General features: G+C 37.0%; 53 protein-coding genes, 9 tRNA genes, 2 rRNA genes and 3 pseudogenes (1 of these 67 running past the window's edge). 60 read left to right on the top strand and 7 right to left on the bottom strand.

Translation table 11 applies throughout. The features are described from left to right. The 12 genes from PY093_RS11470 to PY093_RS11525 all read left to right on the top strand — a co-directional run. Nucleotides 1-232, top strand: a 23S ribosomal RNA gene (locus PY093_RS11470); the annotation flags it as partial. 208 nt (nt 233-440) lie between these two features. Further along, nucleotides 441-556, top strand: a 5S ribosomal RNA gene (gene rrf / locus PY093_RS11475). A gap of 40 nt (nt 557-596) precedes the next feature. Then, nucleotides 597-673: transfer RNA gene (locus PY093_RS11480), tRNA-Arg, on the top strand. A 24-nt stretch (nt 674-697) separates the two neighbouring features. Continuing rightward, nucleotides 698-774: transfer RNA gene (locus PY093_RS11485), tRNA-Met, on the top strand. 23 nt (nt 775-797) lie between these two features. Beyond that, nucleotides 798-890: transfer RNA gene (locus PY093_RS11490), tRNA-Ser, on the top strand. A gap of 5 nt (nt 891-895) precedes the next feature. Then, nucleotides 896-980 (top strand) — tRNA-Tyr (locus PY093_RS11495). A gap of 34 nt (nt 981-1,014) precedes the next feature. Continuing rightward, a tRNA-Trp gene (locus PY093_RS11500) sits at nt 1,015-1,088 on the top strand. 24 nt (nt 1,089-1,112) lie between these two features. Next, nucleotides 1,113-1,188: transfer RNA gene (locus PY093_RS11505), tRNA-His, on the top strand. Nucleotides 1,189-1,270: 82 nt separating this feature from the next. Then, nucleotides 1,271-1,345 (top strand) — tRNA-Gln (locus tag PY093_RS11510). A 21-nt stretch (nt 1,346-1,366) separates the two neighbouring features. Next, nucleotides 1,367-1,440 (top strand) — tRNA-Cys (locus tag PY093_RS11515). A gap of 11 nt (nt 1,441-1,451) precedes the next feature. Continuing rightward, a tRNA-Gly gene (locus tag PY093_RS11520) sits at nt 1,452-1,522 on the top strand. A 155-nt stretch (nt 1,523-1,677) separates the two neighbouring features. Then, entirely contained in the window at nt 1,678-2,529 is an 852-nt protein-coding gene (locus PY093_RS11525) for a tyrosine-type recombinase/integrase (RefSeq protein WP_275646020.1), read from the top strand. Between the two features lie 142 nt (nt 2,530-2,671). Here PY093_RS11525 and PY093_RS11530 read toward each other — a convergent pair whose 3' ends face one another. Then, entirely contained in the window at nt 2,672-2,995 is a 324-nt protein-coding gene (locus tag PY093_RS11530; RefSeq protein WP_481769294.1) for a rhodanese-like domain-containing protein, read from the bottom strand. 214 nt (nt 2,996-3,209) lie between these two features. Between PY093_RS11530 and PY093_RS11535 the strand changes: the two genes are divergently transcribed. From PY093_RS11535 to PY093_RS11555, 5 genes and pseudogenes are all read left to right on the top strand, one after another. Further along, the gene (locus PY093_RS11535) at nt 3,210-4,046 is read left to right on the top strand and encodes a lipoate--protein ligase family protein (RefSeq protein ID WP_275646022.1); all 837 of its coding nucleotides are present in this window, start codon (nt 3,210-3,212) and stop codon (nt 4,044-4,046) included. A 372-nt stretch (nt 4,047-4,418) separates the two neighbouring features. Continuing rightward, nucleotides 4,419-5,207 (top strand): annotated as a pseudogene (locus PY093_RS11540) (ribonucleotide reductase N-terminal alpha domain-containing protein); the annotation flags it as partial. A 216-nt stretch (nt 5,208-5,423) separates the two neighbouring features. Next, a complete protein-coding gene (locus tag PY093_RS11545) occupies nt 5,424-6,296 on the top strand; it encodes an LAGLIDADG family homing endonuclease (protein WP_275646023.1) in 873 nt (290 codons plus the stop codon). Nucleotides 6,297-6,372: 76 nt separating this feature from the next. After that, nucleotides 6,373-7,026, top strand: a pseudogene (locus PY093_RS11550) (vitamin B12-dependent ribonucleotide reductase); the annotation flags it as partial. A 238-nt stretch (nt 7,027-7,264) separates the two neighbouring features. Then, nucleotides 7,265-8,392, top strand: a pseudogene (locus PY093_RS11555) (vitamin B12-dependent ribonucleotide reductase); the annotation flags it as partial. 35 nt (nt 8,393-8,427) lie between these two features. Here the strand turns inward: PY093_RS11555 and PY093_RS11560 are convergent. Next, on the bottom strand, nt 8,428-8,577 hold the full coding sequence (locus PY093_RS11560; RefSeq protein ID WP_275646024.1) for a hypothetical protein: 150 nt from the start codon (nt 8,575-8,577) through the stop codon (nt 8,428-8,430). A 187-nt stretch (nt 8,578-8,764) separates the two neighbouring features. Between PY093_RS11560 and splB the strand changes: the two genes are divergently transcribed. The 3 genes from splB to PY093_RS11575 all read left to right on the top strand — a co-directional run bounded on the left by splB (nt 8,765) and on the right by PY093_RS11575 (nt 11,327). Continuing rightward, complete coding sequence (splB, locus tag PY093_RS11565) at nt 8,765-9,790, top strand: spore photoproduct lyase (RefSeq protein ID WP_275646025.1); 1,026 nt, start codon at nt 8,765-8,767, stop codon at nt 9,788-9,790. 115 nt (nt 9,791-9,905) lie between these two features. Beyond that, nucleotides 9,906-10,328 (top strand): transcriptional regulator MntR, encoded by a 423-nt coding sequence (gene mntR, locus PY093_RS11570; RefSeq protein ID WP_275646026.1) that lies wholly within the window; start codon nt 9,906-9,908, stop codon nt 10,326-10,328. 114 nt (nt 10,329-10,442) lie between these two features. Then, nucleotides 10,443-11,327, top strand: coding sequence for a patatin-like phospholipase family protein (locus PY093_RS11575; RefSeq protein ID WP_275646027.1), 885 nt, complete (start codon nt 10,443-10,445; stop codon nt 11,325-11,327). Nucleotides 11,328-11,543: 216 nt separating this feature from the next. Here PY093_RS11575 and PY093_RS11580 read toward each other — a convergent pair whose 3' ends face one another. Beyond that, nucleotides 11,544-11,951, bottom strand: a complete 408-nt coding sequence (locus PY093_RS11580; RefSeq protein WP_275646028.1) for an SA1362 family protein — start codon at nt 11,949-11,951, stop codon at nt 11,544-11,546. 490 nt (nt 11,952-12,441) lie between these two features. On the opposite strand from PY093_RS11580, the gene PY093_RS11585 reads away from it, so the two are divergent. The 13 genes from PY093_RS11585 to PY093_RS11645 all read left to right on the top strand — a co-directional run bounded on the left by PY093_RS11585 (nt 12,442) and on the right by PY093_RS11645 (nt 21,414). After that, nucleotides 12,442-12,963: a YqhR family membrane protein gene (locus PY093_RS11585; protein WP_275646029.1), complete on the top strand. Its 522-nt coding sequence runs from the start codon at nt 12,442-12,444 to the stop codon at nt 12,961-12,963. Nucleotides 12,964-13,034: 71 nt separating this feature from the next. Then, nucleotides 13,035-13,478 carry a type II 3-dehydroquinate dehydratase gene (gene aroQ / locus PY093_RS11590; RefSeq protein ID WP_275646030.1) on the top strand — a complete coding sequence of 148 codons (444 nt, stop codon included), beginning with the start codon at nt 13,035-13,037 and terminating at the stop codon, nt 13,476-13,478. 1 nt (nt 13,479) lies between these two features. Next, nucleotides 13,480-14,541, top strand: a complete 1,062-nt coding sequence (locus tag PY093_RS11595) for a M24 family metallopeptidase (RefSeq protein ID WP_275646031.1) — start codon at nt 13,480-13,482, stop codon at nt 14,539-14,541. Between the two features lie 51 nt (nt 14,542-14,592). Continuing rightward, nucleotides 14,593-15,150: an elongation factor P gene (gene efp, locus PY093_RS11600; RefSeq protein ID WP_275646032.1), complete on the top strand. Its 558-nt coding sequence runs from the start codon at nt 14,593-14,595 to the stop codon at nt 15,148-15,150. A gap of 682 nt (nt 15,151-15,832) precedes the next feature. Next, nucleotides 15,833-16,114, top strand: coding sequence for a YqhV family protein (locus tag PY093_RS11605; RefSeq protein WP_275646033.1), 282 nt, complete (start codon nt 15,833-15,835; stop codon nt 16,112-16,114). 84 nt (nt 16,115-16,198) lie between these two features. Next, the gene (gene spoIIIAA / locus PY093_RS11610; RefSeq protein WP_275646034.1) at nt 16,199-17,119 is read left to right on the top strand and encodes a stage III sporulation protein AA; all 921 of its coding nucleotides are present in this window, start codon (nt 16,199-16,201) and stop codon (nt 17,117-17,119) included. A 2-nt stretch (nt 17,120-17,121) separates the two neighbouring features. After that, the gene (gene spoIIIAB / locus PY093_RS11615) at nt 17,122-17,634 is read left to right on the top strand and encodes a stage III sporulation protein SpoIIIAB (protein ID WP_275646035.1); all 513 of its coding nucleotides are present in this window, start codon (nt 17,122-17,124) and stop codon (nt 17,632-17,634) included. A 21-nt stretch (nt 17,635-17,655) separates the two neighbouring features. After that, nucleotides 17,656-17,862 carry a stage III sporulation protein AC gene (gene spoIIIAC, locus PY093_RS11620; RefSeq protein ID WP_275646036.1) on the top strand — a complete coding sequence of 69 codons (207 nt, stop codon included), beginning with the start codon at nt 17,656-17,658 and terminating at the stop codon, nt 17,860-17,862. A 14-nt stretch (nt 17,863-17,876) separates the two neighbouring features. Further along, the gene (gene spoIIIAD, locus PY093_RS11625; protein WP_275646091.1) at nt 17,877-18,266 is read left to right on the top strand and encodes a stage III sporulation protein AD; all 390 of its coding nucleotides are present in this window, start codon (nt 17,877-17,879) and stop codon (nt 18,264-18,266) included. 50 nt (nt 18,267-18,316) lie between these two features. Then, the gene (gene spoIIIAE, locus PY093_RS11630) at nt 18,317-19,489 is read left to right on the top strand and encodes a stage III sporulation protein AE (RefSeq protein ID WP_275646037.1); all 1,173 of its coding nucleotides are present in this window, start codon (nt 18,317-18,319) and stop codon (nt 19,487-19,489) included. A gap of 24 nt (nt 19,490-19,513) precedes the next feature. Next, entirely contained in the window at nt 19,514-20,146 is a 633-nt protein-coding gene (gene spoIIIAF, locus PY093_RS11635; RefSeq protein WP_275646038.1) for a stage III sporulation protein AF, read from the top strand. 4 nt (nt 20,147-20,150) lie between these two features. Continuing rightward, nucleotides 20,151-20,810, top strand: coding sequence for a stage III sporulation protein AG (spoIIIAG, locus tag PY093_RS11640; protein ID WP_275646039.1), 660 nt, complete (start codon nt 20,151-20,153; stop codon nt 20,808-20,810). A gap of 13 nt (nt 20,811-20,823) precedes the next feature. Beyond that, nucleotides 20,824-21,414, top strand: a complete 591-nt coding sequence (locus PY093_RS11645; RefSeq protein WP_275646040.1) for a SpoIIIAH-like family protein — start codon at nt 20,824-20,826, stop codon at nt 21,412-21,414. A gap of 101 nt (nt 21,415-21,515) precedes the next feature. Here PY093_RS11645 and PY093_RS11650 read toward each other — a convergent pair whose 3' ends face one another. Further along, nucleotides 21,516-22,997, bottom strand: a complete 1,482-nt coding sequence (locus tag PY093_RS11650) for a methyl-accepting chemotaxis protein (RefSeq protein WP_275646041.1) — start codon at nt 22,995-22,997, stop codon at nt 21,516-21,518. A 501-nt stretch (nt 22,998-23,498) separates the two neighbouring features. Between PY093_RS11650 and accB the strand changes: the two genes are divergently transcribed. From accB to spo0A, 14 genes are all read left to right on the top strand, one after another. Beyond that, entirely contained in the window at nt 23,499-23,990 is a 492-nt protein-coding gene (gene accB / locus PY093_RS11655) for an acetyl-CoA carboxylase biotin carboxyl carrier protein (protein ID WP_275646042.1), read from the top strand. Nucleotides 23,991-24,002: 12 nt separating this feature from the next. Beyond that, nucleotides 24,003-25,355, top strand: coding sequence for an acetyl-CoA carboxylase biotin carboxylase subunit (gene accC / locus PY093_RS11660; RefSeq protein ID WP_275646043.1), 1,353 nt, complete (start codon nt 24,003-24,005; stop codon nt 25,353-25,355). 22 nt (nt 25,356-25,377) lie between these two features. Beyond that, complete coding sequence (locus PY093_RS11665) at nt 25,378-25,785, top strand: Asp23/Gls24 family envelope stress response protein (RefSeq protein WP_275646044.1); 408 nt, start codon at nt 25,378-25,380, stop codon at nt 25,783-25,785. A gap of 128 nt (nt 25,786-25,913) precedes the next feature. Next, nucleotides 25,914-26,303 (top strand): transcription antitermination factor NusB, encoded by a 390-nt coding sequence (gene nusB / locus PY093_RS11670; RefSeq protein WP_275646045.1) that lies wholly within the window; start codon nt 25,914-25,916, stop codon nt 26,301-26,303. Nucleotides 26,304-26,344: 41 nt separating this feature from the next. Continuing rightward, nucleotides 26,345-27,211 carry a bifunctional methylenetetrahydrofolate dehydrogenase/methenyltetrahydrofolate cyclohydrolase FolD gene (gene folD, locus PY093_RS11675; protein ID WP_275646046.1) on the top strand — a complete coding sequence of 289 codons (867 nt, stop codon included), beginning with the start codon at nt 26,345-26,347 and terminating at the stop codon, nt 27,209-27,211. A 41-nt stretch (nt 27,212-27,252) separates the two neighbouring features. Beyond that, the gene (gene xseA, locus PY093_RS11680) at nt 27,253-28,608 is read left to right on the top strand and encodes an exodeoxyribonuclease VII large subunit (protein WP_275646047.1); all 1,356 of its coding nucleotides are present in this window, start codon (nt 27,253-27,255) and stop codon (nt 28,606-28,608) included. Further along, nucleotides 28,601-28,834, top strand: coding sequence for an exodeoxyribonuclease VII small subunit (locus PY093_RS11685; RefSeq protein ID WP_275646048.1), 234 nt, complete (start codon nt 28,601-28,603; stop codon nt 28,832-28,834). Before xseA ends, PY093_RS11685 begins: the two co-directional genes overlap by 8 nt. A 1-nt stretch (nt 28,835) precedes the next feature. Next, nucleotides 28,836-29,732, top strand: a complete 897-nt coding sequence (locus tag PY093_RS11690; RefSeq protein WP_275646049.1) for a polyprenyl synthetase family protein — start codon at nt 28,836-28,838, stop codon at nt 29,730-29,732. Nucleotides 29,733-29,932: 200 nt separating this feature from the next. After that, a complete protein-coding gene (gene dxs, locus PY093_RS11695; RefSeq protein WP_275646050.1) occupies nt 29,933-31,825 on the top strand; it encodes a 1-deoxy-D-xylulose-5-phosphate synthase in 1,893 nt (630 codons plus the stop codon). Between the two features lie 4 nt (nt 31,826-31,829). Further along, entirely contained in the window at nt 31,830-32,675 is an 846-nt protein-coding gene (locus PY093_RS11700; protein ID WP_275646051.1) for a TlyA family RNA methyltransferase, read from the top strand. A 323-nt stretch (nt 32,676-32,998) separates the two neighbouring features. Beyond that, on the top strand, nt 32,999-33,448 hold the full coding sequence (gene ahrC / locus PY093_RS11705; protein WP_275646052.1) for a transcriptional regulator AhrC/ArgR: 450 nt from the start codon (nt 32,999-33,001) through the stop codon (nt 33,446-33,448). Nucleotides 33,449-33,505: 57 nt separating this feature from the next. Next, nucleotides 33,506-35,227: a DNA repair protein RecN gene (recN, locus tag PY093_RS11710; protein WP_275646053.1), complete on the top strand. Its 1,722-nt coding sequence runs from the start codon at nt 33,506-33,508 to the stop codon at nt 35,225-35,227. A 127-nt stretch (nt 35,228-35,354) separates the two neighbouring features. Continuing rightward, nucleotides 35,355-36,641: a SpoIVB peptidase gene (gene spoIVB, locus PY093_RS11715; protein ID WP_275646054.1), complete on the top strand. Its 1,287-nt coding sequence runs from the start codon at nt 35,355-35,357 to the stop codon at nt 36,639-36,641. Nucleotides 36,642-36,897: 256 nt separating this feature from the next. Beyond that, entirely contained in the window at nt 36,898-37,698 is an 801-nt protein-coding gene (spo0A, locus tag PY093_RS11720) for a sporulation transcription factor Spo0A (RefSeq protein WP_275646055.1), read from the top strand. 126 nt (nt 37,699-37,824) lie between these two features. On the opposite strand, the gene PY093_RS11725 is transcribed toward spo0A, so the two are convergent. Both PY093_RS11725 and PY093_RS11730 read right to left on the bottom strand, forming a co-directional pair. Next, nucleotides 37,825-37,983, bottom strand: a complete 159-nt coding sequence (locus tag PY093_RS11725) for a YycC family protein (protein WP_275646056.1) — start codon at nt 37,981-37,983, stop codon at nt 37,825-37,827. Nucleotides 37,984-38,185: 202 nt separating this feature from the next. Further along, nucleotides 38,186-38,419, bottom strand: a complete 234-nt coding sequence (locus PY093_RS11730; protein WP_275646057.1) for a DUF2627 domain-containing protein — start codon at nt 38,417-38,419, stop codon at nt 38,186-38,188. Nucleotides 38,420-38,688: 269 nt separating this feature from the next. Between PY093_RS11730 and PY093_RS11735 the strand changes: the two genes are divergently transcribed. From PY093_RS11735 to PY093_RS11790, 12 genes are all read left to right on the top strand, one after another. Beyond that, a complete protein-coding gene (locus tag PY093_RS11735; RefSeq protein ID WP_275646058.1) occupies nt 38,689-40,758 on the top strand; it encodes a sigma 54-interacting transcriptional regulator in 2,070 nt (689 codons plus the stop codon). Between the two features lie 143 nt (nt 40,759-40,901). After that, entirely contained in the window at nt 40,902-41,801 is a 900-nt protein-coding gene (gene yqiS, locus PY093_RS11740) for a phosphate butyryltransferase (protein WP_275646059.1), read from the top strand. Between the two features lie 38 nt (nt 41,802-41,839). Further along, nucleotides 41,840-42,934: a branched-chain amino acid dehydrogenase gene (bcd, locus tag PY093_RS11745; protein WP_275646060.1), complete on the top strand. Its 1,095-nt coding sequence runs from the start codon at nt 41,840-41,842 to the stop codon at nt 42,932-42,934. Between the two features lie 126 nt (nt 42,935-43,060). Next, the gene (gene buk, locus PY093_RS11750; RefSeq protein ID WP_275646061.1) at nt 43,061-44,170 is read left to right on the top strand and encodes a butyrate kinase; all 1,110 of its coding nucleotides are present in this window, start codon (nt 43,061-43,063) and stop codon (nt 44,168-44,170) included. Nucleotides 44,171-44,189: 19 nt separating this feature from the next. After that, nucleotides 44,190-45,611, top strand: coding sequence for a dihydrolipoyl dehydrogenase (gene lpdA, locus PY093_RS11755; protein ID WP_275646062.1), 1,422 nt, complete (start codon nt 44,190-44,192; stop codon nt 45,609-45,611). A gap of 37 nt (nt 45,612-45,648) precedes the next feature. Continuing rightward, the gene (locus PY093_RS11760) at nt 45,649-46,641 is read left to right on the top strand and encodes a thiamine pyrophosphate-dependent dehydrogenase E1 component subunit alpha (protein ID WP_275646063.1); all 993 of its coding nucleotides are present in this window, start codon (nt 45,649-45,651) and stop codon (nt 46,639-46,641) included. Nucleotides 46,642-46,660: 19 nt separating this feature from the next. Then, on the top strand, nt 46,661-47,644 hold the full coding sequence (locus tag PY093_RS11765; RefSeq protein WP_275646064.1) for an alpha-ketoacid dehydrogenase subunit beta: 984 nt from the start codon (nt 46,661-46,663) through the stop codon (nt 47,642-47,644). A gap of 67 nt (nt 47,645-47,711) precedes the next feature. Next, a complete protein-coding gene (locus tag PY093_RS11770; protein WP_275646065.1) occupies nt 47,712-49,028 on the top strand; it encodes a dihydrolipoamide acetyltransferase family protein in 1,317 nt (438 codons plus the stop codon). Nucleotides 49,029-49,910: 882 nt separating this feature from the next. Further along, nucleotides 49,911-51,977, top strand: coding sequence for a methylmalonyl-CoA mutase family protein (locus PY093_RS11775; protein ID WP_275646066.1), 2,067 nt, complete (start codon nt 49,911-49,913; stop codon nt 51,975-51,977). Next, nucleotides 51,978-54,170 carry a methylmalonyl-CoA mutase gene (scpA, locus tag PY093_RS11780; protein ID WP_275646067.1) on the top strand — a complete coding sequence of 731 codons (2,193 nt, stop codon included), beginning with the start codon at nt 51,978-51,980 and terminating at the stop codon, nt 54,168-54,170. A gap of 4 nt (nt 54,171-54,174) precedes the next feature. Further along, on the top strand, nt 54,175-55,314 hold the full coding sequence (gene meaB / locus PY093_RS11785) for a methylmalonyl Co-A mutase-associated GTPase MeaB (RefSeq protein ID WP_275646068.1): 1,140 nt from the start codon (nt 54,175-54,177) through the stop codon (nt 55,312-55,314). 202 nt (nt 55,315-55,516) lie between these two features. Next, on the top strand, nt 55,517-55,954 hold the full coding sequence (locus PY093_RS11790) for a BrxA/BrxB family bacilliredoxin (protein ID WP_275646069.1): 438 nt from the start codon (nt 55,517-55,519) through the stop codon (nt 55,952-55,954). Between the two features lie 42 nt (nt 55,955-55,996). On the opposite strand, the gene PY093_RS11795 is transcribed toward PY093_RS11790, so the two are convergent. Then, nucleotides 55,997-56,467, bottom strand: a complete 471-nt coding sequence (locus PY093_RS11795; protein WP_275646070.1) for a hypothetical protein — start codon at nt 56,465-56,467, stop codon at nt 55,997-55,999. Nucleotides 56,468-57,011: 544 nt separating this feature from the next. Here PY093_RS11795 and PY093_RS11800 point away from each other — a divergent pair. Further along, a protein-coding gene (locus PY093_RS11800) for a basic amino acid ABC transporter substrate-binding protein (RefSeq protein ID WP_275646071.1) crosses the window boundary here: on the top strand, nt 57,012-57,671 show its 5' portion. Its footprint extends 108 nt past the window's final position; the window shows 660 of its 768 coding nt (coding positions 1-660); its start codon is at nt 57,012-57,014; the stop codon falls past the right edge of the window.

A 57,671-nucleotide genomic window follows, 5' to 3' on the forward strand; every position in this document is an offset into this window, starting at 1 on the left:
GGGATGGACACACCGCTGGTGTACCAGTTGTTCTGCCAAGGGCATCGCTGGGTAGCTATGTGTGGAAGGGATAAGTGCTGAAAGCATCTAAGCATGAAGCCCCCCTCAAGATGAGATTTCCCATAGCGCAAGCTAGTAAGAACCCTGAAAGATGATCAGGTTGATAGGTCAGAGGTGGAAGCGCGGTGACGTGTGGAGCTGACTGATACTAATCGTTCGAGGACTTAACCAAACATGAAATGCGAAAGCGACTGAACAGCCTCGACAAGCACTGGAGGCTCTGACGAAGAAGCGATCTTTGCTTCTGAAGGAGGAGGTGAAGTGATCGAGAGGCTAGGAGCTGTAGCTGGACACTATCTTCATTGAATGTCTGCACGTTATCTAGTTTTGAAGGAACAAATTTCTAGTTGAAATGGTTCTTTTCTATAGTAGAATAAAAGTCTGGTGACAATGGCGAAGAGGTCACACCCGTTCCCATGCCGAACACGGAAGTTAAGCTCTTTTGCGCCGATGGTAGTTGGGGGTTTCCCCCTGTGAGAGTAGGACGTCGCCAGGCTTTTACCAACTATCAAATGGTAAAAGAATTTTAGTATTATGCGCCCGTAGCTCAATTGGATAGAGCGTCTGACTACGGATCAGAAGGTTATGGGTTCGACTCCTTTCGGGCGCGCCATTATTATTTTACTTATATTATTTTGGCGGTGTAGCTCAGCTGGCTAGAGCGTACGGTTCATACCCGTGAGGTCGTGGGTTCGACTCCCTCCGCCGCTACCAAAATATATTTTTATACAGCCAATGGAGGAATACCCAAGTCCGGCTGAAGGGATCGGTCTTGAAAACCGACAGGGGTGTTAAAGCCCGCGGGGGTTCGAATCCCTCTTCCTCCGCCATTTTTGGAGGGGTAGCGAAGTGGCTAAACGCGGCGGACTGTAAATCCGCTCCCTACGGGTTCGGCGGTTCGAATCCGTCCCCCTCCACCAGTTTTATATCTTTAGAAATCACCATTTTTATGCTAGGGGCATAGTTTAAAGGTAGAACTGAGGTCTCCAAAACCTCCAGTGTGGGTTCGATTCCTACTGCCCCTGCCAAAAAAAACTATTACATGTATTATGGCGGTTGTGGCGAAGTGGTTAACGCACCTGATTGTGGTTCAGGCATTCGTGGGTTCGATTCCCATCAGTCGCCCCATATATCTACTAAAATTTATTTTAGTAAATTGTGTATCAATATCTAAATAACACCATATACTAAAAATGATTCAATTTTTTATTGGGCTATAGCCAAGCGGTAAGGCAACGGACTTTGACTCCGTCATGCGTTGGTTCGAATCCAGCTAGCCCAGCCATTTTCTTTTAAACCGCGTTGTGGCGGCATAGCCAAGTGGTAAGGCAGAGGTCTGCAAAACCTTTATCCCCGGTTCAAATCCGGGTGTCGCCTCCAATTATTATTTTGCGGGTGTAGTTTAATGGTAAAACTTCAGCCTTCCAAGCTGATATCGTGGGTTCGATTCCCATCACCCGCTTATGTATTAAAAATCGCATATGTTTTTCTTGCTGGAAGGGGATATAAACCCTTCCTTTTTTATAGGAATTTTTTTCCTTTTTTAATACAGAAATTTACTTCTGCGAAAAGATGTGTTATCATAAGACTAAGCTTTATAATAGGGGGCGATAGATAATGATACAAAATACTGAGTTGAGTAGTCTTCTTACACCTTTTGGGGAATGGTTATTAGAAAATGGTAAGTCCGTAAGCACTGTGAAAACGTATAATGGCGCACTAGAGAAGTTTCTAGGCTGGTTAATGGAATGTGACAAGGATATTTTTAAAATAACAAGAGAAGATGTTCAAGGCTATATGCAGTATCTTGAATCATTAGATAGAAGTCCTGCAACTATTGAAAAAGCATTTTCCACGTTAAGTGTATATGCTAAGTTTTTAGATAAACCTGAAATCACAAAGAATATTAATCGAGTCGAAAATGAAAAAGACGATTCTGCACCAGTCACATTAGAATCTAGTGAAAGATCTGCGTTGCTTAAAGAAGTTGAACTTGATGGTGATATAAGAAATACAGCTATCGTATACACATTACTGCATACTGGTATTAGAATCTCTGAGTTATGCGCACTAAATCATTCTGATATTCAAGTTGATTCTGAAACTGGTAAAGGTAAATTATTTATACGAACACTAAAAGGTGAAGTGAAAAGAGTTATACCTATGTCTAGAGAGTTAATGTATCAACTGCAGAGGTATAAGAATAGTATTGAAACATCCCAAGAAGCCCTGTTTATTTCGAGTGTAAATAAAAGAATCTCGACAAGAGGGGTTCAATATATGTTGAAAAAGTACGATGTGAATCCACATAAATTACGCCACACATTTTGTTCAGACTTAGTTCAAAATGGTATTGATTTAGCTACAGTTGCGGAATTAGCAGGTCATGCTGATGTTAATGTAACTAAACGTTATGTAAAACCTACTTCTTCAGATATTGAAGATGCTATAGATAAGACATTTATTTGAAAATTAAAGGAAACACCAGGACGCTTTGTCTTGTTAGAGAATAAAGAGAAGCAGGCTAACTAAAAAGTATAGCCTGCTTCTCTTTATTCTCTATTTAAGTTAAAAAAACCTATTCCTGAAAGGAATAGGTACTTTGTTTCGTTTAGTTTTTGACTTTAACTTTACCTGACCACATTTTAAAGCCGCCTTTTAATTGATTTAAGTCTTTATATCCTTTTCTTCTAAGCGTTTGGGCTGCTCTACCCGTTCTTAACCCGTTTTGGCAATATAAATAAACAGGCTTGTCCGGTCGGATTTCTTTAAGGCGCATTTTAAGTTGTGATAGTGGAATATTACGCGCTCCTAAAATATGTCCAGCTTCAAATTCATTTTGCTCACGAACATCTATCAATTGTGCTTTACGATATCCAGCACGAAATTCCTCTTCTGATAAGGTTGTTAAGATTTTTCGCTGATAAATAAACATGATAATAGCGTAAGTAATAACTGCACCTAGTGTAATAAGAATGATTTCCAAATCTAATCGACTCCTTCTTTTTCCTCTTATCATCGACATATTCTATTATATAAGTGATATGTTGAATAATCAAAGGAATTATAAGGTTTTTACTTTGATTTTGATATTTATTTTGTTAGACTAAATAAGCAAAATTGAAATTCTTTATTAAAGAGGGTTGAGTATGACAAATGAAACTTGGAGATTTATTGACTCAGGAGAGTGTTCACCTGAATTTAATATGGCATTAGATGAGGCATTACTAGATTGGCATAGTGAAAAAAAGATTCCACCAACTATTCGCTTTTACGGATGGAATCCACCAACTTTATCTATAGGTTATTTTCAAAAGGTAGAGAAAGAAATTGACCTTGATGCAGTTGATCGTTATGGACTTGGGTTTGTTCGACGTCCAACAGGTGGGAGAGGCGTGCTTCATGATAAAGAACTTACATATAGTGTAATTGTATCTGAAGACTATCCTGATATGCCTAAAACAGTTACTGAAGCGTATCGCGTTATATCCGAAGGGATATTACAAGGTTTTAGATCATTAGGTCTAGATGCCTACTTTGCTGTACCTCGAACTGATGAGGAAAAAGCAGGTTTAAAAAACCCAAGGTCTGCTGTTTGTTTTGATGCTCCATCGTGGTACGAACTAGTAGTTGAGGGTAGAAAGGTTGCAGGAAGTGCGCAAACTCGCCAAAAGGGTGTTATTCTTCAGCATGGCTCCATACTACTAGATATAGATGAAGATATGTTATTTGATTTATTTAAGTATCCAAGTCAACGGGTAAAAGAACGGATGCAACAAAATTTTAAAAATAAGGCTGTTGCAATAAACGCGTTAAGATCTGAGTCTGTTACGATTGAAGAGGCAAAGGAAGCATTTAGAATAGGATTTGAAAAAGGTTTGAATATAAAGTTAGAGCCTCATCAATTGACGAATGAGGAACTACAATATGTAGAAGAGATTATTCAAAAGAGATATTCAAATAAGGATTGGAATTTTAAGAGGTAAAAGTGACTTTTTTTAGTCGCTTTTTTTATTGATTTTAGAAAGCCTTGATTTAAAAGGCTCACTTTTGGATGTGTTTTTTGCAAGTGACAAAATTCTTCAAATTAGGCTAAAAAACGAAAGTAATCTATTGTTACCTCACTTTTTCTCATTGTTTTATATTATTTTCGGTTTGACAAAATAAAAATAATTGAACTGAATATCAATATATAGTATTGTCGAAAATTAATTAAACACTATATATTGATTTACAGAGGTGGAATATGTTAAGTTATGGTTACTGTTAATTCAGGCATCATTCGAGGGTAATTAACAAATAAATAAACTACTCTCGATGGACAAGCTTTTATTATAGAGGAAAAGGGAGTTGTGAGAATGACTGTTGCGCAAGAACAAAGAAAAAAGGTAGATGTGGAGAGGCTGAATCAAGATATCAGGCTATTCCCCCAAGTACACCCCATTACAGATGATATGGTAACCACACATAAAGGTGTATCTCGTTTAGTAATGCTTGATCGGTATACATTTAAAGATACCGAAAAAATCACCCTAGCAGAAGGGGACTTTGTTGTTCTTACGATAAAAGAGGATCCTAAGTTTCCAGCTCGCGGATTAGGTTTTATTGTAGATATTGATTGGGAGCAAAAAGCTGCAAGTGTACTTGTCGAAGAGGAGTATCGTGGTGTCTTGGATAGCCCTAAAGAGATTGAAACAGGGATTGTAAAACGTTCGCTGGATGTAATTGAAAAGCCGTTAGAGGTCTACTATGAACAAATTGCGAAACGTAATGCAACAGGTCTTGCGTCCGTTGAGAATACAGAAGCGAAAAGAAATGAATGGTTTGAGAAGTTTTACGATGAACTGGTTAATTTAAATTTTATACCAGCTGGACGTGTGCTGTATGGAGCAGGTGCTGATACGGACGTTACTTATTTTAATTGTTATGTAATGCCTTTTGTACAGGATTCTCGTGAGGGGATATCTGAACACAGGAAGCAGGTTATGGAGATCATGAGTCGTGGTGGTGGAGTTGGGACGAATGGTTCAACATTACGCCCTCGTAATACACTAGCACGTGGAGTGAATGGTAAGTCATCTGGATCTGTATCGTGGTTGGATGATATTGCGAAGCTTACACATCTTGTTGAGCAAGGTGGATCCCGTTAAGAATGGACCACATGGCGGGATTAAAATCTCGTGAATTGCTGGAACACCCTTAGAGCTTTATCAACTACAACGTGACTGGCAACGGTGAGCGTGAAAGTTAGAAAATGATAAAGATTGGGCAATCAGCAGCGAAGCATCTTTGGAAACGGAGATGAACGTTCAACGACTATTGAAACTTCCTAAAGTTGTCCAATTATAGGGAAGGTGTATAAATTGGAAACAAGGGAAGAAGTAAACCATAACAAACGGCAACGAGGTTATGGGGCACGAGACAAGGATGAATTAATTGCGAAGATAATTGAACTCCATAAAAGAGGAAATAGCCAAGTTGAAATTGCAAAAATACTAAAGATTTCTAGAGGAACAATACTAAGATGGAATAAAGAGCTAGAATTTTTTAAGCCTAGAACCCCTGGCGAAGCAGGCAAACTTAAATCAAAGGTTTACTCCTATAATGAGAATTACTTTGATAAAATTATTACTCCAAATCAAGCATACATTGTGGGTTTTATACTTGGGGATGGCACTCTCTATGATAGAGGGAAATCCAAAAGATTAGTAATTACTTTAGCAGCTGAGGACAAGCAAATTTTATACGATATAGCAACAGAACTAAATATGGCTGAAGCTATAAAATTCCGCAAAAAAAGTGTTGCTAATGAACAGGACAAGTATTCCTTAATTATAAATTCAACTAAAATGTGTGATGATTTAATGCGACTGGGTGTTAAACCACAAAAGACTGGCAAAGAAAAATGGATTAATTTTCATAATCATAAATTACAATGGGCTTTCCTAAGAGGTTTTTTTGATGCGGATGGTCATGTAGGGGTCTATGGTAAAGAAAACAGAACAGTCAGTAGAGTAGGTTTTACAGGTTCTAGAGAAATGTTGTTATCCATCTTATTGTTTCTTAAATCTCAAAACATCGGAAATAAGGTAAATGCAATTTCTAAGAAACAAGGTTGTTTTGATCTCAGGTTATCTAATAAAAATGATTTAATTCAACTTTATAATTATTTATATAAAGATGGAGATATCAAATTGAATCGCAAATTTAATAAATATTCTTCCTTGATGATATAGTCTGTTCTCATGTGAAAGCATGAGAGGATAGCAGAAATGACTATCCCCTCTATAAAAGATTATAGAGAGTAACAATTTGCGTGGCGCACAAATGATAATGTTGAGTTCGTGGCACCCTGACATCATTGAATTTATTATTTCAAAAATGCAAAACCCAAGAATTTTACGCTACCTAATAGAAAATACAAATGATGAAGCAATTAAAAAGTATGCTCAAGATAAATTAAAGTTCACACCGCTTACTGAGCAAGAAAAAGATATGTACCAAGGTATCATTAATTTTAAAGCTGTACCTGGCTATGGTGGATTTAGTGAGAAAATCATTAAAGATGCAGAGCAAAAGCTAAGAACTGGTGGAAACTACACTGTACACAATTCAGAGTTTCTAACAGGAGCTAATATTTCAATTTGTTTAACAAAAGATTTCATGCAAGCTGTTGAAGAAGACGGTTATTATGACCTTCGCTTCCCAGACGTCGAAAGTTATGATCCAGCAGAGATGAAAACATACAACGAAGAATGGCATAAAGTTGGAGATGTGCGTGAATGGGAAAAACAAGGCCATAAAGTCCGCGTTTACCGTAAAATCAAAGCAAAAGAGCTTTGGAATTTAGTTAATATCTGTGCAACATATTCAGCTGAACCAGGTATTTTCTTTATTGATAATGCAAACGACATGACCAATGCAAAAGCATATGGACAACAAGTTGTCGCAACGAATCCGTGTGGTAAAGTGGCTTAGTTTGCCTCACGTTAAAAACTGCGGAATAAAGCGGGAAGGCTGAGACGTGCTAATCCGAACCGAAGGCTAACCAAAGGTTAGTCAGGGGCAACGCATAGATGGTGAAAAGATATAATCCATCCACGAGGCCGCAGCACTAATATATTAGTGAAAAGATATGCTGACCTTACAGGAACAAAGAACTGTAAGAAGTAGAGGATAAAAAGCCTTTACGATAACAAAACTGGAACAACCACTTGCGCCATATTCAGTATGTAACCTTGCAGCGGTTAACCTTGCTGAAATGGCTAATAAGGTAACAAAAACAGTTAACTTCGAAAAACTTAAGAAGACAGTTGAAGTTGGAGTTAGAATGCAAGATAACGTTATTGATGCAACTCCTTACTTCTTAGAAGCTAATAAAAAGCAAGCACTTGGAGAGCGACGTGTAGGTCTTGGAGTTATGGGGTTACATGACTTACTAATCTACTGTGAGACTGAGTACGGCTCTGAAGAAGGAAACAAACTTGTTAATGATGTATTTGAAACAATCGCAACTACAGCGTATCGTGCTTCAGTTGAGTTAGCGAAAGAAAAAGGTAGCTTCCCGTTCTTAGAAGGAGACAACGAAGAAGGTACGAACCGCTTAAGAGAAGCTTTTACAAACACTGGCTTCATGCAAAAAATGCCTAATGATTTAAAGAATGATATTAAAGAATATGGAATTCGTAATTCGCATTTATTAACTGTTGCTCCTACCGGAAGCACAGGAACAATGGTTGGAGTCTCAACAGGTTTAGAACCATATTTCTCATTCTCTTATTTCAGAAGTGGCCGTTTAGGTAAATTCATCGAAGTCAAAGCTGATATCGTTCAAGAATATTTAGATAGAAATCCAGAAGCTGATCCAAATAACTTACCAAAATGGTTTGTATCTGCAATGGAGCTTGCTCCTGAGGCACATGCTGATGTACAATGTGTCATCCAACGCTGGATTGATAGCTCAATCAGTAAAACAGTAAATGCACCAAGAGGCTATACTGTTGAGCAAGTTGAAGGTGTCTATGAGCGTTTATATAGAGGTGGAGCAAAGGGTGGAACAGTCTATGTTGATGGAAGCCGTGATTCACAAGTATTAACGTTAAAAGCAGAAGAAAACACATTTGGTGATGACGAGGAAACAGTCGAAGTAAATGAAAATAAAAAAAGCCATGTTGTCTTAGTTGATACAATAAACGCTTTACGTTCAACTGACGTGACAATTGGTTCTGAAGTTGGTAATACCTGCCCAGTATGTCGTCAGGGTACTGTTGAAGACCTTGGTGGATGTAATACGTGTACAAGCTGTGGCGCACAATTAAAGTGTGGATTATAAGATTGATTAAAAAAAGACCCTCATTGGGTCTTTTTTTAATACTCAATTTCCTCAAAATCTTGCGGTTCTGGAGTAGGCTTTCGATTTCTTAGTGCTTTGTTATTCTTTATTTCCTCATTAATATCTTGATAAGCCTTTACTTTACCAATTTTACTCTCAATATGACCTCGCTTATTTGTATCCAATTTGTATTCCCCCTAAATCTAAGAAATTCCGCCCGTATGTTTTAGTCTAACCAAACCCCTTTTAAATTACTTTTTATATAACTTTAACCAGAACATCCGCATGGAAACCATTGGTGAAGTTCCTTTTCTTTTTTTTCTCGCTAAAAGGCAATACTAACAGTCATAGCTAACAAAATGAGGTGAAGAAATGGAACCATTTGTCCCACAGCTCGTTTATATTGAGCCAAAAGCACTTGAATATCCACTTGGCAAGGAGTTACAAGAGAAATTTGAAAAAATGGGCATTGAAATACGTGAAACCACTTCCCATAATCAAGTGCGAGACCTACCTGGTGATAATGAACTGCAGAAATATCGAATAGCCAAATCTACTCTTGTAGTCGGTATTAGAAGAACGCTGAAGTTCGACACTTCAAAACCATCAGCCGAGTATGCAATCCCTCTTGCAACTGGTTGTATGGGTCATTGCCATTATTGTTACTTACAAACGACATTAGGAAGTAAACCCTATATCCGAACATATGTTAATCTAGACGATATTTTTGACCAAGCAAAAAAATACATCAAAGAACGCGAACCAGAAATCACTCGGTTTGAGGCAGCATGTACATCCGATATAGTAGGTCTTGATCACTTGACTCATTCCTTAAAAAAGACAATTGAATTTATTGGTGATACAGAACTAGGTCGCCTACGATTTGTAACGAAATATCATCACGTTGAGCATTTATTGGATGCAAAGCATAATGGAAATACAAGATTCCGTTTTAGTGTAAATTCACGCTATGTCATTAAGAATTTTGAGCCAGGTACATCTTCTTTTGACGAAAGGCTTGAGGCTGCAAGGAAAGTCGCTAATGCAAACTATCCGCTCGGATTCATTGTGGCACCCATCTATATGCATGAAGATTGGCAAGAGGGGTATTTTGAATTGTTTGAGAGGCTTTATAATTCGTTACAAGGAATAGATTTATCAAATCTGACCTTTGAACTGATCCAACATAGATTTACTAAGCCTGCAAAAAAAGTCATACAACAACGATATTCAAAATCGAAATTAGAAATGGATGAAGAGAAGCGTAAGTATAAATGGGGCCGTTATGGAATCGGAAAATATGTATACAAAAATGAAGACGCTGAAGATATTGAAACAACCATGCGACGCTATATTAACGAATTTTTTCCAAGTGCAAAGATACTATACTTCACATAGGATGTAAGAGTGATGATCGACATATCAATAAAGCACCGTTTTCATAATAACTTGTCAGCCCAAGGTATCTATTGTAAACTTTTAATACGGTTTACTTTAGTAATGGAGGGAAATCATGCCAACACCAAGTATGGAAGATTATATTGAACAAATATATTTATTGATTGAAGATAAGGGCTATGCAAGAGTTTCTGATATAGCCGAAGCGTTGTCAGTACATCCCTCATCAGTGACAAAAATGGTGCAAAAGTTAGATAAAGATCAATATTTAATTTATGAAAAGTATAGAGGATTGATCTTAACACCTAAGGGCAAAAAAACAGGAAAAAGATTAGTCTATCGTCATGAGCTATTGGAGCAATTTATGCGAATCATCGGGGTAGATGATGATAAAATTTATAATGATGTGGAAGGCATTGAACACCATTTAAGCTGGAATGCAATTGACCGGATTGGCGATCTCGTTCAATTTTTTGAGGAAGATGATGAAAGAATAAATTCGTTACGTAATGTCCAAAAAGGAACCGATGATGCTTAAATGAGAGAACATTATAGTGATGTTCTCTTTTTATATGGGAAAAATTGGTCTAATACCTCAATAAGCGGATTAAAGATATAACATACGTTATATTAGGTGATTAGGGGGCAAAAAATGTATATAGATGGCGTTTTATCAGGGGGAGGTATCAAGGGTTTTGCGTTAATTGGGGCCTATAAAGCGTTAGAAGAGAAGGGGTTTCAATTTAAGCGTTTGGCTGGAACTAGCGCAGGTTCCATTATTGCGGCGTTTATTGCAGCAGGATATACAAGCACTGAAATTATAAAAATGATGGATGAAGTGGATGTAAGCGATTTTTTAGATGAAAGAAAAACGATTTTGCCTTTTCCGGTAGCGAAATGGATACTTCTATACTGGAGACTTGGATTATATAAGGGAGTAGCTTTAGAAAAGTGGATTTCAAAAAAACTTTCAGATAAAGGTGTTAAAACATTTTCGGATTTACCACCGCAATCGCTTCGTTTAATTGCTTCTGATCTTACAAACGGAAAAATGCTGGTACTGCCTGATGACTTAAAGACTTATGGCATTACCCCGGAAATTTTTTCTGTAGCAAGAGCTGTTAGGATGAGCTGTAGTTTACCTTATTTTTTTGAGCCAGTCAGGTTAAGAACTTTAAACGACCAAAACTTAGTAGTGGACGGTGGAGTTTTGAGTAACTTTCCGATATGGCTTTTTGACGAAGAAAAGGCTACTTTAAAAAGACCTGTATTGGGAATTAAGCTAAGTGGGAGTGATGCGGAGAAGAAGAAAAATAAAATAAATAATGCGATTGAACTTTATGGAGCTTTATTTGAGACGATGAAAAATGCGCATGATGCACGCTATATCTCTCGCAGTCTTGAAAAAAACATAATCTTTATACCCTTAGACAGCGGGTTGACAACGGAATTTAATTTAACGGAAGAAAACAAACTAGCACTAATAGAATTTGGTCAAGACCGTGCGCAACAGTTCCTAAAAACATGGACGTTTTAACCTACTTCAATATTTAAAATCCCCAATTATTGTAAGAAAAGCGCAGGGCGCCCGCCTTTCGGCGACAAGCATAAGACGAGCCCTGACTGAAGGCGTTTTTTGCCTTCGGGAAGGGATTGGCTTATACCATAGAGCCGATGGCGCCCGGAGCTAGACACTAAAACTAGGTACAAACTTTTATACTTTCTTATCATTCAAAAAAAAAGAATCAAGCATCTAAAAAAACGCTCGATTCTTCTTTTTTCCCTTTTTCCCCTCTATAACTGTTAAGTGAGAGCTGATAGCTTTTTTCTTTTTCTGGCCATTTGCCTGGGTTGGTTTCTTTACACTCGTAAGATTAGCTCTTTTGTTAACAGTACCGATTATTTGGCTTTTCTTGTGGCCCTGCTCATTGAAACGTTTCGCTGATTGTTTGGCCGCTCGTAAATAGGCAGACTGTTCTTTACCGCCTGTGCGCCTTCTTAAATACATTTTATAAATAAGGAAGAACAATACCGCAAATAAAGCGATAAAGCCCAATCGTTTTAATAGTTGTCCTGGTTCCATAATAAGTGTAGAAAGTATACCAATTGCACCTAACACTATCAATATTGGAATCACAATATTAGTACCGCGACGATTCAAGAGAAACACCTCCTTAAAACAGGTCTTTTTAATCATTTTACGAAAATAGCCTTTTTGAGCTAATTCATAATTTATATCCATAAATTCTAAAACGCATAAGTACAACTACGCCGCAGTCTTCACCAATCAGCAAGTTTTCTTTATAGTTTATTAATTTCTATTAGCCTAGTTGACGATTATTAAACAATTTCTTCGGTTTCTTTTACGTAACAAACAAGCGACATCGTTTATTGAACGAAGCTATTACAATCTTGGCTTGATCTTGTGGATTTTTTTAAAAAAAGATAAGTTAAAATGACACGTTTAATAAAGTTTTTCTTTTACTTATATTCTACAGGAAATTTAAATAAACCTCTAGGTTGATGTTTCGTAAATATTATACCCATGTTTTTCCTGTTATAGACATGTTGATTTTAATGAATATATACAGACCAAAACACTTCATATAACAATAAAGACTGGACATACTAGTAAATGGAGGTGTTTGCAAATGGTTGAAGAAAAGAAGAAAAATCCAAAGCTTGAACAAAATCATCAGGAAGAACCTATGTCGATAATTGCAAAAGTAGTAGTTACCGGCTTAGTTGGTGGTATTTTTTGGAGTTTGTTGTCTTATGTAGCATACCTTTTTAAGTTTACAGAGATAAGTCCAAGTCTTGTTTTACAGCCATGGGCCGTGGGGGACTGGAAAAATGGAGTGTATGGTCAGTTTATGGGTGTTTTTGTAATTGGTTTGTTATCAATAGGAGTGGCACTTTTATATTATGCAGTTTTAAGAAAGTTTGATAAAATTTGGGTAAGTATGATATTTGGACTAGCACTATGGGCTATTGTATTCTTTGTACTAAATCCAATATTCCCAGATTTAAAGGATGTTTGGGATTTAAAAAGAAATACAATTATTACGACAATTTGTTTTTATATTTTATACGGTGTTTTTGTTGGGTATTCTATTTCATTTGAGGCCAATGAGTTTAATCAGGAAAAACATGCGATCGTGTCAAATGAGTAGGTAAGAATATATCTTTTATGTTAGAATGTTCTTTGACTGAACATTCTTTTTTTTGTAAGGAGCTAAAGACGATGTTGCGTATTCTTCTAATTAATGGACCTAATTTAAATCGTTTAGGAAAACGTGAACCTGAGGTTTATGGCAATGCTACACTTGATATGTTGGAGCAAGATGTAACAGCTTTTGCAAAGGGCCATGGGATTGAAATTAGTTGTTTTCAATCTAACCATGAAGGGGATATTATTGATATGCTGCATGATGCAGAACCTACATTTTCAGGTATTGTCATTAATCCTGGGGCATTTACACACTATAGCTATGCAATCCGTGATGCGATTGCAAGTATTTCTATACCAACTGTAGAAGTTCATATTTCAAACGTACATGCAAGGGAAGAGTTTCGTCATCTATCAGTAATAGCTCCAGTCGCTGTTGGTCAAATAATTGGATTGGGTTTTTATGGTTACAATTTGGCGGTATTAGCTTTGCTTGACTACATAGGGGGGAGAAAATAAAATGATAAAATTAGAAAAAATCCGTGAGAGCTTTAAAGACTATGGTATTGATGGTTTACTGATAACAAATAGCTATAATAGACGTTATATGACGGAATTTACAGGGACTGCTGGTGTTGCTATAATCTCTGAAACAAAGGCAGTATTTATAACGGATTTTCGATATGTGGAGCAAGCAAACAAACAAATCAAGAACTTTGAGATTGTTCAACATAAAGGACCAATCATTGAGGAAGTTGCCAAGCAAGCAGCTGCAATAGGGATTCAGCAGCTTGGTTTCGAACAAGACGATTTAACATTTGCTACATACAAGGCGTATGAAAAGGAATTAAATACTGAATTTGTACCTGTTTCTGGTGCAGTTGAAAAGTTGCGCTTGATTAAGTCTGAATCAGAGATTAAGATATTAAAGGAAGCAGCAGAGATAGCTGACTCAGCATATTCTCATATCCTAAATTTCATTTGTCCCGGTTTAACGGAACTAGAGGTATCAAATGAGCTTGAAATGTTCATGAGAAAGAACGGTGCTGTATCATCATCCTTTGACATTATCGTCGCTTCAGGCTACCGCTCTGCACTGCCACATGGTGTAGCAAGTGAGAAAATCATTGAAAAAGGTGACTTTATAACTCTAGATTTTGGTGCTTATTACAAAGGTTATTGTTCAGATATTACGAGAACACTAGCTGTAGGCGAGCCAAGTGAAGAGCTTAAGAAAATATACAATATTGTATTAGAAGCTCAACTTAGTGGTATGGCTGGTATTAAACCTGGAATGACAGGACGCGCAGCCGATGCGCTCACTCGTGATTACATTACAGAACATGGCTATGGAGAATATTTCGGACATTCAACTGGGCATGGTCTTGGAATGGAAGTACATGAGGCCCCATCACTATCGATGAAATCTGACACAGTTTTAGAACCAGGTATGATAGTAACGGTAGAACCTGGAATATACATAGCAGGACTTGGCGGAGTAAGGATTGAAGACGATACTGTCGTAACAAAAGATGGTAATGAGTCACTTTCATATTCAACAAAAGAATTGATTATTTTATAAATGTTTCTAGGAGAAGCAGCCTAGTTTCATTATTATTAGGAGGATTTTTGTATGATATCAGTAAACGATTTCCGTACAGGTTTAACAATTGAAGTAGATGGTGGAATTTGGAGAGTTATGGATTTCCAACATGTAAAACCTGGTAAGGGTGCTGCATTTGTACGTTCTAAATTACGTAACTTACGAACTGGTGCGGTTCAAGAAAAAACGTTCCGTGCTGGTGAAAAAGTAGCAAAAGCACAAATTGAAAACCGTAGAATGCAGTATCTATATGCAAACGGCGATCTCCATGTGTTCATGGACAATGAATCATATGATCAGATTGAAATACCTGCAACTCAAATTGAGTATGAATTGAAATTTTTGAAAGAGAACATGGAAGTTCAAATTATGATGTTCCAAACTGAAACACTTGGAGTTGAGTTACCAAACACAGTGGAGCTTAAAGTTGTTGAAACTGAACCTGGAATTAAAGGGGACACAGCTTCAGGTGGTTCTAAACCAGCGATTATGGAAACTGGTGTATCAGTAAACGTACCATTCTTCATTAACGAAGGCGATGTATTAATTGTTAATACAACTGACGGATCATACGTATCACGTGCTTAAAAAAAGTATAGGGAAACTCAAAGTAAAAAGAACTCATGCGAGAATTATCGTATGAGTTCTTTTTTTTAAAGATAAGAAAGCATAAAAGTTTGTACCTAGTTTTAGTGTCTAGCTCCGGGCGCCATCGGCTCTATGGTATAAGCCAATCCGTCCGGAAGGTAAAGAACAACCTTCCAGCCAGCTTGTCTTATAGCTTGACTTGCACAGGATGTGCTGATGTCGATGTTCGCCACAGGACGTGGCGGGTTTAAATCGACGCGCCGATAAGCGGGCGCCCTACGCTTTTCTTGCATAAAAGGGAGTATAAAGTTTTTATCTGGTTTTATCTATCAAGGTCTGTAACAATCCAATCCTCGAAAAATTTGTTGTTCTACCCCCAGTGTTTATCCATTGACTTTTTCTCAGGTGTAAAAGTATCTTGAAGCTACTTTTCATCACTCGCACTAACAAATCCAGGGAATTAACAAGAAAAAGTAAGATAGAAAAAAACACTCAATACGGTTTGATAATGATTAGAAATTGATTTGTAAAATTATAAAACAGGGTTTTGTCCAAGTTTTTCTTCTTAAATAGTAAAAGTCAGCATAGGTTGTACTAACGAAAAAATAAATGACTTTAACTGTGTGGTTCAAAAGAAAAATTTCTTTTGAGAAGCCTCATTAAGAATGTGGAGGATATCATCATGAAAAGGTGGATCTCATTTTTTGAAGCAAGTGTGTTGTCGATGGCTGGATTACGAATCTTATCAGGACTGATTGAAATTACTGCTGCTGTACTAATGCTCGTTTTTAACGACCCGAAAAAAGCACTAGCAATTAATGCGATGCTTGCTATTGTCGGGCCAATTGTATTAGTAACAACGATGACAATTGGACTTCTTTCAATAGCGGATGATTTATCATTTTCAAAGCTATTTTTTGTTGGACTTGGCGTTGCTTTTATTTTGTTTGGAATCTATAAGTAAGAATCTCTTGTTAAGAAAAAGGCATAAAGTGGCCAAGCTGGCATAAATTGAACTAATGAAAGGTTCGAAGGAGGGGCAGCGATAATGGAACAAATTTTGAATGTATTACCGAAAGCAATCTCGAATCATCTATCCAACTTTACTCCTTCGGTACTTGAAAAAATAGAAGAAATAAGAGTGCGAATTTCAAAACCTCTTGAAATTGTAATTAGCGGTGAGCCTCATTTTCTTCCATATATAGTGACAGGTGAGGATGGGGCTCAGTTATTAAATAAGCTCAGCCATTATTCGATCTATACCCTTGAAGAAGAGTTAAAGAGAGGATATGTAACGATCCAAGGCGGTCATAGGGTTGGGCTAGCTGGTAAAGTCATTACTGAGAATGGATTGGTTAAGGTTATTCGAGATGTAACTTCCTATAATATTCGGGTTGCAAAACAAAAAATCGGAATAGCTCAGGGTCTTATTCCCTATCTCTATACAACTTACTGGAATAACACGATGATTATTGGTCCGCCGCAGACAGGTAAAACAACTTTGCTACGAGATATAGCTCGAGTAATAAGCACAGGGGAACCTACCCAGGGCATTATGACAAGTAAAGTAGGTATAGTAGATGAACGTTCAGAAATTGCAGGCTGTGTTAAAGGAATTCCACAACATGAATTAGGTAACAGAATCGATGTCTTGGATGCTTGTCCGAAGGCTGAAGGTATGATGATGATGATTCGTTCAATGAGTCCGGAGGTACTTGTCGTTGATGAAATTGGACGAGTTGAGGATAGTGAGGCGATTCTTGAGGCCGTAAATGCAGGGGTCCGAATGATTGTCACTGTCCATGGACAGCAACTATCTGACTTATATAAACGTCCATCTTTACGACCACTGCTAGAAATTGGTGTGTTCGAGCGGTTTATTGAATTAACACGATCACAGGGACCAGGTACTGTTAAAAGCATTCTTAATACTGAAGGTCAGATTTTAAACAAAGTGAGAGTGACATAGAGATGAAATTACTCGGAGCCATTTTTATTTTAATTGCAGCTACATGGACTGGTTTTGAAGCGGCACGTCATTTAAGTGAAAGGCCAAGGCAGCTAAGACAATTAAAGGCAGCACTACAGGCCTTAGAAGCTGAAATTATGTATGGTCATGTTCCATTACATGATGCCGCGATGCACTTATCAAAGCAAATTCCAAAACCGTTATCATGGTTTTTTGAAGTATTTTCCAAAAAATTAGTTACTGGAGATACAAGTGTTAAACAAGCATGGGAAGATAGTTTACAGGAAATATGGAAGTTTACTGCATTAAAGCAAGGTGAGTATGAAATATTAATACAATTTGGTGAAACGCTGGGACAGCACGATCGAAGTGCACAACAAAAGCATATTATTCTTGCTTTAACCCACCTGGAGCGGGAGGAAAGTGATGCAAGAGAAAGACAATCACGCTATGAAAGGATGGTTAAGAGTTTAGGTTTTTTAACAGGGTTATTGTTAGTTATTTTATTGATGTAGGTACTAGGGGGAGAAGAGCAAATGGGAGTCGATGTAAATATCATTTTTCAAATTGCAGGTGTTGGAATTGTTGTTGCATTTCTCCACACAATTTTAGATCAAATGGGCAAAAAGGAGTACGCTCAATGGGTAACGCTACTGGGTTTTATTTATATTTTATTCATGGTTGCAACAATCGTAGACGAACTATTTAAAAAGATTAAGTCAGTGTTTCTCTTTCAAGGTTAAAGGGGGGCTTTGTTATTGAAATTCTTCAAATTGTAGGACTAGGACTCATTGCAACGTTCCTAGCATTAATAGTGAAAGAACAAAAGCCCACATTTGCTTTTATGCTTGTCGTGTTTGTTGGTTGTGTTATTTTTTTATTTTTGATTGATCAAATTTACGAGATTATAAGAATGCTTGAAAAAATAGCGTTGAATGCAAGCGTCAACATGGTATATGTAGAAACAATTTTGAAAATCATTGGTATTGCATACATAGCTGAATTCGGAGCTCAAATCACAAAGGATGCAGGACAAGGGGCAATTGCTTCTAAAATTGAGCTAGGTGGTAAAATTCTGATTCTTGCAATGGCGATTCCAATCTTAACTGTAATCATCGAGACTGTAATCAGTCTAATACCTAGATAAAAGGTATTCCGTTTCAATGCTTTTATTCGGAATAACCTGGGGGTGAACCATTGAAAAAATTATCAATCAACCTTTTTCTATTCCTAATTTTCCTACTGCTAAGCTTACCAGGAAGTGTACAAGCTTCTCCCCCACAGCAAGAACTTGTAGAACGTCAATTAGAAAAGCTTGGAATTGAAGAAATTACCCAATATTGGGAGGAAATAACGACTGTATATGGTGGGTTTCTTCCAGAAAGCCAAAAGGGTAGTTTACTAGAATTTGTTAGAGGCGATAAAAAATTTTCAATTAAAGAATGGCTATTAGGCTTCCTCAAGTATCTGTTCTATGAATTACTAGCAAATGGCAAGCTTCTTAGTACGTTAATCATGCTTACGATCTTTAGTATGTTTTTACAAACCTTACAAAATTCATTTGAAAAGAGTGCGGTAAGCAAAGTCGCTTACGCTCTTGTATATATGGTCCTGATTATTATTGCACTAAATAGCTTTAAAGTAGCAATTTCATATGCTGAAGAAGCTATTTCAACAATGACAAATTTTATCCTTGCATTAGTACCACTGTTGCTTGCTTTAATGGCAACCTCTGGAGGATTAGTGTCGGCTGCATTTTTTCATCCGATCATCCTTTTTTTAATGAATACAAGTGGTTTACTTATTCAATTTATTGTGTTACCACTTTTATTTCTATCAGCTTTACTGAGCATTGTTAGTACACTAAGTGACCACTATAAAGTAACTCAACTTGCCGGGCTACTTCGAAATATAAGCATTGGCCTATTAGGAACATTTTTAACAATTTTCCTAGGGGTTATTTCAGTACAGGGGGCCTCAGCGGCAGTCTCAGACGGAATTACGATTCGGACAGCAAAATTTATCACTGGAAACTTTGTCCCTGTAATTGGGAGGATGTTTACAGACGCTACAGATACTGTAATCAGTGCTTCTGTTTTATTAAAAAATACAGTTGGGATCGTTGGAGTCGCTATTCTTCTACTTATAGCAGCATTTCCAGCACTTAAAATATTGACTCTAGCGTTAATTTATAAAATTGCAGCAGCTCTTCTCCAGCCCTTAGGCGGTGGCCCGGTCATTGCGTGTTTAGATATCATCAGCAAAAGTGTTATCTATATTTTTGCTGCACTGGCAATTGTCTCACTTATGTTTTTCTTAAGTTTAACGGTCATTATTGCTGCGGGTAATCTTACGATGATGGTTCGATAAATATAGTTTAAGGAGGTGGAAAAAGTGGCGATTTTAACAGAATGGATAACAAATATTATTCTTTTTATCCTACTTGCAACAGTCATTGATATGCTACTTCCAAACTCGAGCATGCAAAAGTACGTAAAAATGGTTGTTGGTTTATTATTAATTGTTATTATCCTAACACCACTTTTCCAGCTTTTGACTCAAGATTTTGAACAAACCTTTGCTTCTATGAACCTAACACCGCAAATTGATCAAAAAAATATAGAAAATTTAATAGAATTGAAGAAAACAGAAATACAAGCCTCTAATCGTGCATATATTTTAGAACAAATGGCTGTCCAAATGGAAACTGAAGTAGAAGAGGAGTTGATGGAGGGATATGGATTGACTGTTGAAAATATACTCCTTTCAACAAAAGAAGAGGATAAGGAGATTACTTCACCTGAAGAATTAGGAAAGATTATGTCCATTGAGGTGATTCTCTCAGAACAGAATAGCGATCAAAATGCCGTTTCTGTTGTAAAGCCAATAAATATCGACACCTCCAAACAGACACAAATAGAAAAAAATCAACAACCAGACGTAATAGAAATCACGACATTTCTGGCAAGTATTTGGGGATCAGATCCAAAGCAAATAGTTGTATCTGTGGAAGGGGGGAAGAACTAAGTCAATGGGAAAAGAGCAAGGGTTATTAAACTCAATTAAAAAAATGTTTTTTCAATCAAAAGGAGATCAAACAGATCCTCCAGAGAAAAAACCACCTAAATATCATTACTTACTATTGGTTTTAACGCTTGGGGTTGTTTTTATGTTACTTAGTAATCTATTTAATAATGGCGAAACGAAGCAGCAAACGATTCCTACATCAACACAACAAAATAGTGATGAGCCAGCATTTGGACAGAAGGAGGAAGCTGAGAAGACGGCTATCTCTGAATACGAGATTCGTTATGAAAACCAGCTTAAGGAAGCATTAGAGACCATCATTGGTGTTAGCGATGTTACCGTTTTCGTTAATGTTGATTCAACGGAAACGAAGGTATTAGAAAAAAATACGGTTACAAATAGTCAATTAACGGATGAAACAGACCGTGAAGGTGGTAAACGGAAAGTTGAAGACACATCAAAGGACGAACAAGTCGTTATTATTAGACAGGGTGATAAAGAAACACCCATAGTCTTGAAAATTGAAAAGCCAACTATTAGGGGTGTACTTGTTGTCGCCAAAGGGGCTGACAACATTCAAATAAAAAAAATGGTGGTGGAGGCTGTTACAAGAGCACTAGATGTACCTAGTCATCGAGTAGCAGTTTTGCCTAAAAAAGACTAAGGAGGATAAATAAATGTTATTAAAAAAGCAAACTGTATGGTTATTAACAATGTTAAGTTTAGTTGTGGTGTTATCTGTGTATTATATTACTTCTCCAGAAGGAACAACGGAAAACTTTGCGTTTGAACAAGAAGGTGTAAAAGACGTTGAAGAGAATTCTGATGTAACAACTACAGCAGAAGGTGAAGAAGGTGTGGACGTAGTAATTGAAGAGGCAAAAGACGGTGCTACAAGCATTTCTGCTATTTCAAGTGACGAGTTATTCACTCAACTTCGTATGGAAATTGAAGAGCAACGTTCAATATTAAGAGAACAGTTGACTGCAGTAGTTGCTTCAAGTGAGGTTTCTGTAGAAGAAAAAAATAATGCAATGGAAAAAATGGAAGAATTAACTGAAGTTGCAATTAAGGAATCTACAATTGAAACGCTTATTAAGAGCAAGGGTTATGAGGATGCACTAGTTAGAGCTGACGGCACAAAAGTAAGAATCACAGTAAAAGCAAAAGACCATAATGAAACGGCTGCAAATGACATTTTACTATTAGTTGCAAGCGAATTTGGCGCACTTCAAGATGTAGCCGTTGAGTTCAAACCAGTAGAGTAACGATAAAAGTTAAGGCTGCCCGCTTTAGGGACATATAAAGGTTACAAGAGCTAAATATCAAACGAAAAGCCGGCATTAAATTGTTAATGCTGGCTTTTCTGTTATTCTTTATAAAGCTGTAATAATTTTTGAATAGCAGAATCAGTACCTAATACAGATTCAGAAAGTTCATGATGCTGTTTTGTTTGATTCGTTATCGTAGCTGCTATTTCTTCTAGTGAGGCATTCGCTTGTTGTACGGCTGCACTGAAATCATTCATTGCAACCTCAATTGATTTTGTCGTTTGATTAATTGTGCCACTTAATATGTCGAAGCCAACAATCTCGAGTGACAGCTCCTCAATCGATGCGCTAATTTTAGTGAAAATACCATCTGTTTGTTGAACAAGTTCAAGATTTTGTTTCATTAACTTTGAAGTGTTCTCCATATTCTCTTGTGTTTCATTTGTCTCGGATATTACATTTGATAAATTATCCGATATTTGAGTTGCTGTTTTAGCAGTTAATTCGGCGAGCTTTCTTACTTCACTAGCAACAACGGCAAAGCCTTTACCGCTCTCCCCAGCTCGTGCAGCTTCAATTGAAGCATTCAAGGCTAATAGATTTGTTTGTGCAGCAATCTCTTGTATCGACACAGTAAAATTAGTTGTTTCATGGATTTTGTTAGCAAGACCGTCCATTTTAATTGTCATAGCATGTAGTAATGAGTTAAAAGTAGTAATGGCTTTAAGTAAATGATTGGTAATTTTAGTACCATCCTCAGAAATACTTGAAGTTAATCCTGCTTTATTTTTTAACTCAGCAGCAGAGCAGACCATTTTATCTACCAGTTTATTTGCTTGTTCAAGTGTATTTGTAATGTTATTGATTGTATCTGCTTGGGTCTGAACGCCTGAAGCAACTTCTGCTAATGATGTATTCATTTCCTCTGATGCTGCATAGCTCTCTTTACTCTGGACACTTACATTACTAATGTTTTTTGAAATAATAGCCGTGTTTTCTTCTAGCTGTTTACGTCTTTCAATATCTTGTAATAATAGCTCTTCTGTTTGCTTTTGAACCGAAATGATATTCTGAGATAATATATCAGCCATTTTTAGTTGAAAAGAAAGTAGGATTGTTACCAATAAAAAGAGGAGATATATCGTTCCATAATTTTTAGTTTCTAAAATCAATTCTCCGTAGTGTAGATACGTAAATAAGGTGATGATCAGAAATCCTAAACTGGCCCCCAAATATAAAATCGATCGCTTCATATAGATTGCGGAGGTAGCAAGAATAAAGAATACAAGGAAATAGGCTGTAGGTGAGACACTGCTTTGCATAATTGTAAATAAAACGATTGATACAAATAAGACAGCAATGTAGGGGATAGCAGAAATAAATCTACTTGTATAATGCAAGAAACTAACGACTAAAACACCAAGTAATCCACCAACAATAATAGACAAAATAAGTGCTATTTCTTTTCCTAGTATAAAGTCGACGAGAGCTGCTAGAATTACAGACACAAATGTTGCTTTAACGACGAGACCGTTTTTTCTAATTAAATCATCTTTCTTCATTTTATCTAGTGAAACCATCTGAAATTCTCCTCCGATACTTTTCATTATGTAATATTATGTATATACTGATGATTGTTAATTCGACTTATAAAATCATATTCCTGCTTTATTTTTCGAATTTTGCGTTATATTAGCGAAAAAAGGAAAGCGTTACCAAGAAAAGCGCAGGGGGTCCACTTACCGGGCGACAAGCATAAGGCGAACCGACTAGAAGGTTGTTCTTGACCTTCCCGACGAATGGCTTATGACCTCAGGTCCGGTGGCGCCCGGAGTTAGTCTCCAAAACTAAGCACAAAATTTTATGCATTCACGTATAAATTCTGATATTACCAAAATAGTATCCGAAGGAGGCACAATTTTTAAAGAGTTACATAATCCTATTGAATTCAAGGATGAGTCTATCGTAAAATATTAGTAGGTGGTACTAATACTAACAATTAATATTTAATTGTGGTATCGTAATAGAGTACATATTTTTTTAATTGATAATATCCGATTTAGAATTAAGGGGTGTAAGTAATGCTTAAAATTCAAGAACTACGTGAACTTATTAAACTTGTTGACCAATCCAATATTGATGAATTTTCTTATGAACATGATGGATCGAAAATTAAAATGAAGAAGCACAATGCGGCATCAGGTGCCCCAGTTAAGAATACGGTGGCGGAAGTACAGCAAGCGCCGGTAACTAGAGAAGTCGTGCAAGCAACACCACAGGTCAATGCAGAACCAGTAAAAGTAGAAGAACCAAAAGTAGAAGCAACAGAAGACCTACATAAAATTACCTCTCCGATGGTTGGTACGTTCTATGCGGCACCATCACCAGATAAAGACGATTATGTAAAAGTTGGAGACAAAGTGAGTACAAACAATGTTGTTTGTATTGTTGAAGCAATGAAACTATTTAATGAGATTGAAGCAGAAGTTAAGGGTGAAATTGTTGAAATTTTAGCGAAAAATGGCCAGTTAGTTGAGTACGGACAACCATTATTCCTTGTAAAGCCTGAATAAAGGGAGACTGTTATGATAAAAAAATTGTTAATTGCAAACAGAGGGGAAATTGCCGTTAGGATAATTCGAGCGTGCAAAGAACTTGGTATTGAAACAGTTGCAGTTTTTTCCGAAGCAGACCGTGATTCATTACATGTTCAACTTGCTGATGAAGCTTATTGTATAGGACCAACTGCATCTAAAGAAAGTTATCTAAATGTCACTAACATAATTAGTGTTGCGAAGCTTACTGAAAGTGAAGCTATTCATCCGGGGTATGGATTTTTAGCTGAAAATGCAGATTTTGCTGAGTTGTGTCAGGAATGTAATATTATCTTTGTAGGGCCAAGTCCTGATGCTATCTCAAAAATGGGAACAAAGGATGTTGCGCGTGAAACAATGAAACAAGCAGGCGTTCCGATCGTTCCTGGATCTCAAGGGATTATTAAAGATGTCTCTGAAGCTGTAGAGTTAGCTAATAAAATGGGGTATCCTGTAATCATCAAAGCAACAGCTGGTGGCGGTGGAAAGGGAATCCGTGTTGCCAAAGATGAAGAAGAGTTAGTTAAGGGAATCAATATTACACAGCAAGAAGCTGCAACTGCATTCGGAAATCCAGGAGTATATATCGAAAAATATATTCAAGATTTTCGTCATGTTGAAATACAAGTATTAGCTGATAATTTTGGAAATGTGATACACTTAGGAGAACGTGATTGTTCAATACAACGCCGACTTCAGAAGCTGCTAGAAGAAACACCATCACCTGTCCTAGATTCACAAACCCGAGAAAAAATGGGTGATGCTGCAGTTAAAGCAGCAGCAGCTGTTAATTATTCAGGTGCAGGAACAGTTGAGTTTATTTTTGATCACCATGAAAATAAATTCTATTTTATGGAAATGAACACACGAATCCAGGTGGAGCATCCTGTAACAGAGATGGTTACTGGTGTTGACTTAATTAAAGAACAAATTCGCGTGGCTTCAGGGCAAACATTAACATTAAAACAAGAAGATGTTACGTTTACTGGTTGGTCGATAGAATGTAGGATTAATGCAGAGAACCCTGAGAAAAACTTTATGCCTTCACCTGGTAAAATTAATATGTATTTACCACCCGGTGGCTTTGGTGTTCGAGTTGATTCTGCTGTCTACCCTGGTTATGTAATTCCGCCATATTATGATTCAATGGTTGCAAAATTAATTACCTATGGTGCGACAAGGGAAGAAGCAATTGCTAGGATGAAACGTGCATTAAGTGAGTTTGTGATTGAGGGCGTTCATACAACGATTCCTTTCCATATCAAACTTTTAGAACATGAAAAGTTTGTAGAAGGAAACTTTAATACTAAATTTCTTGAATTATATGATGTAATGAAGTCGTAAACTAAAGTAGGAGGTGCTTTTAATGTCTGAAAATAATTTATTGGAAATGAACCAAGGAAATAACAGCCTAGGTAAAGTGGAAATTGCACCAGAAGTTATTGAGGTTATAGCGGGTATTGCAGCTTCTGAGGTAGAAGGCGTAGCACAGATGCGTGGGAATTTTGCATCTGGTGTTGTTGAAAGATTAGGAAAGAAAAACCACGGTAAAGGTGTTAAAGTGGAATTAACGGAAAATGGCATTATTATTGATGTGTTTTGCGCGATGAAATTTGGAGTATCAATTCCAAATGTTGCCCAAAAGGTTCAAGATAATATCCGCCAAGCACTTTTAAATATGACTGCTTTAGATATTGATGAAGTAAACATCCACGTTGTTGGGGTATTGTTTGATAATCCAAAACAAGAACAACAAATTGAACAAGAGATGTAAAATGGAGTTTGGTTGTAGGGGGTCTTTCGCATATTGCGTTAGACCCCGTTTCATTATGCAAGAAAAATATGCTATTATCAATGTAGTGAATAATCGACAACATTTGTCTAAAAAGGAGAAAAAATAGAATGAAACGACGAACAGCACGAGAAAAAGCATTACAAGCCTTATTTCAGATTGATGTAAGTGACAATGATCCAAGAGAAGCGGTAGAAAATGTAGTAGAAGATGAGGAAGAAGTTAATCCTTTCTTACACCAATTGGTCATGGGTGTGGTCTTGCATAAAGAGGAAATTGATGAACTTTTACGTGCGAATTTGGAAAAGTGGAAATTAGAACGTTTAGCCAATGTAGACAGGTCCTTACTCCGAATGGCTATATTTGAAATGAAATTTGTTGATGAGATTCCTGTCAATGTTAGCATAGATGAAGCAATTGAATTAGCGAAAATGTTTGGCGATGATAGCTCAAGTCGCTTTATTAACAGTGTACTATCGAAGGTAAAGGATTCAATATAATAAAATAAAAGGGATATATATATAGGGAGAGGATTTTAAAGATGGCAGCCGAAATTATTAGTGGTAAAGAACTAGCAGCTACTATAAGAAATAACATTTCATCAGATGTTTTTAATTTAAAGCAAGTAGGTATAGTTCCTGGACTTACTGTTATTTTAGTTGGAAATAATCCCGCATCAAGATCCTATGTTACGGCCAAAGAAAAAGCCTGCCAGGAAATTGGGATCCGCTCAACACTGTTGGAATACCCTGATACGATTACCGAAGAATTTTTACTGCACGAAATTTCTAGATTAAATGAAGATAATGACGTTCATGGTATTTTAGTTCAATTACCTCTACCAAAGCAAATTAATGAATTAGCCGTTATCGAACATATTTCTCCAGAAAAGGATGTAGACGGTTTTCATCCTATTAATGTTGGTCGGATGATGACAGGACAAGATGCTTTTTTACCTTGTACTCCATTTGGAATTGTAGAAATGGTGAAGTCAAAGCAGATTCCTATCTCTGGAAAGCATGTTGTTGTAATAGGTAGAAGTAATATCGTCGGAAAGCCAGTTGGCCAGCTCTTTTTAAATGAACATGCAACTGTTACATATTGTCATTCTAGAACAACAAATCTTAAAGAAATAACAAAGCAGGCTGATATTCTTATTGTTGCTGTTGGTAAAGCTAACTATATAGATAGTGAGTATATTAAACCAGGTGCAGTCGTTATAGATGTTGGTGTGAATCGTTTAGAGTCTGGAAAATTATGTGGTGACGTTCTGTTTGAAGATGCACAAAAAGTGGCTGGTTACATTACACCTGTTCCTGGTGGTGTTGGTCCAATGACGATTACAATGCTTTTACAAAATACATTATTATCTGCCCAAGCAGTAAATAGAAGTAATGTAAAAGGGTAATAAGCTATCTACATATCATCCTTTTAAAAGGAGCTTTTTTTATGAGTGAAACCAGGTACTTAACAGTAACTGCACTAACAAAGTATATTAAACGAAAATTTGACGTTGATCCCCACCTTCAAGATGTATTAGTAAAAGGGGAGATATCTAATTTCAAAGCCCACAGTCGTGGCCATATGTATTTTACAATAAAAGATCAAAATGCAAGAATTCAGGCAGTCATGTTTTTAGGTCAAAATCGAATTATGAAATTTACTCCAGAAGACGGGATGAAAGTATTGGTTCGTGGGGAGATTTCAGTGTTTGAAAGCAATGGAAACTACCAGATCTATGTTAAGGAAATGCAACCGGATGGTATCGGAAACCTGTATCTAGCGTATGAACAGCTTAAGAAGCAATTAGAACAAGAAGGATTATTTAATGAAGCAAGAAAAAAGCCGATTCCGAAATTTCCAACATACATAGGTGTTATTACCTCGCCAACAGGGGCTGCGATACGGGATATTCTTACGACAATAAAACGGCGCTACCCAATTGGGAAGGTTATTCTTATCCCAGCATTAGTTCAAGGTCCAAATGCTCCTTTATCGATTGCGAAGGCAGTAGCAGCTGCAAATCAGCTAGGTTATTTAGATGTGTTAATTGTTGGACGTGGTGGAGGCTCGATTGAGGAATTATGGGCATTCAATGAGGAAATTGTCGCTCGGGAAATTTTTCAATCGGACGTTCCGATCATTTCAGCAGTTGGACATGAAACAGATTTTACAATTGCCGATTTTGTAGCAGATTTACGGGCACCCACACCAACGGGAGCTGCTGAGTTAGCTGTACCACACATGGCTGATTTAGCTGAAAGATTATCAGTAAGACATACAAGGTTGTTAAGAGCGCTGAAAGAAAAAATAGGATATGAAACAGAACGCTTTAAAAATCTACAAAACTCGTATGCGTTTCGTTATCCAAAAAACTTATATACTCAAAAGGAACAGCAGCTAGACCGCTTATATGAACGTCTTGAAAGAGCTGGGAGCCGGTCTTTGGAACGTAAACATGATAATTACAGCCGTGTCTTACTTCGCCTAAAGTCCAATCATCCAGAGGAACAGGTTAAAAAGGCAAGGGAGCGCTATAATCAATTACGAAAGATACTTCAAAAAGAAGTAAAACAATTATATGGTCAGAAGCAATATACGTTTACATCAACTCTATCTAAATTACAGGCCCTGAGTCCACTTAAAATTATGGAGAGAGGGTATAGTCTTGTCTATGATGAAAATGAAACGTTGATAAAAAGTGTAAAAGATATTAAGCAGGGTGAATCACTGAATGTAAGATTACAGGATGGAATGATTGATTGTAAAGTTGTCGGTGTAGAGGAGAGGGATTTAAATGAGTGAAGAAAAACAAATGACGTTTGAAGAAGCAATGGAAAAATTAGAAGAAATTGTTGACAAGCTTGAAGAAGGAGATGTCCCTCTAGAAAAGGCAATAAGCTACTTTCAAGATGGAATGAAGTTATCTAAGCTTTGTCATGATAAACTTCAACATGTTGAGAAACAAATGGATCAAATATTAAGAGAAGATGGTAAACTTGAACCGTTCCTTATTCAGGGGGAGGAATAAGTTGACTCCAACAGATTTTGAACAATTTATAGCTACTAATAAAAAACTGGTAGAATCAAATCTACCAAAGTATATTAAAGGCTTAACGGCTCCAGATATTTTAAAAGAGGCAATGAATTACTCCTTGCAAGCAGGTGGTAAACGAATAAGACCACTTTTATTGTTTGCAACATTACATGGATTTAAAAAAAATATTGAGCTTGGTGTCCAAGTAGCTTGTGCTATTGAAATGATTCATACTTATTCTCTCATCCACGATGATCTTCCAAGCATGGATGATGATGACTTAAGAAGAGGAAAACCAACAAGCCATAAAATATTTGGTGAAGCAAATGCGATATTGGCAGGAGATGCTTTATTAACATATAGCTTTCAATTGCTTGCGGAAATGAATCATCCAGATATTACGGCAAAAATGAAAGTAAATCTTATCAATGAACTTTCCAAGGCCGCAGGACCAGAGGGGATGGTTGGTGGTCAAGTTGCAGATATGGAGGGTGAAGGAAAAAACTTAACAATAACAGAACTTGAGTATATACATAACCATAAAACGGGTAAATTGCTTTCTTACAGTGCAATAGCGGGTGCAATTCTTGCGGAAGCCTCTTTGGATCAAATTGTGAAACTTGAAAAATTTGCCCAGAACCTTGGGTTAGCCTTTCAAATTAGAGATGATATTCTTGACATTGAGGGTACAGAAGAACGAATCGGAAAGCCAGTTGGTAGTGATACAGGGAATGATAAAATAACGTATCCATCGCTATTAACGATGGAGGGTGCAAAGGACAAGTTAACCTTTCATATAGAAGAAGCCAAAATAATTCTAAATAACTTAGGGTTGGATAACACGGATATGCTATCTGCTATTTGTGATTTAATTGCTTCACGCGATCATTAATATTTGTATTTTAATGGTGTCTGGCCTACGTGCCTGACACCATCAATTTTATGGTATAATCATAGTGGAAATCTTAGATGTTGGCCGATTGTTTTTGTTTTTTATAGGAAAAAGATTTACTATTGATATAATAAAAAGATAAGAAAAATTATAAGAGAAATAGTAAAAAGAGAAATTCGAATCGAAAGTGAGTGGTCTACTTGGATCTTTCATCAATAAAAAGCCCTCAATTTTTAAAGAATATGACAAACGAGGAGCTAGAGAGTTTAGGCTCTGATATCCGTCAGTTTTTAATTGAGAAACTTTCAGCAACTGGGGGGCATATAGGTCCTAATTTAGGTGTGGTTGAACTAACAATTGCACTTCATAAGGAATTTGACAGTCCAAAAGATAAATTTCTATGGGATGTAGGTCACCAATCATATGTTCATAAGATCCTAACAGGAAGAGCCTGTGAATTCGATAGTCTCCGCCAATATAAAGGTCTTTGTGGTTTTCCAAAAAGAAATGAAAGTGAACATGATGTTTGGGAAACTGGGCATAGTTCAACATCTTTGTCTGCCGCAATGGGTATGGTGGTTGCGAGGGATTTGAAGAAATCAAACGATCACATAATACCAATTATAGGTGACGGTGCACTAACTGGTGGTATGGCGCTTGAGGCTCTAAACCATATTGGTCACGAGAAGAAAGATATGATCGTTATCCTAAACGATAATGAAATGTCAATTGCCCCTAATGTGGGTGCACTTCATAGTGTCCTAGGTCGCTTGCGAACTGCTGGGAAATATCAATGGGTTAAAGATGAGCTTGAAATGCTGCTTAAAAAAATTCCTGCTGTTGGAGGTAAATTAGCCTCTACAGCTGAGCGTGTTAAAGATAGCTTGAAGTATTTACTTGTTTCAGGAGTTTTCTTTGAAGAACTCGGTTTTACCTATTTAGGACCAGTGGATGGACATAATTACGATGATTTGTTTGAAAATCTACAATATGCTAAAAAGACAAAGGGTCCTGTCTTATTACATGTGATTACGAAAAAAGGAAAAGGTTATATGCCTGCAGAAACAGATACAGTTGGCACTTGGCACGGCACAGGGCCGTATAAAATGGAGACTGGAGCCTTTGTCAAACCATCTGGAGCAGCTCCTGCTTGGAGTTCGTTAGTGAGTGAAACAGTGCGTAAACTAGCTCGGGAAGATAGTCGAATTGTTGCCATTACCCCGGCTATGCCAGTCGGATCAAAACTCGAGAAGTTTGCAAATGAATTTCCTGAAAGAATGTATGATGTCGGTATCGCAGAGCAACATGCTACGACAATGGCGGCAGGATTAGCGACCCAAGATATGAAACCGTTTTTAGCGATTTATTCAACCTTCTTACAACGTGCCTACGATCAAGTTGTTCATGATGTTTGTCGTCAGAATTTAAATGTATTTATCGGTATTGACCGTTCAGGTCTTGTTGGTGCAGATGGAGAAACGCACCAAGGAGTATTTGATATTGCTTTTTTGCGACATATTCCAAACATGGTCCTAATGATGCCTAAAGACGAAAATGAAGGTCAACATATGGTTAATACTGCGCTAAAATATGATGATGGACCAATTGCTATGCGTTATGCCCGTGGAAATGGCTTAGGCGTGAAAATGGATGAAGAACTAAAGCAGATTCCGATCGGGTCTTGGGAAATGTTAAAAGAAGGTGTAGATGCCGTTATTTTAACGTTTGGAACGACAATACCAATGGCACTTGAAGCAGCAGGAAAGCTAGAGCAAGACGATATTTCTGTAAAAGTAATTAATGCAAGATTTATAAAACCATTAGATGAGAGCATGTTACATGATATATTGTCACTAGGTGTACCTGTCCTTACAATTGAAGAGGCCGTATTACAAGGTGGTTTTGGTAGTGCAGTAATTGAATTTGCCCATGATCATAGCTATAATAATGTCATTATTGATAGAATGGGAATACCTGACCAATTTATTGAGCATGGTAGTGTTAATGAATTATTAGAGGAAATTGGTTTAACAACCCCAGATGTTGTATTACGGATTAAAAAAATGACACCTAGAAAACAAAAAAGGGCTTGAAAAAATGGGAACTAAAAAAGAGCGACTAGATGTTTTACTAGTTGAAAGAGGCTTAATTGAAACGCGGGAAAAAGCCAAACGAACCATAATGGCGGGGCTAGTCTATTCAAACGAAGTCCGGTTAGATAAACCAGGTGAAAAAGTTGACTATGATGTTCAACTTACTGTTAAGGGGAATGCTATTCCTTATGTAAGTAGGGGTGGCTTGAAGTTAGAAAAAGCCTTGAAGCAATTTTCTTTAGATGTCGCAAATAAGATCATGATCGACATCGGGTCATCTACAGGAGGATTTACAGATTGTGCTCTACAGAATGGTGCATTAATGTCCTATGCTGTTGATGTAGGCTATAATCAATTAGCTTGGAAGCTGCGTCAGGATGACCGTGTTATCGTAATGGAACGTACAAATTTCCGTTATGTAACCGCTGCTCAATTGCAAAGGGGGATGCCTCAATTTGCAACCATTGATGTATCATTCATTTCTTTAAAAATTATTTTACCTGTTTTAAAAACGCTACTTGTACCAGGTGGTGACGTTGTTGCTTTAGTTAAACCTCAATTTGAGGCTGGGCGAGAGCAAGTCGGTAAAAAAGGAATTGTTCGTGATTCAAAGGTACATGAAGCTGTCCTTACAAGCATTATCGATTTTTCATTGAGTCAAGGTTATGATAGTGTTGACGCATCATTTTCTCCAATTACTGGTGGGGATGGGAATATTGAATTTTTATTACATTTAAAATGGACCGGGACTTCTGAGGTGGGACGAAATAAACTCTCCAAAAGTGTGGAAAATATAGTGTCCGAGGCCCATCAAACACTAAAAGTAAAAAAAGAAATAGAAGAGGAGTAACGTTACCTGCGTTATTCTCTTTTTTTTCGACAAAAAATATGAAAAAAATGTACTTTTATCCAAATATCATATAACATAAAAATATAAAGTGATACTTCAGACAGTGGTGATTTTCATCATCCCAACTTATTGTTATTGGCTTATAACGCTTGGGGAGCGGGCATGTCCTGTGCACTACGCCTTGCTTGCACGTCCTATGCGTCGTGACCATAAGAGGCAGAAATCTTCCTTGAGTTCTCGAAATTTTAAGGTTGGGGTCTACTGTCACTTAAGCGTAAGGTATATACAAAGGTAATATGCAAATTTTGGTGAGGTGCCAGGCGATGAATAAAGGGCAAAGACATATTAAAATTAGAGATATTATTACAACCAACGATATTGAGACACAGGATGAACTAGTAGACATATTGAAAAATGGGGGCTTTAATGTCACACAAGCTACAGTTTCTCGTGACATTAAAGAATTACATTTAGTGAAAATTCCAATGCTTGATGGTAGATACAAATACAGTCTACCAGCTGATCAACGTTTTAATCCTCTGCAAAAGCTTAAGCGTTCCCTGATGGATGCCTTTGTAAGGATTGATAGTGCAGGACATATGCTTGTTATGAAAACGATGCCTGGAAATGCAAATGCTATCGGTGCTTTAATTGACAATCTTGATTGGGATGAAATTTTAGGGACAATTTGTGGTGATGACACCATCCTTATCATCTGTAGAACATCAGCTGATACTGAAAACATTTCTAAGCGCTTCTTAGACATGCTATAACGAGCCGAGCAAGCAGAATAATAAAAAACTACTTTTTTAGTCTAAGGTGTGATTTATTTGTTAGCAGAATTATCAATAAAAAACTTTGCAATAATAGAATCATTATCTATTTCCTTTGAAAAAGGCCTTACTGTGTTATCGGGTGAAACAGGTGCTGGGAAATCGATCATTATTGATGCTATTCACTTACTAGTAGGAAGTAGAGGATCGGCTGAATTTGTTCGACATGGTGAAAAAAAAGCTGAACTTGAAGGGCTATTTCTATTAGATGATATACATCCTTGCTATGATACAATAAAAGAATTTGGAATTGATGCTAGTGAAGGTATGGTCGTACTTCGACGTGATATTTTAAGCAGCGGAAAAAGTGTGTGTAGAATTAATGGGAAATTAGTGACCATTTCTATTCTGCGTGAAGTTGGAAGAACATTAATTGATATACATGGTCAACATGAGCATCAAGAACTGATGAATCATGAGCTCCACCTACCCTTACTGGATCAATATGGTGGAGAAGTGATTAAAGAAGCGTTACATGAATATCAATTACTTTATAAACAGTATTCACAATTAACACGTAAACTGAAAGAACTTAGTGAAAATGAACAAGAGATGGCACACCGGTTAGATTTACTCACTTTTCAACATAAGGAAATTGAAACAGCGAATTTAATACCTAATGAAGATAATGAGCTTCTTAAAGAAAGAATGAATATAGCCAATTTTGAGAATATTTTTGAAGGCTTACGTAATAGTTATGATGCACTGAATGGTGAAAAGAAAGGGATGGATTGGCTTGGCCTGGCAATGAGTCATACAGAAAATATTGCCGAACTAAACGACTCGCTAAAAGAAATCCATGAAACAATTACAAACAGTTATTATCTTCTTGAAGACATCGTGTATAAAATTAGTGATCAACTTGATATTTTAGAATTTGATCCAAAAAAATTAGATTTTGTTGAAAGTCGATTGAATGAAATCAGTCATTTAAAGAAAAAATATGGACAGACAGTGGAAGAAATTTTAGAATATGCCGCCAAAATTGAAGAAGAAATTGATAACATCCAAAATCGTGATCATCATCTTGACAAAATACAGAAAGAATTACGTTCTGTTGCTGAAGATTTAAGTATCGAAGCTAAAAATGTATCCTCCACAAGAAAAAAACTTGCAAAACAACTTATTGATAGTATCCACCAAGAACTTTATGAATTATATATGGAAAAAACAGTGTTTGATGTTAGGTTTAGCAAAAGAATCGGTCATTTTGAAGAACCTATTATTGACGGTGAACATGTTAAGTTTCTTTCAAATGGTATAGACCATCTTGAGTTTTATATTTCAACAAATCCTGGAGAACCAATGAAGCCACTTGCTAAAGTAGCCTCTGGTGGTGAATTATCTCGAATAATGCTAGCTATGAAAAGTATTTTTTCAAGGCATCAAGGAATAACCTCGATTATTTTTGATGAAGTTGACACTGGTGTTAGTGGGCGTGTTGCACAAGCAATTGCAGAGAAAATTCACCGTGTTTCAGTAGGTTCCCAGGTTTTGTGTATTTCACATCTTCCACAGGTTGCGGCAATGGCAGATACTCATCTTTTCATTGCAAAACAATCAGAAAGTGGTCGTACGAAAACCTCTGTTACTCCTCTAAATGAAGAAGAGAAGGTCAAGGAAATTGGTCGAATGATTTCTGGAGTTGAAATTACCGATTTAACGAAAGAACATGCAAGAGAACTGCTCGGATTTGCAACAAAAATCAAACAAAATTGAAAAGCTTCCCAAATTGGGTAGCTTTTTTAATCGCTTTTAGGTTATAAATGTTCCGTTCTAAGGTCAAATTAAAGAATGTAGCCAAATAAAATTTGGTGTGGGATAGGAGCGAGGAGAGTGAAGTGGATTGAAAAGAGATAGAATTAGAAAAATAATAGGTACATGTCTCCTTGTTTCACTTGTGGCAATAGGATTTTTTCAGCCTATAAAAGACTATATAGCAATTCCAAAAGAACTAACATTGTTTGAAGGACAAGATTTAAAAATAAATACTTCATTACCAGTATCAGCGACAATAGATGGTAAAGATAACGCTAAATTTTCTTCAATTCAAGAAAAAGAATCCCTTACAATAAGTGCCCTTGAAAATGGGGAAGGTCAAATGATATTTGAAATGGCTGGACTTCCTGTAAAAAAAGTCGATGTAAATGTACTATCTGATTTTAAAGTAATACCCGGTGGGCAATCAATTGGTGTAAAACTTAATACTGTTGGCGTATTGGTGGTGGGTCATCACCAAATTATGACTGAGAATGGAAAAAAGTCTCCGGGTGAAATTGCCGGGGTTCAAGTAGGAGATATTATAACCGAGATAAACGGAACAAGGATCGAAAAAATGAGTGATGTAACACCGTTTGTCCAAGAAGCGGGTAAAACAGGAAACCCTTTGAATTTAGTTATTACTAGGGAAAATGAAACGTTTAAAACAAAGTTAATTCCATTAAAGGATAAAAATGATCACGCATATCGGATCGGTCTCTACATCAGAGATTCTGCCGCAGGGATTGGAACAATGACCTTTTATCACCCGGAAACAAAAAAATATGGTGCGTTAGGTCATGTTATTTCTGATATGGATACAAAAAAGCCGATTGTGGTTCAGGATGGGCAAATTGTGCGATCAACAGTTACTTCGATTCAAAAAGGAAGTAACGGAGATCCGGGTGAAAAGTTAGCAAGATTTTCCGGTGGAAAAGATGTAATTGGTACTATTACTCGTAATAGTCCATTTGGCATCTTTGGGAAATTAACAAAGCAGGTAGAAAATGGTGTCATGGACAAACCGATGCCAATAGCATTATCACATGAGGTTAAAGAAGGCCCAGCAAAAATACTGACAGTAGTCGATAATGATAAAGTCGAGGAGTTTGACATTGAGATAGTAAGTACAGTTCCACAGAAATTCCCTGCAACAAAGGGAATGGTATTAAAAATAACAGATGAAAAATTATTAAATAAAACAGGCGGTATTGTTCAGGGGATGAGTGGTAGTCCAATTATCCAAGATGGAAAAGTGATAGGTGCTGTTACACATGTATTTGTAAATGATCCCACATCGGGATATGGAGTTCATTTAGAGTGGATGCTAAATGAAGCAGGCATTGACATTTATGAACAAGAAAAAGCGAGCTAACTGCTCGTTTTTTCTTTGGACAAAACCTTTGGATGAGAGTAAAATAAAGATTATTCGACATAAATAGAATGGTTTATATGTCAAATGGCGTATTTAGTCGAAAATGAGAGGAAAAGAAAGAATAATATAGATTTTCTATATAATTTACTAATTTTTTAAAAAAATAAAGGAATTTCTGTTGCATTGTCGAATTCTTCCTTTAGAATAAATATATAGACTAAATATTGCGGACTTAGTTAATCGAGGAGGAAGAATTGTGAAAAAAATCAAAGTGTGTGTGGTTGATGATAACCGCGAACTTGTAAGCTTATTAGAGGAGTACATTTCAAACCAAGAAGATATGGAAATTAGCGGTGTTGCATATAATGGTCAGGAATGTCTTAACATACTAAAGGATAATGACCCAGATGTTTTGGTTTTAGATATAATAATGCCGCATTTAGACGGTTTAGCAGTATTAGAAAAATTAAGAGAAATGAAAAAGGATAAACAACCAAATGTTATTATGCTAACTGCATTTGGCCAAGAAGATGTAACTAAAAAAGCAGTTGAACTAGGTGCAGCTTATTTTATTTTAAAGCCGTTTGATATGGAGCATTTAGCTAGCAATATCCGTCAAGTAAGTGGCAATGCAACGCCACTCGTAAGAAGATCTTCATCAACTTATCGTACTTCAACTAATCAACATGTAGAAAGCAAGCCTAGAAACTTAGACGCGAACATTACTAGTATTATTCATGAAATTGGTGTACCGGCACATATAAAAGGCTATCTTTACTTACGTGAAGCCATTTCAATGGTTTATAATGACATTGAATTATTAGGTTCAATTACGAAAGTCCTTTACCCTGATATAGCAAAGAAATTTAACACAACTGCAAGCCGTGTAGAACGGGCAATTCGTCATGCAATCGAAGTGGCTTGGAGTCGTGGAAATATCGATTCCATTTCATCGTTATTTGGCTATACAGTTAGCATGTCTAAAGCAAAGCCGACTAATAGCGAGTTTATTGCAATGGTGGCTGATAAATTGCGCTTAGAGCATAAGGCTTCTTGAAAAGATCAGGAATAAAGTTATTTACTAATTTTATTAGCAATTATACATTAACTCAATATAGTTTTAAAAAACACCTACCAATTGTTAAGATGGTAGGTGTTTTTTGTATTTAGGTAAAGAGATAAACTAAGACCGGTCTTCTGTATCCCCTGGGCTATTCTTTTCAAGCTCCATCATCTTCTGAATTAAAATATGTTGTGGCATGTGCATGATTTTTTCGAGAGGTACATTTAGAGCTTTTGCCAATCTTTGAGCTGTTTCTGCAGAAATTTGCAATGGTCGCATTTTTTACTCCTCCTACATCTACTATTGTAGTAAGTATACCAAAAAAGGAGAGTGGTAGCATATGACAAAAATAACGCTACAAAGCGTGTAGTGACTTTCTTTATTTAAAGGCAAGAAAATATAAAATTTTATCCCTCGTTTTGGTGTCTAGCCCAGGGAGCCACCCGTCTCTATGGTAAAAGCCGATAACCAGGTGCTTTTCTTATTTTTGAAAACGGGATTGGACTTTATTTCGTTTCCGATCACGATATAATACAAAACTGGCAATAATGCCTAGTCCGATAAGAAAAAATAATAAACCAACTATGAATTGAAGCCATAAGTAAGGAATTGGGGCATGCAAAATTCCAAAAACCATATCGCGCATATATTTAACTCCTGCAGCTGCGAGAAGGACAGGAATTATGACAAGAATTAAAGCTATGATCCGTTGCATTAAAACAAAACCTTTCAAGAATAAAATTTTCTACCAAGATTAATCCTATGTAACAAATAATAATTGATATAAACAATTTGTCAAGAAGCTAAAAAAACGATATGATTAGTACATTGCAATATTTTGCATATGTAATTAAGATTTTTGTAATTTTTTGCACATTTCAATATTTTCTGGCAAACAAGCCCTTTTGGAAATAAAAAATTTGAATTTAGTTTTGGTGTCTAGCTCCAGGCGCCCTGCGCTTTCTTAATAGGTGGTGAGTTTAGTTGCAAAAAGTGATGATTGTTGGTGCTGGAAAAGGTGGTACGGCGATACTGACTATCCTCCAAGAAACTGAAATGATGGAAGTAGTTGCGATTGTTGATGTAAATAAAAGTGCACCTGGCTTGGTGATCGCCCGAAAGCTCAATATAAAAACTGGTAATGACTGGCGTTTGTACTTATCAGATGAGATAGATATAGTTGTAGAAGCTACTGGAGATGAACAGGTTTTTAGAGAAATTAGAGAAAAAAGAAGTAAGAGCACCGTTATCATACCGGGTTCTGTTGCACACATTACTGCTAAGTTAATGGAAGAGAAAGAAGTCTTGATCTCTAAATTTAAAGAAGAAACCTATAAGCATGATTTGATTTTTAATTCAACTCATGATGGAATGATCGTGATTGATGATAAAGGCTCTATAATTTTATTCAATAAAAGTTCTGAGCGGATGACGGGTCTAAATAAAGCGGACGTTCTAGGGAAACATATATATGATGTAATTGCGACAAGTAAGCTACCGAGGGTATTACATACAAGAGATACCGAGTTAAATCAGGAAATGATATTAGAAAATGGTAGGAAAATAATTACAACAAGAATACCAATGGTGAATGAAAATGGTTTATTAATTGGTGCGTTTGCCGTTTTTAAAGATATAACGGAAGTTGTGAACTTAGCGGAGGAAATTACCAACCTTAAAGAGATACAAACAATGCTCCAAGCGATCATTCAATCATCTGATGACGCAATATCTGTTGTAGATGAAGGTGGTCGGGGGATATTAATTAACCCAGCATATACTAGAATAACGGGATTGGAGCAAGAAGAGGTGATTGGTAAGCCGGCTAATGCAGATATTTACGAAGGTGAAAGTATGCATATGCAGGTATTGAAAACAAGAAGGCCTGTACGTGGTGTTCGAATGAAGGTAGGACCGAAGAAGAAGGATGTAGTGGTAAACGTCGCACCTATAATTGTAGACAGTAAGTTGAAAGGTAGCGTTGGTGTTATCCATGATATGTCAGAAATTCATTCACTAACTAATGAATTAAACAGAGCAAGGCAAATTATTCGTACACTAGAAGCTAAGTATACTTTTGATGATATTATCGGATCCTCAGAGGAAATGCAAATTGCAATTGAACAAGCAAAGCTTGGTGCTAAAACACCTGCGACGGTTATGTTAAGGGGAGAATCAGGAACAGGCAAGGAATTGTTTGCGCATGCTATCCATAATGCGAGTGACAGAAAATATAACAAGTTTGTAAGGGTTAATTGTGCAGCCTTATCTGAGTCTTTGTTAGAAAGTGAATTGTTTGGCTATGAGGAGGGTGCTTTTTCGGGCGCTAAACGTGGTGGTAAGCGAGGATTATTTGAAGAAGCACATAATGGTAGTATATTTTTAGATGAAATAGGTGAATTATCTGCCAATACCCAAGCTAAATTACTAAGAGTATTACAAGAACATGAGATCACTCGTGTAGGTGGCACTAAGCCAGTTCCAATTAATGTTCGTGTGATAGCAGCAACTAATGTTAATTTAGAAAAAGGAATTGGTAATGGTACCTTCCGTGAAGACTTGTATTACAGACTTAATCGGATGCCAATTCATATTCCTTCATTACGAATGAGAAAAAAAGAAATACCTGCTTTAGCGGAGTATTTGATTCAAAAAATTAACCAAGATTATGGACGGAACGTAGAAGGTCTGACAGATGATGCTGTTGAACATCTATGTTCATATAATTGGCCGGGAAATGTTCGAGAACTAGAGAATGTTTTAGGTAGAGCAATTATATTTATGGCTTTTCATGAGACATATATACAGGTAAAGCATATACAGCAGTTAACAAATAAAGAGGATTTGAATCAAAATAAATCAATTATTACGGTAACTGTTGATGATCAGAAATTATCAACATTGGTTGAGCAATATGAAAGCAAAGTGATTAATGAAGTCTTACATAAGTATAAAGGGAATAAAACACTTACAGCAAAATCGCTAGGGATCTCCTTAAGGAGTTTATATTATAAGATTGAAAAATATAATATTGCAAATAACAGCATGCAATAATTTGCGCATTTTGCAAAAAAATGCAAACGTATTTTGGAACATTGAACTATTATCAAGCATTAAAAGTTGGCACACTTCTTGCTTGTATAAATTATGGATCCTGCAAATCAATCAATTTTTTAGAAGGGGTTGAAAAATTCATCGTGCAATTAGACTCACTTATTTTTAAAGCAACCCAATTAACTGGTAAAACGGTTGCAGTTGCTGCTGCAGAGGATGAAGAGGTTTTAGAAGCAATCGTTGAAGCATGTAATAAAAAACTAGCAAATTTCCTTCTTTATGGAGACAGAGAAACAATAACCGATCTGTTAAAGAAAAAGGATCCAGAATTACTTAAATCAGCTGCTATAAAAATATTTCATACAATTTCCAATGATAAATCAGCAGAATTAGCTGTAAAAGCCGTTAATTCGAGAGATGCCGATGTATTAATGAAAGGTAATTTGTCAACTGCAACCATTTTGAAAGCGGTTTTAAATAAAGACTATGGACTTAGAACAGGGAATGTTTTATCACACACGGCTGTTTTTGAAGTTCCCGGATATGATCGATTCACAATCATTACAGATGCGGCTATGAATATTGAGCCGGACCTTGAGCAAAAGGTACAGATCATAGGTAACGCAGTAAAGATTGCACGTTCAATTGGGATCGAAGAACCTAAAGTTGCACTTATTGCAGCAGTTGAGGTCGTTAATCCGGCCATGCAAGCAACGATTGATGCAGCAGTTCTAACTCAAATGAATCGGCGCGGACAAATAAAGAACTGTATCGTTGATGGTCCTCTTGGTCTTGATAATGCTGTTTCACTTGTAGCCGCTAAGCATAAAGGAATAACGAGTGATGTTGCAGGAAAAGCAGATATTTTACTTGTTCCGACAATTGAGGTTGGTAACGCACTATATAAATCATTGATTTATTTTGCAAATGCAAAGGTTGGTGCCGTTATAGCTGGTGCTAAAGTACCGATTGTATTAACATCCAGGGCTGATTCTGCAGAAAGTAAATTATATTCGTTAGCTTTAGCAGTTTGCTCTGCTTAAAATTTATTTTTTTAATTTGATTAGGGGGAGAATTACAGATGGAAATCTTCAAGTATATGGAAAAGTATGATTATGAGCAATTAGTATTTTGTCAAGACAAGCAATCAGGGTTAAAAGCAATTATTGCGATTCATGATACAACTCTTGGTCCGGCATTAGGTGGGACGCGCATGTGGACATACGAATCAGAAGAAGCAGCAATTGAAGATGCACTTCGTCTTGCAAAAGGTATGACTTATAAAAATGCAGCAGCAGGCTTAAATCTTGGTGGAGGAAAAACGGTAATAATTGGTGATCCTCGTAAAGATAAAAATGAAGAATTATTCCGCGCCTTTGGTCGTTATATCCAAGGATTAAATGGTCGCTATATTACAGCAGAAGATGTAGGAACTACAGTTGCTGATATGGATCTTATTCACGAAGAAACAGATTACGTTACTGGAATCTCACCTGCCTTTGGTTCTTCGGGAAATCCATCGCCAGTAACAGCTTACGGTGTATACCGTGGTATGAAAGCTGCAGCGAAAGAGGCATTTGGTTCTGATTCTCTAGAAGGCAAAGTTATTGCAGTTCAAGGTGTTGGAAACGTAGCGTACAATCTTTGTAAACACCTCCATGAAGAAGGCGCACAATTAATTGTGACAGATATCAATAAAGAGGCTGTAAACCGTGCAGTAGAGGATTTTGGCGCTAAGGCAGTAGATATTAATGAAATCTATAGTGTAGATTGCGATATTTATGCCCCGTGTGCTCTAGGTGCAACAATTAATGATGATACAATTCCATTGATTAAAGCGAAGGTAATTGCTGGAGCAGCTAATAACCAACTTCGGGAAACAAGACATGGTGATATTATCCATGAAATGGGTATTGTTTATGCACCAGATTATGTGATCAATGCTGGTGGGGTTATTAATGTAGCAGACGAGTTATATGGGTATAACCTTGAAAGAGCGATGAAAAAGGTAGAAACAATTTATGACAATATCGAAAAAGTAATTAATATTGCAAAACGCGATGGTATACCAACATATGTAGCGGCTGATCGTTTAGCTGAAGAGCGTATTGAAAGAATGAGAAATTCACGCAGTCAATTTCTGCAAAATGGACAACACATTTTAAGTCGCAGGTAAATGTATTTTGTAGATAAAGAGCAGGTGCTAGTAATGTACAGCTCTTTATCTATAGGTTTCTATAAGTTTATAAATAAAGAAATTTTGAGGTGATTTTAATACTTTCACCTTTTGGAGGTTTCAAAGTTGCAGGAAAAAGAATTTCGGATTCTCGTTATCAACCCAGGTTCAACATCAACGAAAATTGGAGTGTTTGAAAATGAACTCTCTATGTTTGAGAAGACGATTCGACATGATAGTGAAAAAATTAATTCGTTTGATAGCATAATTGATCAATATGAGTTTAGAAAAAACACAATTTTAGAAGCTTTAGATAACGAAGGTATGAATATTTCAAAATTAAGTGCGGTATGTGGTCGAGGGGGACTACTACGACCAATCGAAGGCGGTACATACAAGGTAAATGATCAAATGTTACAGGATCTTAAAGCTGGCTTTGCGGGTCAGCATGCTTCCAACCTTGGAGGGATACTGGCATTTGAAATTGCTTCAGGATTAAATATCCCATCTTTTATTGTTGATCCAGTTGTTGTTGATGAACTGGCCCCGATTGCCCGTATTTCAGGATTTTCTTTAATTGAACGTAAAAGTATCTTTCATGCTTTAAATCAAAAAGCTGTTGCAAGAAGAGTATCTAAAGAGCTTGGCCGAAAATATGAGGATTTACATTTAATTGTTACTCATATGGGCGGAGGTATTACTGTTGGTGTTCATAAAAACGGACGAGTAATTGAAGTCAATAATGGTCTCCATGGAGATGGACCATTTAGCCCTGAACGTGCGGGTACTGTCCCAGCAGGCGACTTAGTAGCATTATGCTATTCAGGTCATTATTACCGTGAAGAAATTATGAAAAAGCTTGTTGGTCAAGGTGGACTTGTCGGATATCTTGGTACAAATGATGCAATAAAAGTAGAGCAAATGATTAGTGCGGGCGATGAACAAGCAAAGCTAGTATACAGCGCTATGGCCTATCAAGTAGCGAAAGAAATTGGTGCTGCAAGTAGTGTTCTAGCTGGCAAAGTTGATGCAATCATCTTAACTGGTGGACTAGCATACGGTAAAGATTTCGTTAATGAGATTGCGGCTCAAGTAAACTGGATTGCAGATGTGATTGTTGAGCCAGGTGAAAATGAACTCCAAGCATTGGCAGAGGGTGCACTGCGTGTCTTAAGCGGTGAGGAAACCGAAAAAGATTATCCGGGCCAACCCATTCAGAATAAAGTAACTCAATAATGAAGGGAGAGAATTAAAAATGGCGACAGAATATGATTTAGTTATCGTCGGTGGTGGTACAGGCGGTTATGTTGCAGCTATCCGCGCTTCACAGCTCGGTATAAAGGTTGCGGTTGTTGAAAAAGGGAAGCTTGGCGGAACATGCCTTCATGCCGGTTGTATCCCCAGTAAAGCATTACTAAGAAGTGCAGAAGTATATGCAACAACAAAACGAAGTGAAGAATTTGGGGTGATCGCTAGTGATGTATCCTTGGATTTCTCAAAAGTTCAAGCAAGAAAAGAACAGATTACAGCTCAGCTTTATAAAGGTGTACAACATTTAATGAAGCAAGGGAAAATTGATGTTTACGAAGGAACTGGGCGCATTTTAGGACCTTCTATTTTCTCTCCAATGCCAGGTACCATTTCTGTTGAAATGAATAATGGCGAAGAAAATGAAATGTTAATACCTAAAAATGTAATCATTGCAACTGGCTCTAGACCACGTACATTACCAGGACTTGAGGCTGACGGTGAATTTGTTATGACTTCTGATGAAGCACTATCAATGAAAGAATTACCTAACTCGGTCATTATTGTTGGTGGTGGAGTAATTGGGATTGAGTGGGCTTCAATGCTAGTCGATTTTGGTCTAGAAGTAACGGTATTAGAATATGCTGACCGGATTCTGCCAACTGAAGATAAAGAAGTTTCAAAAGAAATGCAGCGTCTTATGAAGAAAAAGGGCGTTAAAATTGTCACAGGTGCTAAGGTTCTTCCAGAAACTCTTGAAAAGGCAGAAGGAGTAACTATAAAAGCTGAACACAAAGGGGAGCAAAAAGCCTTCACAGCAGATAAGCTTCTTGTTTCAGTTGGGCGCCAAGCAAATGTTGAGGGTATTGGCATTGAAAATACAGATATCGTTATTGAAAAAGGCTATATTGTTACAAATGAATTTTATCAAACGAAGGAATCACATATATATGCAATTGGGGATGTTATTGGAGGTTTACAACTCGCTCATGTTGCATCACATGAAGGTATAGTTGCAGTAGAACATATGGCTAATGAAAAGGTAATTCCGATTGACTATTCATTGGTTTCAAAATGTGTATACAGTAATCCTGAGGTTGCTAGTGTTGGTTATACTGAGGCCGAAGCAAATGAAAAAGGTTTTAATGTTAAAACTGGTAAATTTTCATTCAGAGCAATTGGCAAGGCGCTTGTCTTTGGAGAATCAGATGGGTTTGTAAAACTAGTCGTAGATGAGGATACTGATGATTTATTAGGGGTACATATGATTGGACCGCATGTAACCGATATGATTTCTGAAGCAGGACTTGCACGTGTGCTGGATGCAACTCCTTGGGAAGTTGCACATACTATTCATCCACATCCAACATTGTCTGAGGCAATTGGTGAAGCAGCTTTAGCGGTTTATGGTAAAGCTATTCATTCATAATCATTTAAAAATTTTTAAAAAATAGGAGGTACTTGATATGACAGAAAATCGTCATCAGGCTTTAGGGTTAAATGATGAAAATGTTCTTGATATGTATGAAACGATGCTTTTGGCACGCCGAATTGATGAGCGTATGTGGTTGTTAAACCGCGCAGGCAAAATTCCATTTGTAATTTCTTGCCAAGGACAAGAGGCGGCTCAAGTTGGTGCGGCGTTTGCCTTAGATCGTGAAAAAGATTATGCCTTACCATATTACCGTGATATGGGAGTAGTACTTGCATTTGGGATGACTGCGAAAGAATTGATGCTTTCAGGATTTGCAAAAGCAGAAGATCCAAATTCAGGTGGACGTCAGATGCCTGGTCACTTCGGACAGAAGAAAAATCGAATCGTTACTGGTTCTTCTCCTGTTACAACCCAAGTACCGCACGCCGTAGGTATTGCATTAGCTGGAAAGATGGAAAACAAAGACCTTGTTACCTTTGTTACCTTTGGGGAAGGATCGTCAAACCAAGGTGATTTCCATGAAGGTGCTAACTTTGCTGGTGTTCATAAACTTCCTGTCATTTTCATGTGTGAAAATAATAAATATGCGATTTCTGTCCCAATTGAAAAACAGTTAGCTTGTGAAAATGTGTCAGACCGTGCTATCGGATATGGTATGCCTGGAGTTACTGTGGATGGTAATGACCCGCTAGAAGTTTACAAAGCGGTAAAAGAAGCGGCTGATCGTGGCCGCCGTGGGGAAGGACCAACTTTAGTTGAAGCGATTTCATACCGTTTAACGCCGCACTCAAGTGATGATGATGATCGAAGCTACCGTGAACAAGAAGAAGTAGCAGAAGCAAAAAGAAAAGATCCAATCATCCTCTTCTCAGCTTATCTAAAAGAAGTTGGAGTATTAACAGGTGAGCTAGAAAAGGAAATTAATGACCGCGTTATGAATCTGGTGAATCAAGCAACAGATTATGCAGAGAGCGCTCCATATGCAGAACCAGAAGCTGCACTAAAGCACGTTTATGCTGAATAAGTAAGGGGGAGAAAATCAGATGCCTGTTATTTCATATATTGATGCCGTTACAATGGCAATTCGTGAAGAAATGGAAAGAGATCCTAAGGTTTTTGTATTAGGCGAAGACGTAGGTAAAAAAGGTGGAGTTTTTAAAGCTACACAAGGACTGTATGACCAGTTTGGAGAAGACCGTGTAATTGATACGCCATTAGCAGAATCAGCTATTGCTGGTGTTGGAATTGGTGCTGCAATGTATGGTATGAGGCCTATTGCAGAAATGCAATTTGCTGACTTTATTATGCCCGCAGTAAACCAAATCATTTCCGAAGCAGCAAAAATTAGATATCGTTCAAACAATGATTGGCAATGTCCAATCACCATTCGTGCTCCATATGGCGGCGGTGTTCATGGTGCTCTTTATCATTCACAATCAGTTGAGGCAGTGTTTGCGAGCCAACCTGGACTTAAAATTGTTATGCCTTCGACACCATATGATGTAAAAGGATTACTTAAGGCAGCAATTCGTGATAATGATCCAGTATTATTTTTTGAACATAAGCGTGCATACCGTTTAATTAAAGGTGAAGTACCTGAGGACGACTATGTACTACCAATTGGGAAAGCAGACGTTAAGCGCGAAGGTGAAGACATCACGGTTATTACATATGGCTTATGTGTGCATTTTGCTTTACAAGCGGCAGAAAGACTGGCGAAGGATGGCATCTCAGCACATATCCTTGACCTGCGTACAGTTTATCCTTTAGATAAAGAAGCCATTATCAAAGCTGCTTCAAAAACAGGTAAAGTGCTTCTCGTTACGGAAGATAATAAAGAAGGTAGTATTATGGGTGAAGTATCAGCTATAATTGCTGAAAATTGCTTATTTGAACTTGATGCACCAATTAAGCGTTTAGCGGGGCCAGATGTACCGGCAATGCCATACGCTCCTACAATGGAAAAATTCTTTATGGTTAATCCAGATAAAGTAGAAAAAGCAATGCGTGAACTTGCCGAATTTTAAAGAAGTATAGTAGTGCAAGGTACTAAACTACATAAAAGTGCCTACCCATAAAGAGGAGGTTTAACAAGTGGCAATTGAAAAAATAACAATGCCTCAACTAGGTGAAAGTGTGACTGAGGGAACAATTAGCAAATGGCTTGTCTCGGTTGGCGATAAAGTAAATAAATACGATCCATTAGCAGAGGTCATGACCGATAAAGTAAATGCTGAAGTTCCTTCTTCTTTTTCAGGAACAATAAAAGAACTAATTGCAGAAGAAGGGGAAACCTTGGCAGTTGGTGAGGTTGTTTGTGTAATCGAAACTGAAGGTGGCGGCTCGGTAGCTAAAGAAAATACTCAAGTGGCTCAAGAAGCGGCTGTTACAAATGTAGTGGAACAAGCTAATGATGCTGATAAACCAAATAAACGTCGTTATTCTCCAGCAGTTTTAAGACTGTCACAAGAACATAATATTGACCTAGAGTTACTAGAGGGTACTGGTGCAGGTGGTCGTATTACCCGAAAAGATATTTTAAAAGTAATTGAGTCAGGAAATATACCTACTGCTGCTCCTAAAAAAGAGCAAGCAGAAGCTAGTAGTAAAGCTTTGGAGCAGGTAGAAAAAACTCCCGCGGCTTTTGCACCTACGGCTCAATCACCAGTAAAACAAGCAGTTTCTGCCCCTGTCATTCCTGTTCAACCAGGCGATATTGAAATACCTGTAACGGGTGTTCGTAAGGCGATTGCAGCAAATATGCTTCGCAGTAAACATGAAGCACCACATGCATGGACAATGATTGAGGTAGATGCAACTCATTTAGTTGACTATCGTAATTCAATTAAAAATGAATTCAAACAAAAAGAAGGCTTTAACATAACATTCTTTGCATTTTTTGTAAAAGCAGTAGCACAGGCGTTAAAAGAATTCCCACAAATTAACTCAATGTGGGCAGGGGATAAAATCATCCAAAAGAAAGACATTAATATCTCAATCGCAGTAGCTACAGATGATGCGCTATTCGTTCCAGTAATTAAGCTTGCTGATGAGAAAACAATCAAAGGCATTGCACGTGAAATTACAGAATTGGCTTCTAAGGTACGTGCTGGAAAATTAAAGTCTGATGAAATGCAGGGTGGTACATTTACAGTGAATAACACTGGTTCATTTGGATCTGTTCAGTCAATGGGAATTATAAACTACCCGCAGGCAGCTATTTTACAGGTTGAATCAATTGTTAAACGCCCGGTAGTTATGAATAACGGAATGATAGCAGTACGTGATATGGTAAATATTTGTATGTCATTGGATCATCGTGTACTAGATGGCTTAGTATGTGGTCGATTCTTAGCTCGTGTCAAAGAAATCATCGAAAATACATCAAAAGAAAATACATCTGTTTATTAACTTTTAGTTTCGCACATAGCAACAACGCGATTTATCCCCAAGCAACTTTTAAGTACGTTGAAGAAAGAGGGAAAAGAAAAACGCTGTCGCAAAAGAATAAATCGTTCCGTTTTGAGGTGCAAAACGGAAAATTGACATTATAAATGGCCTACGAATCGACGTATGCCATTTTTTTTTATATAGGGATTTATAATACCTCTTATAGTAAAATAAAACCACTAATGACAAAATAAATTTAAAGGAGAATGCTTATTGGACACTCAAAATTAAGTGTCAATTGGGATATCCATTCTTACACATTTCCATATACATCAGAAGTCATCTCCTAAATTTAGTGACCAGCGATAGTTAAAATAAGAGGAAATTTTCCGGTTAAATTACGTAATAAGGCTTGGTTCAGGGTATATAAGCGGAGGTTTTCCGCTTAAGCAATGCAAAATGATCGCATTTTGACGTTTTTTGTGTAAATAGTCGGAATCCCTCCGTCTATTTAAGCTATTTTAAGTGCTATTTCGTAATTAAGAGAAATTTCTCCGCTTATTTATTAATCCATTCTGATTCCCTCATCTCTTGGTCCTTGTGGATTCGCTCTTTCTTTTTATTTATGGGTGTCAAAGAGGTGTCAAATCTGTTGTCAGATTGCACGCCTGTTTCATTGTAATTTATAGGATTTGCACCTCAAAACGGTTCCCTTTAGCAAAAGAAACACCCGTTATTTTGAGGTTATTGTGGACTATGATGGTGTTTAAAAAATATTATCTAACTTGGTAAAGGGTTTAACTATTGTTTTAACGATTGCTAGTTTAACAGTGATATACTAAAATTAATAAGAGAATAATATTTAATTAAATGAAAGCGATTACGCGTAAAGGGGGCAGTATATTGGAAAAAGTTGAATCATTGAAAGCGCAGAAGTTTCCTACTGTCAATTATCAAAGCTGGCGAGAAGAAGCTGAAAAGACGTTAAAGGGAAAACCTGTAGAAAAGCTGTCAACTTGTACATATGAGGATATTAGTTTAAAACCGATTTATACAAAAGAGGATACTGCTGAACTTGAACATATGAATGACTTACCTGGTTTGCCGTACTTTAAGCGCGGTGTTGAAAAGCTTGGATATGTTACAAATCCTTGGAAAGTAAGTCAAGAAATAGCATCAGCAACAATTCATGATGCAAACGCTATTCTGAAACATGACCTTGCACGTGGTCAAACAATGGTTAACATGTTTGTTAACCACAGTCAACATAAACCTAATAGGGGCATCACTATCTTAACACTTAAAGACTTAACGGCTTTGTTTGAAGGAATAACTATCAATAAATATCCACTTTTGATCGATACAGATTTATGTTCACTGCCATTTACTTCATTATTAATTGCATACTGTAACGAAAAAAACATTTCTCTTGAAAGTATAAATGGAACGATTGGAATGGATCCTTTAGGTTCGTTTGTTTCAGAAGGGAAGCTTTCTATACCACTTAAGAAATTGTATGACATCATGGCATTGCAACTTACTTGGGCAAAAGAAAGCGCTCCTCAATTACGTACAATTCTAGTCAAAGGCCAGCCATATCACAATGGAGGTGCAAGTGCTGTCCAAGAGCTTGCGTTTACACTTGCTGCAGGGGTTGACTATATACAGGAATGTCAAAATAGAGGTTTAACAATTGACGATATTACTCCAAGAATGTTGTTTTCATTTTCAGTAGGTTCCAATTTATTTATGGAAGTTGCTAAATTAAGAGCTGCAAGACTACTTTGGACTAAAGTTGTTGAAGCATATGATGGAAATGATGATTCAAAAAAAATGAACATCCATGCTCGTACCTCTTCATATACAAAAACAGTTTATGATCCATATGTAAACATGCTCAGGTCGACTACAGAAGCTTTTGCTGCAGCAATTGGAGGAGTAGAAAGTCTACATGTATCAACATTTGATGAGGCATTAAGAAATTCGAATGATTTTTCACGAAGAATTGCAAGAAACACTCAAATTATCCTGCAAGAAGAATCCCACTTAAACAAAGTTGTAGATCCTGCGGGAGGTTCGTGGTATATCGAAACATTAACGAGCGAAGTTGCTGATAAAGCATGGAGTCTATTTCAACAAGTTGAGGATAAAGGTGGATTTTTTAAAGCTTTACAAGAAGGCTTTATTCAAAGTGAAATAAAGAATGTATCTGAAACGAAACAAGAAAATGTAAAGTCTCGTAAGGATAAAATTGTTGGAACTAATTTTTATGCAAACTTGTCTGAAAAACCGTTAACTAGCAGTGCTGAACGTTTATCAGTAAGTAACGAAACGATACGCCGTTTACAAGTTAATGAAGCCATTAACAAAGAGTTAGGTAATGCGATTAATGAAAATGATGAAACGCTCGTTAAATTAAGTGTGGAATTTCTTTCTAGTGGAGCATCAGTGGAGGAGCTGCTATCCCTTTTTAAAGAAAGCAGTAGTGAAGGTGTTGAGCCATTAGTAGCTCATAGATTAGCAGAGCCATTTGAAGAATTACGCAACGCAGCGATTGTCTTTAAGAATTCAACGGGTGATTGGCCAAAAATCGGGTTAATAAATTTAGGACCAATTTCCATCCACAAACCGCGCGCTGATTTTATCACAGGATTTTTTGAAGCAGGTGGCTTTCAAGTTGTTAAGAACGCTGGGTACCAATCTATTGAAGAAGCGGTTCAAGGTTACCGCTCAACCAATCTTTCTACAAACGTTATTTGTGGATCGGATGAGCTGTATGCGGAAATGGTCGAAGAGCTTGTGACTAAAATCAAAGCTATCAATCCAAAAACAACATTATTTGTCGCTGGAAAGCAGGCAACACATGTTGGAGAACAGTTTGTTAACGCTGGTGTATCTGACTTTATTCATATCAAATCAAATTGCTATGACGTTTTAAAGAAACTACAACTAGAAATGGGGGTACGATAAATGAGTAAGAGACCCGATTTCTCAACGCTAAATTGGCGCACTAAGGAAACCACTACAAATGAAAAAGATTGGCGTCAAAGTGTGGAAGATGAAATAGAGAAATCAATTGACGACCTTCTATTTGAAACAAATGAACAAATTGCGATTAAGCCATTATATACAAGTGAGGATTGTAAGGATTTTGAGCATCTAGATTATATGCCTGGAATACCGCCGTTTTTACGAGGACCATATCCAACGATGTATGTTAATCGACCTTGGACCGTAAGGCAATATGCAGGATTCTCAACTGCTGAAGAAAGTAATGCTTTCTATCGTCGGAACTTAGCAATGGGGCAAAAGGGCTTATCTGTAGCATTTGATCTAGCAACACATCGTGGCTATGATTCTGATCATCCTCGAGTAGTTGGTGATGTTGGAAAAGCAGGTGTCGCAATTGATTCTATCCTGGATATGAAAGTATTGTTTGATGGCATTCCACTTGATGAAATGTCAGTATCAATGACGATGAATGGGGCAGTATTGCCTATTATGGCTTTTTATATCGTCACAGCCGAAGAACAAGGGGTAAGTCAGGAAAAGTTAACAGGTACGATCCAAAATGATATTTTAAAAGAATATATGGTTCGTAATACGTATATTTATCCACCAGAAACATCAATGCAAATTATTGCCGATATTTTTGAATACACCTCAAAGAATATGCCGAAGTTTAATAGTATTAGTATTTCAGGCTATCATATGCAAGAAGCGGGTGCCCCAGCTGACCTTGAACTAGCTTATACATTAGCAGATGGCCTTGAATATGTTCGAACAGGAATTGATGCAGGAATTGGAATCGATTCATTTGCACCACGTTTATCTTTTTTCTGGGCAATTGGAATGAATTATTTTATGGAAGTAGCAAAAATGAGAGCAGCACGTCTTATCTGGGCAAAAATGATGAAGCAATTTAAACCTGAAAATCCAAAGTCACTAGCTCTACGTACACATTCTCAAACGTCCGGGTGGAGTTTAACAGAGCAAGATCCATATAATAATGTCACCAGAACATGTATTGAAGCATTGGCAGCAGCATTAGGACATACTCAATCCCTACACACGAATGCACTTGATGAAGCGATTGCTTTACCAACTGATTTCTCAGCTAGAATTGCTCGTAATACACAATTGTATTTACAGGATGAAACAGGGATTTGTAATGTGATAGACCCTTGGGGTGGATCCTATTATGTTGAAACACTAACAAATGAATTGATGAATCGTGCATGGGAACATATTGAGGAGATTGAAGCATTAGGTGGTATGGCAAAAGCGATTGAAACAGGCTTGCCAAAAATGCGAATTGAAGAAGCGGCTGCAAGACGTCAGGCGAAAATTGATTCTGGAAAAGAGTCAATAATCGGCGTTAATAAGTACCGCTTAGACAAGGAAGATCCGTTAGATATCTTAGATATAGATAATACTACCGTTCGTTTAAAACAAATAGAGAATCTAGAAAAATTACGTGCTACAAGAGATGAAACTAAAGTTCAAGAAACCTTAGCTGCTATAACTGAGGCTTTAGAAACAGGCAAAGGTAATTTATTAGAACTTGCTGTAAATGCTGCTAGAGCCAGAGCTAGCTTAGGTGAAATTTCGGATGCGATAGAAAAAGTAGCAAAGCGCCATAAAGCTGTTATCCGTTCAATAAGCGGTGTATATAGTGCAGAATTTTCTAATGAAGAAGAAATCATAAAAGTAAAAGACATGGCAGATGAATTTTTAGAGCAGGAAGGCCGTCGTCCAAGGATTTTGATCGCCAAAATGGGTCAGGACGGACATGACCGCGGGGCAAAGGTTATTGCAACGGCATTTGCCGACTTAGGCTTTGATGTGGATATCGGACCATTATTCCAAACCCCAGAAGAAACAGCACTACAGGCTGTTGAAAATGATGTTCATGTGGTTGGAATGAGTTCGCTCGCAGCAGGTCACAAAACATTGCTGCCACAGTTAATCGAAGAGCTCCGTAAGCTTGGACGTGAAGATATTTTAGTTGTAGCTGGAGGCGTCATTCCTGCACAAGACTATGATTACCTAAGAGAACAGGGGGCGGCCGCTATTTTTGGACCTGGCACAGTTATTCCTGTAGCCGCTCAGAAAGTGATTGAGGAAATATATCGTCGTCTTGGCTATGAGGAAGTGGAATAAGGCCATGGATAATGATCGATATCGTCCTGAATGGGTTCCTAAAGATGGTACAGATGATGGTGGGTTTACAACAAATGTGATGAAAGGGGTAAACGATGGGCATGATGGAATGGTATTAAATAATGCTCCTAATCGTAACAAATTTGTAAAAAAACAGGAGCGGACAGTAGATGAATTTGTTCAAGGTGTTCTAAATAATGATAGGACGATACTTGCGCAAGCGATTACCTTAGTTGAAAGCAATGCTGCAAAACATGTAGAAAAAGCACAAGAGGTAATAAATTACCTACTCCCGCACGTTGGCAACTCGATTAGAATTGGAATTACTGGTGTCCCAGGAGCGGGCAAAAGTACGTTTATAGAAAGCTTTGGTAAATACCTTTGTGGTAAAGGACACCGAGTTGCTGTTTTAGCAGTTGATCCAAGTAGTAGTGTAACAGGTGGCAGCATTTTAGGTGATAAAACTAGGATGGAAGAGCTATCCAAAGACCGTAGAGCCTTTGTTCGTCCGTCACCATCTGGCGGTACTTTAGGTGGTGTCAATCGAAAGACGAGGGAAACGATTCTCCTTTGTGAAGCAGCCGGCTTTGATGTCATTCTAGTAGAAACGATTGGTGTTGGACAAAGTGAAATAGTTGTAAGAAGCATGGTAGACTTTTTCATGTTAATAGTCTTAACAGGTGCTGGTGATGAGCTTCAAGGCATGAAAAAAGGTGTGATGGAACTAGCCGATGCACTAGTAATTAACAAAGCCGATGGAGACAACAAACAAAAAGCAAATCGGACAAAAGCTGACTATAATAGAATTCTGCACTATTTAAGACCTGCTACAGAAGGTTGGACAACAAAGGCCCATACCGCCTCAGCCTTGTATGGGGTAGGTATGGATACCCTTTGGGACGTGATACTTCAATTTAGTTCGATAACTAAAGAAAATGGTTATTTTGAGAAAAGGCGTCAAGCTCAACTGAAGGATTGGACTTATGCAATGATAAAGGACCATTTAGTAACTAGTTTCTTCACTAATCCAACTATAAAAGAAAAGCTTCCAATAGCAGAGGCTAGTGTCTTAACGGGACAACAAACAGTTACTTCGGTAGTGAAAGAGCTTCTAGAGTTATATGAAAAATATCAAAAGATGTAATAGACAGATATGCTAAATGAAAAAAGAAGGAAAGCCTATGCTTTCCCCCATGGAGTTTAGGAGTATGGGTCTAGATCTAGATGTATTATTACTTTATCCCATTTGGATACAAAATAAACATCATTAAAATTTGTAAATAGGCGATAGTTATTGATATGATTAGGTTGTAAGATATTTTAAAGAACAAGGAGAGAAATAATATATGAGTATGGATTTTAATCTATTTATGAATGATGTCGTTGTGCAAGCGCGAAAAGAAATCGTTGCAGCTGGATATGACGAATTAAAAACTCCTGAAGAAGTGGATGAAGTACTAAATCGTAAAGGTACAACACTTGTTATGGTAAATTCAGTATGTGGTTGTGCTGGTGGGATTGCTCGTCCATCTGCAGCACATGCAGTCCATTATGACAAACGTCCTGACAATTTGGTTACGGTATTTGCTGGCCAAGATAAAGCAGCAACTGAAAAAGCTAGAGCTTATTTTGAGGGCTATCCACCTTCATCACCTTCATTTGCACTTTTAAAAGACGGAAAGATTCAAACGATGATTGAACGCCATGAAATCGAAGGTCATGAACCAATGGCAGTTGTAACTAAATTACAAGAGGCATTTGATAAATATTGTGAAGAAGTATAAGAAGCTGTAATGGCTTCTTTTTTTTTTATGCTTTTTTGGTGATCAGAATTTATATCCAAAAATTTTAAAACGCATAAATGCAACTAGGCCTCTGTCTTCGCCCTTTGGGCTAATCTGATGCCCGAAATCGCGTAAAAAATAAAAAACGGTAACCAAAAGAGCAATCTGATGCCCGAAATCGCGTAAAAAGTAAAAAACGGTAACCAAAAGAGCAATCTGATGCCCGAAATCACGCAAAAAATAAAAAACGGTAATCAAAAGAGCAATCTGATGCCCGAAATCGCGTAAAAAGTAAAAAACGGTAACCAAAAGAGCAATCTGATGCCCGAAATCGCGTAAAAAGTAAAAAACGGTAACCAAAAGAGCAATCTGATGCCCGAAATCACGCAAAAAATAAAAAACGGTAACCAAAAGAGCAATCTGATGCCCGAAATCACGTAAAAAATAAAAAACGGTAACCAAAAGGGCAATCTGATGCCCGAAATCGCGTAAAAAATAAAAAACGGTAATCAAAAGAGCAATCTGATGCCCGAAATCGCGCAAAAAATAAAAAACGGTAATCAAAAGAGCAATCTGATGCCCGAAATCACGCAAAAAATAAAAAACGGTAATCAAAAGAGCAATCTGATGCCCGAAATCGCGTAAAAAGTAAAAAACGGTAACCAAAAGGGCAATCTATCAGAATTTATATGTTGACCCTTTTTGAATGCATAAAAATTTTTACCTAGTTTAAAGTGTCTGGCTCCGAGCGCCCTGCGTTTTTCTTATATAACCATTCACCATTTATACATTTAAAATTCACTAATATACAATTCCGCGTGCGAGTGTACTATTTAAAAAAAATGATTTATACAGGTTTGTTTTTCATGCTGTAGTAAAGGATTGACTTTAAATGCCTAGATACACGGTTACACTTGGATGGATGCAATGATTTTTTATTCAGAATAAACAATCTATTATTTTATATAAACAATTTATTGCATAATTATTTATATGTGTTAAAATTCATTTTAGTGAATAAATATTAATTTTAAAAAATAAATTGGGGGAAAAAATAATGAAAAATTTTTTAAAGACGGCTGTAATTGCTATTGTACTAGTTAGTATATTGGCAGCTTGTGGACAAGATAGTAAATCAACGAATGGAGACGACAAGAAGGTTTTAGTGATGGGAACTTCAGCAGATTTTCCACCATTTGAAACGAGAGACACTAATGGTGAAATTGTAGGTTTTGATATAGACTTAGCGAAATATATTGCAAATGAACTTGGATATGAACTTGAAATAAAGGATATGAGTTTTGATGGTTTAATCGGTGCGTTACAAGCAAAACGAGTAGACTTTGTTGCCTCAGGGATGTCAGCTACTGAAAAACGAAAAGAAAGCGTTGATTTTTCTACGGAATACCATCGTTCTGGGGAAATGTTCGTAACATTAAAAGATTCAGACATTACTTCTATTGAAGGCATGAATGGCAAAAAGATTGGGGTTCAATTGGGTACGATTCAAGAAGAGGGCGCTAACAAAATCGCAGAAGAAATTGATTTAGAAGTAAAAACATTAAATAAAGTTCCAGATTTAATTCAAGAGTTAAAATCTGGTCGTGTTGATGCTGTATACTTAGACAAAACAGTTGCACAAGGGTATGTTAAAGAACTTGATTTAGCAGGATTTAATGATCCAAATGAAAGTACTCCTGGTATGGCAATTGCATTT

Source organism: Cytobacillus sp. S13-E01 (genome assembly GCF_029193815.1).
Lineage (GTDB): Bacteria > Bacillota > Bacilli > Bacillales > Bacillaceae_L > Bacillus_BV.

Excerpts from the sequence above, each read along its gene's own strand:
- PY093_RS11525 (WP_275646020.1), top strand. The coding sequence starts at position 1,678 with ATGATACAAAATACTGAGTTGAGTAGTCTTCTTACACCTTTTGGGGAA.
- PY093_RS11530 (WP_481769294.1), bottom strand. The coding sequence starts at position 2,995 with ATGTTTATTTATCAGCGAAAAATCTTAACAACCTTATCAGAAGAGGAA.
- PY093_RS11535 (WP_275646022.1), top strand. The coding sequence starts at position 3,210 with ATGACAAATGAAACTTGGAGATTTATTGACTCAGGAGAGTGTTCACCT.
- splB (WP_275646025.1), top strand. The coding sequence starts at position 8,765 with ATGGAACCATTTGTCCCACAGCTCGTTTATATTGAGCCAAAAGCACTT.
- mntR (WP_275646026.1), top strand. The coding sequence starts at position 9,906 with ATGCCAACACCAAGTATGGAAGATTATATTGAACAAATATATTTATTG.
- PY093_RS11575 (WP_275646027.1), top strand. The coding sequence starts at position 10,443 with ATGTATATAGATGGCGTTTTATCAGGGGGAGGTATCAAGGGTTTTGCG.
- PY093_RS11585 (WP_275646029.1), top strand. The coding sequence starts at position 12,442 with ATGGTTGAAGAAAAGAAGAAAAATCCAAAGCTTGAACAAAATCATCAG.
- aroQ (WP_275646030.1), top strand. The coding sequence starts at position 13,035 with ATGTTGCGTATTCTTCTAATTAATGGACCTAATTTAAATCGTTTAGGA.
- PY093_RS11595 (WP_275646031.1), top strand. The coding sequence starts at position 13,480 with ATGATAAAATTAGAAAAAATCCGTGAGAGCTTTAAAGACTATGGTATT.
- efp (WP_275646032.1), top strand. The coding sequence starts at position 14,593 with ATGATATCAGTAAACGATTTCCGTACAGGTTTAACAATTGAAGTAGAT.
- PY093_RS11605 (WP_275646033.1), top strand. The coding sequence starts at position 15,833 with ATGAAAAGGTGGATCTCATTTTTTGAAGCAAGTGTGTTGTCGATGGCT.
- spoIIIAA (WP_275646034.1), top strand. The coding sequence starts at position 16,199 with ATGGAACAAATTTTGAATGTATTACCGAAAGCAATCTCGAATCATCTA.
- spoIIIAB (WP_275646035.1), top strand. The coding sequence starts at position 17,122 with ATGAAATTACTCGGAGCCATTTTTATTTTAATTGCAGCTACATGGACT.
- spoIIIAC (WP_275646036.1), top strand. The coding sequence starts at position 17,656 with ATGGGAGTCGATGTAAATATCATTTTTCAAATTGCAGGTGTTGGAATT.
- spoIIIAG (WP_275646039.1), top strand. The coding sequence starts at position 20,151 with ATGGGAAAAGAGCAAGGGTTATTAAACTCAATTAAAAAAATGTTTTTT.
- PY093_RS11645 (WP_275646040.1), top strand. The coding sequence starts at position 20,824 with ATGTTATTAAAAAAGCAAACTGTATGGTTATTAACAATGTTAAGTTTA.
- PY093_RS11650 (WP_275646041.1), bottom strand. The coding sequence starts at position 22,997 with ATGGTTTCACTAGATAAAATGAAGAAAGATGATTTAATTAGAAAAAAC.
- accB (WP_275646042.1), top strand. The coding sequence starts at position 23,499 with ATGCTTAAAATTCAAGAACTACGTGAACTTATTAAACTTGTTGACCAA.
- accC (WP_275646043.1), top strand. The coding sequence starts at position 24,003 with ATGATAAAAAAATTGTTAATTGCAAACAGAGGGGAAATTGCCGTTAGG.
- PY093_RS11665 (WP_275646044.1), top strand. The coding sequence starts at position 25,378 with ATGTCTGAAAATAATTTATTGGAAATGAACCAAGGAAATAACAGCCTA.
- nusB (WP_275646045.1), top strand. The coding sequence starts at position 25,914 with ATGAAACGACGAACAGCACGAGAAAAAGCATTACAAGCCTTATTTCAG.
- folD (WP_275646046.1), top strand. The coding sequence starts at position 26,345 with ATGGCAGCCGAAATTATTAGTGGTAAAGAACTAGCAGCTACTATAAGA.
- xseA (WP_275646047.1), top strand. The coding sequence starts at position 27,253 with ATGAGTGAAACCAGGTACTTAACAGTAACTGCACTAACAAAGTATATT.
- PY093_RS11685 (WP_275646048.1), top strand. The coding sequence starts at position 28,601 with ATGAGTGAAGAAAAACAAATGACGTTTGAAGAAGCAATGGAAAAATTA.
- PY093_RS11700 (WP_275646051.1), top strand. The coding sequence starts at position 31,830 with ATGGGAACTAAAAAAGAGCGACTAGATGTTTTACTAGTTGAAAGAGGC.
- ahrC (WP_275646052.1), top strand. The coding sequence starts at position 32,999 with ATGAATAAAGGGCAAAGACATATTAAAATTAGAGATATTATTACAACC.
- PY093_RS11725 (WP_275646056.1), bottom strand. The coding sequence starts at position 37,983 with ATGCGACCATTGCAAATTTCTGCAGAAACAGCTCAAAGATTGGCAAAA.
- PY093_RS11730 (WP_275646057.1), bottom strand. The coding sequence starts at position 38,419 with ATGCAACGGATCATAGCTTTAATTCTTGTCATAATTCCTGTCCTTCTC.
- bcd (WP_275646060.1), top strand. The coding sequence starts at position 41,840 with ATGGAAATCTTCAAGTATATGGAAAAGTATGATTATGAGCAATTAGTA.
- lpdA (WP_275646062.1), top strand. The coding sequence starts at position 44,190 with ATGGCGACAGAATATGATTTAGTTATCGTCGGTGGTGGTACAGGCGGT.
- PY093_RS11760 (WP_275646063.1), top strand. The coding sequence starts at position 45,649 with ATGACAGAAAATCGTCATCAGGCTTTAGGGTTAAATGATGAAAATGTT.
- PY093_RS11765 (WP_275646064.1), top strand. The coding sequence starts at position 46,661 with ATGCCTGTTATTTCATATATTGATGCCGTTACAATGGCAATTCGTGAA.
- scpA (WP_275646067.1), top strand. The coding sequence starts at position 51,978 with ATGAGTAAGAGACCCGATTTCTCAACGCTAAATTGGCGCACTAAGGAA.
- meaB (WP_275646068.1), top strand. The coding sequence starts at position 54,175 with ATGGATAATGATCGATATCGTCCTGAATGGGTTCCTAAAGATGGTACA.
- PY093_RS11790 (WP_275646069.1), top strand. The coding sequence starts at position 55,517 with ATGAGTATGGATTTTAATCTATTTATGAATGATGTCGTTGTGCAAGCG.